This window comes from Bacillus norwichensis (assembly GCF_014836955.1).
Taxonomy (GTDB): Bacteria; Bacillota; Bacilli; order Bacillales; family Bacillaceae_C; genus Siminovitchia; species Siminovitchia norwichensis.
The window spans coordinates 1-57,671 of the sequence record NZ_JACSPV010000002.1; the positions used below are offsets into that span (position 1 = coordinate 1).

Here is a 57,671-nt window from a genome sequence, read left to right on the forward strand (position 1 = left end):
TCAACTTGAGCAGTGGTTCTCTGGCCTTCCCAACTACATCAAGGCTTATTTGCCAATTTCTCTCTGCGAAAGTTGAGTAAATATCTATAAATTATCTACAAAACAAAAAATCCGAAAGCGATGCTCTCAGATAATGGAGATTATTCTAGTGAAAAAATAGAAGTTACAATGGCACCGCCATCTACACTATTGGACAGCTTTAAGGCACCACCATGTTTTTTGGTTAGTATTTCAGAGATGGTTAAACCTAAGCCAAAATGACTTTCTTTATTGTGGGAATAATAGGGATCAGTAGCGATTTCCAATTCTTTTTTCGAAAAGCCTTTGCCATCATCTTTTACAAAAATACATAGGAATTTTTCATCTGCCTGCATGGTAATTTCTATTTCTGTTGCAGCAAAGCGGGACGCATTACTTAACAGGTTTTGCATCACCTCATCAACTACTTGGATGTCGTAATTTGCTTTCAATTCAGAAGGGTAATCTGTTTGCAGGGAGAGCTTTTTCTCAGATAAAGTTTTTCCAAATTCGTGAAGGTGCGCCTCTATGTGAGAAAGTGACTGCTGTGTTTTTTCCAATGGTATCTCGTCAATCTTTTGAATTTCTTGCATGGTTTGAGAAAAATCAACCAGCCGATTCACGCTGTTTTTGATTTTAGTTACCGACTTATCAAAAAAAGGCCCTGTCAGACGATCTTGATGATAAAGTTCTTCCAGTAATTCGATATTATTTTGGATGATTGCTAAAGGAGTGCGTAAATCATGGGAAAAAGCGGCATTGATTTTTCTCTGTTCTTGGTGAAGTTTTGATAACTCCATTTCTTTTGATCTTGAATTTTGTCTGAGACTGTCTAGTCCTTGAACGGTACCTTCAAATTCATCATACGTATTGAAATAAAGCGGCTGATTGTAATTTCTTTTTTTTATTTGCTGAATGCTGTGTTCAATGATTTCTAAAGGCTGTACAATTCTATGTTTATAAAAGAGTTTTGTAATCAAAAAGACAGCTAACAAACCATAGATTATCGGGCTGAAAATTTTGATGAATTCTAGTATTCTAATGGAAGATTCGACATTTTTAGGAATAATAGAAGGAACTTGCCATGAGAAAATATCAAAGTAGTGTTCTAGTGGCTGATTATCATCTAAAATAAGTCGTTCCCACCCAACACAAATAGAATAGGTTAGACCTGTCGCAATAACCGTAATGATAATCCCAATAAACAAGTACAAAAACAAGGTTCGATTAAGGTTCCGATTTTTGCTAAAAAGACGTGTGATAATCTCATCTAACCAATCCACTTATATCCTTGCCCCCAAACTGTATTGATTAACTCTCGATCAGTTACATCCCTAAATTTTTTCCGAATGCGACGAATATGTTCAGTAATAATGTTTGAATCGCCATCTTTATCATAACCCCATAAATAATCATAAATCTCATCTTTTGAAAAAGTCGTGGAGGAATTTTTAGATAACAATTCGATTATTGAAAATTCAGTTTTGGTGAAGGGAATGGACTGATTGTTCACTGATACGTTCTTCTCGTCATAATGAATGGCTATATTCCCAAAAAAGGCGACTTTGGATGGAAACGTTTTGCGCTGTTCTCTGCGAAGATGTGCTTCAACTCGATACGAAAGCTCTTTTAGGCTGACAGGTTTAATTAAATAGTCGTCACCACCTGCTGCCAGTCCTTCAACTTTACTGTCTTCATCAGTTTTTGCTGAAAGAAACACAATTGGCACGTTTATGTGACTACGTATTTCTTTGCAGAAGGAAAAACCATCCATTTCTGGCATAAAAACGTCTAAGATGATTAGATCAGGCCCATATTTAAGTTTTTTTAAACCTTCACATCCATTTTCTGCGGTATAAACAAGATACCCAAGTAGCTTTCAAGGTATCCAAGAGATCTTTTTCATCGTCAATAATCAGAATTTTTTTCATGGCTATTCTCCCGAATATAGTAGGTTCATAAGTATTTTAACAATAACACAAAAAAGAAAGAAATTTTGATATAGTTGAATATTTACTGGTGGGGCAAAACCTGGCAGAGGGCGAGGCAATCTGATGGAAAGAACCTTGTTATTGAGACCGCTCTACACGGCCAATCTGGAGGCAGTGTTGTTTCCCTCGGAAAATTCAAGGAAGAGGCATAAATGGAAACTAAAATAAGAAAGACTGGGGCTGGGACAGAACCATTTTCTTGTTTAAAGCTATTAATTTCTATAAATCATTCGTCTTTTAGGTTGATCTTTTTAGTTATGTCCCAGCCTCAGTTTATTTATTTCGAGTAATGAAAGTATCAATTGTAATGATAAATTTTATTTAAAGGAAGCTTTTTCAATGTTTAGCTGCGAAGTACAGGAAGTACTAGTGCCGTCGAATCATAGGGGGTGCTTGAGGAGGATACGCCTTGGCCCCAAGGTCACAAGGCGGCTGGTTTTTTCTTGTTATAACTGAATATTGTGGGATGTTCTTCATAAATCACTTTATTTCATGCTCGATGGTAGCCAAAGTGTCAAGCTAGGCCAATATGTGATAATCAGTAATGCAATAAGTGAAGCGATTAAAAATGGCCAAATAGCTGTTATGAGTCGTTCGAGCTTGACTTGTCCGAGAGAAGAGGCGATATATAAGCCTGCACCAACCGGTGGCGTCAATAATCCGATTGTAAGATTGATACAAATAATGACACCAAAATGGATAGGGTCGATTCCATAGTTCGCAATTAGTGGCGCGAAAATAGGCACAAGGATAATTAATGCAGCAATTCCGTCCATGAACATGCCGACAATCAGCAAGAATATGTTTACAATTAACAAGAATAATAGCGGGCTTTCAGTTAAGGATACCATCCAGGTAGCGATATTTTGCGGTACTCTCTCGAAAGAAAGCATCCAGCCAAATAAATTGGCCATTGCAATGAGCATAGTAATGGTAGCTGTAGTTACTGCTGTATTTACAAAGATAGACGGAAGGTTTTTCACTTTTAGTTCTCTGTAAAAGAAAAAGCCTACAACAAGCGCTACAACGCAAGCAATGGCTGCGGATTCTGTTGGTGTAAAGGCACCGCTTAAAATGCCGACAACGATGATGACAGGCACCAGGAGTGCCGGGATTACTTTTATCAATGAACTGATGATTTCGGAAAAGAGAGCACGCCTTTGAGTTGGCCACTTTTGCTTTGATCCAGTATAGCCAATCAGAATAATAAATGTAATGGCAAGCAAGACACCGGGAAATACGCCGGCCATAAACATGTCTCCGATAGAAGCCCCCGATTGGACACCATAAATGATAAATAACATACTTGGGGGGATAATCGGTCCTAACAGTCCGGCAGATGCTGTTGTAGCAGCACTGAATTCCCTTGAGTATCCCTCTTTTTCCATTGAAGGGACCATTGTCCGGCTCATCATTGCAATTTGTGCAGTTGCCGATCCAATAATGGAAGCAAGAAGCATGTTGGCAATGACGTTGACGTATGCTAATCCCCCTCGGAAATGGCCCACCAGAGACTTAGAAAAATTGATAAGTCTTTTTGTGATGCCCCCAGAATTCATCAACTCCCCGGCCAACATGAAAAGAGGAATCGCAAGCAAACCGTAGCTCTCAAGACCAGAATAAAGCCGCTGCGGGGCAGTTGCCATAAGTTCTATATTTCCAGCGAGAAGAATATAAGCAATCGTGGTAATACCAAGGACAAATGCAATCGGTACCTGCAAAAGCAATAACACGATAAAAATAAGGAGCGCAATTGTCATGCTTCAATTCCTCCTTCCTTGCTTTTGAAATTATTGACGAATAATTCAATGGTATGGATCATCATAAACAAAAAGCTCACCGGAATGCTGACGTAAGCGTAAATCATCGGCATCCCCATGGAACTGGAGCGCTGGATGGCGATGTTAGGGGAGGAAAGCCAAGTGAGCGCTAAATAAAAAATATACATAAGAAAAGCTGCTAGTACAGCTATCCCAATTCCAAACAAAGCCTGGCGGGGCCTGCCTTTTAATTTATCCATAAAAATGGAAACAGCAGCAGAGTCTTGCCGTTTAATACTCATACTGCCACCGATAAAGGTAAGCCAAATAAGAGAAAAAATCGCTGTTTCATCCGACCAAGTTAGTGGTGAATTGAGGACATAACGATAAAGAACGCCAGCTGATAATGAAATCAGCATGGCGGAACAAAAGGCTATAGCCAATAGTTTTTCAATCTGATAGATCAGATCGCTTAATCGGTTTAACAGTTTCATAGCTATTCCCCCGTTATTTTTTTGCTTCTTCGAGGAAAGATTTAATAACCTCGGATTTGCCTTTGTATTTGTCAGTAATGGTTTTTGTAATAGAATCAAATGAAGGCGTGTCTTTTAGTTTCTGAACGTTAACACCTAATTTTTTTAACTCTTCAAGGTTTTTGTCTTCGCGGGCTATTGCTTCTTCAATTCCCCAATCTACTGCATTTTTCATGGCTTCCTGAACAATCTTTTGGTCTTCTTCCGTAAGACCGTCAAATACTTGTTTACTCATGACGATAACTGTGGGGAAGGTCATATGATTTGTTAATGTTAAGTTTTCAGCGTTTTCGTAATATTTCTCTGTGACAAGTGCGTCCAAATCAATATCAATTCCATCGATGACACCTGTTTGCAGTGAAGTATATACTTCCGGAAGCGGCATGGCAGTAGGGCCAGCGCCTACTTCTTCCCAGAAATCTTGCATCGCTGGGCTTCCGATTATTCTTATTTTTTTGCTTTTCAAGTCAGCGGGAGACTGAACAGCTCCGTCTTTAAGAAGTACGTGGCGGTTACCTGCAAACATGAAGTCCATTCCGACAAGTCCTTGACTATCAAGCTCTTCAAGCATCTGTTTAGCTGCATCAGATTCTCTCATTGCAGCCGCTTCTTTCAGGCTTTGAAAGGTAAACGGCATAAACCAAGCATTTAATGAATCCTGGCGTGTACTCATGTAAGCATTGGTTAAAAAACCAAAATCTAGTGAACCTGTTTCTAATTGCTGCACCATGTCCTTCTCAAGACCTAGCTGGGAGGCAGGAAAGATTTCCACATTCATTCTGCCATCAGACAGCGCTTCCAATTCTTCACCAAACTTTTCGGCTGTTTTATGCCACACATGGGATTCCTGTGTTACGTGAGAGATTTTAAATGTTTTTGTTTCCTTTTTTGACTCATCTGTTGAAGCCTTCCCACCGCCACAAGCAGCAAGGGCCAGTAAAGCTGAGGCGATAATAGAAGTTTTTAAAAGCGCCTTCATTTTTGTAAACTTGCTCACCTTCATTCCTCCTCGTGGTTCTTTATTAGTGGGTGAATATTCATATCCACTACTAGTGAACCATTTTCACTTATTGTATAAACAAATCATATCCCTGTCAATTTGTTTTTTAGTAATATGGAAGAATTAACGGTGATCTTCTATAAATCCGAAGGATTTTGATATTTTCAGAGCCGTCTTGATAACATATTGGCTTGTCTCATCTCTCGGATTGTTAGGTATAAGAGGCGTATAGCCTACTACAGTTAGTGCTCCTATTAACTCACGTTTAAAATCAAAGAGAGGAACGCTAAAAGAAGAGATATGCTCAATCAATGGTTCTGTTGAATGAGTAAATTTTTCTTCTTTTATTTTTTCTTTTTCTGCAAGGACTTCATCTCTTTCTTTTTTTGTCAGTTGATTAAGCTCTTTTGACTCCCAATTTTGATTTTTGTTCTGTCTAAAGGTTGAAAATATCTTTCCAGATGAAGAATTCAGCGGCAAAGTAGCACCCATTTGAGCCCCGATATTGATTCCGTAATCTGCATTTCTAATACTTGCTATTACAGGACCTGTATGTGACCAAACTGCAAGTAGGCTTGTAAGTGAGGTATGGTCGCTTATTTCTTTTAAAAAAGGATTTACGCGACTGATTACATCAAATTCATTTAATGCAGCATTTCCATATTCGATTAAACGGTTTCCGAGCATATATGTATTTTCGATTGGATCCCGATATACAATTCCTCTTTGTGTTAAAGTGTACAAATATTTGTACAGATTGCTTTTCGTTATTCCGCTTAACGATTGAATTTCAGAAAATTTTAAAGCCTTTCCTTCTTTAAGGAAAATATCCAGGATGGAAATTCCCACATCCAGCGATTGTATTCCCTTGTTCTTTGTTTGTTTTGTCATGTTACTCTCCCTCTTGTTGATAATATTGAGTCCAAGTGTATCAGTATTATTCTTAAAAAAAAAGCAATTCTCTTTTTAATAAATAGATTGACATTTCCTTGAGTATACTTTAAAGTGATTCCATAAATAGTGTACACTGTTCTTTTTTAGTGGAATACACAAAAAATCATGCAAGGAGGAGAGGTTTGAATGAATAATGTAAGCGATGTAATTATTGTAGGTGGAGGAATTGGCGGGTTAGCCGCTGCTTTGGGAGTTGTTGAATCAGGAAAAAGCGTTTCAGTGCTTGAGCAAGCACCTGAATTTGGAGAGGTAGGCGCAGGAATTCAACTTGCACCAAATGCCCTTGCAGCTTTAGACCGCTTTGGCGTTTTGGACGATATTTTTGAGGTGGCAGTTTTTCCAAAGAGGCTTGTTCTTAAAGATCTCTATACTGCAGAAGAGTTGGCAACGTTAGACTTAGGAGAGGAATTTAAAGAACGTTACGGTTATCCATATATTGTTGTACACCGTTCAGATCTGCACAGCGTTCTATTGAAAGCATGTCAAAAGAATCCTGATCAAATCAAACTATATAATGACCAGATTATCCAAACAGCTGAAGAAAGTGAAAACGGTGTCATTGTTACTAATCAAAACGGTGAAACTTTTACTGCAAAAGGGGCAGTTGGTGCTGACGGACTTAAATCTAATATAAGAAAGCTATTTTCCAATGATGAACTAGTATGCTCAGAGTATGTAGCATATCGAGGAACAATACCGATTGAGGAAGTTTCGGACGCTAATATGGATGATGTGATTATGTGGATTGGGCCTAACTTACATCTTGTGCAATATCCTGTACGCAGGGGAGAATTGTACAATCAGGTCGTTGTGTTTAAGTCCTATAACTATAAACCAGATTCCGATGATTGGGGTACTCCAGAAGAAATGGATCAGCGTTTCAAAGGAGGACATCAACTTGTTGAGAAGGCGCTTTCGTTTATCGAGCGTCAGATCCGCTGGCCGATGTATGATCGTTTACCATTGGATAATTGGACAAAAGGAAGCATTACGCTTCTTGGCGATGCTGCCCATCCGATGCTTCAGTATTTGGCACAAGGGGGCTGTCAAGCATTGGAAGATGCGACTGTATTAGCGGATAATTTAAAGCAATACGATAATTATACGACTGCTTTTAAGAAATACGAGGAAGAACGAATTCCTCGCACAGCTAAAGTACAAACAAATGCAAGATTATGGGGAAGATTTTTACATGCAGAAGACCCATTAACATTAATCATGCGCGATAAACTATTTAAAGCTCATACACCACACAGCTATGAAATTTCTGATTTTTTCTACGGATATCATAAAAGCAAGTAAACTATATTTAGCCGCACAGGGTAGTCTATGCGGCTTTTAATTCATTTTTTTGTAATGCTTTGATCGTTTTTGCTATTGGATAAAATCTGTGGTATCCGCCGAAGGCCTAAACATTTATCGATAACGGCGTAGAGTATAAAAAATATTGTACAATGAAGGAAACCTGTTTTTAAAGAATGAAATAATTGTAAACGTTTACGTAGATTGTTAAAATCCCAAAAAGAGAGGCACAGGTGATCCCCTAGCCCTGATAATTAATAAATGCACCGTCCTTTTGAAAAATATCTTTTTTGAAAAATTATTAATTGCAGTTGTTTTCTATTAGGAATCAGCTATCGGTATTTCTAGGAGCAAAACGTTCTTCAAAATAAAAGTAGAAGCTTTTAAGAAGTAAAACATTTCGAATGAGATTATAAAAAAGTGAAAGGGTGTTCAACTATGATCATTAATGTGTCAGGGGAATCGGACAGTACTCAAAATCAGCAGAAAGATCGCACCATACATATTTATTCTTCTGCATTTGGGATTTTAAGGAAAGAGCTAATTAAAAATATAGGCATGAAACGGATGAAGGGATTTTTGCTCAGGTATGGATGGGAAATGGGTATCAGCGATGCAGAAAAGGAAATGGCGTCTGATTCTTCTCTGGAGAGTCTACTAAAAAAAGGACCTGTTTATCACCACTTGAACGGATATATAAATAGTATTATCTATGAAGCAGATTTTGAATTAAATCATGATCAAACAATAAAATCTGTTAAAGGAAAAGGAACATGGATCGGATCTTATGAGGCAGAAGAGCATATAAAACATCTGACTGTTTCTGATACACCAGTTTGTTATATAAATATTGGATATTTAAATGGATATTTAACGACTATATGTAATCATACGGTTATAGCAAAGGAAGTCTCATGTGTGGGGATGGGAGATGAAAAATGCACTTGGATCGTAAAATCACAAGAATTTTGGGAAGATGATATACAGGACGAGTTACAATATTATTATCAAACTCCAATTGTAAAAGAACTGGAATATACTTATGAGCAACTGCTAGACCAGCGCAATCACATTACGAAAGTGTCATATATTCATAAAAGGCTAACAGAGGAAATTATCAATGGTAATGATTTACAGTCCATTGTTAAGGTCGTACATGAGATTTCCGAAAATCCATGTATGATCCATGATGCAAATTTTCGTCCGCTTGCCTATTCAGGATTGACGGAGATAGAGTATCTAAGGTTGGAAATGGATTTTAATGAGTACGTACAGCAGAACGAATTATTTAAAGATACAGGTTTTGAATTGTCCTCTTTAGAAACAAATATTGTGCTAGGTACAAATCTTCAAGAGCGTTTAATTATACCTGTTATGGTAAGGAAAGAAATAGTCGGATATTGTACTTTCATCTACAGTCAAGGTAAAAATAAATATCAAGAAAATGACGAAATGATACTTGAAAGGGTTGCTAATGCCATCTCTTTATTTCTTTTGAATGAGAAAACAAGCTTTGAATCATTTGAACGAATGAAAGGAAATTTCTTAGAACAGTTATTAAATGAACAGTATTTATCTCGAAAGGAAATCCTTAAGCGTGGAACGTACGTTAACATTGATCTGGGACAACCATTTCACATTATCGCATTAGGTTACATTAATAGACAAGCAGATGATATGAATGAAGAGTTTCTACTCCATGAACAAATTCTAGAGGCAACCTTTGTCTATTTTAAAGAAATAAAGCGAAACGTATTGATTGGTCAACGTGAGGGAAATTTTGTTTTTTTAGTTAATAAAGCTGATAATGTTCAAAATCATACGCTAGAGTTATTCGCTGATTTCCTAAGATATTTAGAGAGTTCGTTTGAAAAATGTGAGTTTAAAGTTGGCATCAGTACGGAGGGAAAGCAAATAGAATCTGCACCACAACATTACGATGAAGCATTGTTAGCATTAAGAATGACTACAACAAAGCAAGTTATTTCTTTTGATGATTTGGGGATTGTAGGGGTATTAATTAATTCATCGAATGCGAGCGCTGTTAAATCAATGGCGAATCTCATGTTGGGTTCCATGTATGAGAATGCATCTCAAAATGATAAATTGATTAAAACACTTTATGTATTTTTGTCTAATGGTGGAAGGTTGGAGCAGACAATGAGAGATTTATCGTTATCGATGAGTGGACTGTTATACCGGATAAATAAAATAGAAGCTGCCATTCAAAAGGATCTACGTAATCCTGAAGATAGCCATCAATTGTTTTTAATATTGGAAGCATTAATTGCGTTGGGAGAATTAAAAATAGAATAAACCGAAATACAAGTTAAGTTTAAAAAACAGCTCAACAAATGATTGTCTCTATCATTGTTGAGCTGTTTTTTGTATTTCAAAAGTAAAACTAGAAAAAACTTACTAAACTATTGGATTATTTCATATGATTTTGTCTCTAGTTTTCATTTCATATCACTGCCTATAATTTAATCAAGGCAGTGATATTGCTGATTGAAAACGCTTAAATTGTATTCAGTAGAGTCAACTTTGTATTTCAACAGAACAGGAGGAATTTTACATGTCAATCATTTCAACCAAAAAAGTTCAAACTGGGGATTATGAAACAGTTTTTTATGAAGGGGGAGAGCAAAACAGAGAAACGGTTATATTTCTTCATGGCGGGGGCCCGGGGGCAACTGCACAATCTAATTGGAAGGATGTCTTGCCTGTTTTTAGTGAGCAATACCATGTTTTGGCTCCTGATATTCAAGGGTTCGGCAGTACAGATCATCCAGAAGCACCGCCAACAGATATGTTGGGATGGATGCGTCAAAGGGTTGATCAAATCTCAGCTTTGTTGGATGAGCTTGGAATTGATAAAGCTCATGTAGTGGGTAATTCCATGGGAGGGGCTCTTGCTCTTAACCTCATTATGAATATACCGGAACGATTTGAACGCGTTGTTCTGATGGGAAGTGCGGGCGCTTCAACAGAGCCGACACCAGAGCTGTATAGGATGGCTAATTTTTATAATGACCCGACCCCTACAGCACTAGAAAATTTATTTAAATGGTTTGTGTACGATGAGAAAGTGCTTGGTGACAAGTTAAAAGTAATAACGGAGGAACGCTACCAAGAGGTTATGCGTCCAGAAGTTAGAAGATCATATGAATCTATGTTTAAAAATCCTCCATATATGACCATACCTCCATCTGCACTTAGGAGAATGGAGCATCCATTCTTCCTTATTCATGGGCGTGATGATCGCTTTGTTCCCTTTGAAGCTAGTCTCCAATTCTTAAAGCATCTGCCAAACGCCCAATTGCATATTTTTGACCGTTGCGGACATTGGGTACAGGCAGAACGAAAAGACGAGTTTGTAAAGCTTGTATTGGATTTCTTGGGAGGAGAGCTATAAATCTTTTTTAAAAAGGGGAATTAACTTATGAAACAAGATCTTTTAGAAACTGATTTACTGGAAATCAATAAGCAGCTTGTAGAAAAAGCAAAAAGTTTTGTTCCTAGATTGCGTGAACGGGGCAGCGAAACTGAAGAGCTTCGAAGAGTACCAGAAGATATCATTCAAGATTTAAAAGATGAAGGGCTTTTCAAAATTCTTCGCCCTACAAGGTATGGCGGTCATCAATCGAATATCAGAACGTATTTGGATTGTCTTGTTGAGATTTCTCGGGGGTGCGGATCGACTGGTTGGGTATATTCCTTATGCAACATTCGTGAATTAATGATTGCGGAATCATTCTCTGAAGAAACTCATGAAGAGATTTATGGACCAGGAACAGATGTTGTTTTTGCTGGAGTATTTGAACCGCGTGAAATTAAAGTTCGCCGTGTTGAGGGAGGCTATTTCATTGATGAGGGTAGATGGATGTTTTGCTCTGGCAGTGTTCATGCAACATGGGGATACTTCGGGATGCCACTTGTCGATGAGACCGGTGCTGTTGTAGACCACGGATTGATTACTTTACCCTTTAAAGATATTGAAATAGGTGATGATTGGAATACGCTAGGTATGAGAGGGACATCTAGCCATGGTGTCATAATAAGGAATACATTTATTCCTGACCGCCGTGCTGTATCCTTGTCAGAAGCGAAAAATGGGAACTTCCAATCGAAACATTTTCGCGATCAGTCATTATATAATACTGCGCTCTTTCCAGCACTCAACTTGTCATTATCTGCTCCGGCTTTGGGACTGGCACGGGCTGCTTTGGATATATTTATGGAAAGGCTTCCAAATCGCCGGATTAGCTATACATTTTACGATAAACAAGACGAAGCTCCTGTTACTCATTTGCAGCTTTCGGAAGCGGCATTAAAAATTGATTCGGCAGCTATGCATTTTTATCGTGTTGCTGATGAACTTGATGCCTTTGCTGAAAGTGGTAAATATATGGATGCTGATACCAGAATTAAAGTAAATGGAGACATGGGAATCGCTGTTGAATATTGTAAAGAAGCTCTCAATATTCTAATTGGCGCCAGCGGAGGATCTTATATTTATAATGGTAATCCATTACAGCGAGTCTTTCGTGATTTTTGGTCGATGTACGTTCATGGAGCGATTTTGCCTTCATCTCAATTAGAAACCTATGGTCGATCGCTCTGTGGATTGGAACCGAACAAAGACTTTATTTAACTTCATTCAGCAGAAGTCTCCCACTACTTATAGGTGGTAGATGAATGCATAGAGGAAATTTATCGAGCCAAGCTCAATAAAATCTGGGCGCAAATACGCCAAGGCGTATTCGATACTATAAACGCTGAAAGTGGGTAAAAGAAAATGAATCCAGAAATTGCAAAATTAGGACATGTTTCTCTCGTAACTCCTAATTTAGATAAATCACTTTGGTTTTTTCATGATGTTATTGGCTTGGAAATCACTGAGCGGTCAAGTGATACAGTTTATTTGCGAGCGAATGGGGAGTTTGAACATCACAGCCTTATTCTTAAAGCGGGTGATCGGGCGTATATGGATCATATTGGATGGCGAGTGAAGCGTCCAGAGGATGTGGAATTATTTGAGCATCTATTAAAAAAATCCGGTACAGAGGTTCAGAAACTTCCGAAAGGACAAGAAACAGGTCAAGGGGATGCAATTCGCTTTCAAATGCCAACTGGGCATAATTTAGAATTATACTATGATGTAGAAAAGCCACTTGCCCCTGAAGGAGAACGATCAGTATTGAAGAATCAAACACATAAATCATGGAATCGGGGTATCTCTCCTCGCAGAATTGATCATGTAAATGTGTGGACTTCACATGATCCAGGTGGTGCTCATAATTGGTTAACAGAACAACTAGGTTTTAAAATGCGAGAGTATATTCGACTAGATAATGGTCAAGTGATTAGTGGATGGATGAGTGTTACACCGCTTGTTCACGATATTGCTGTAATGGCGGAGCCCAATGCACCAACACCTGCAAGACTTCATCACGTAGCATATTGGTTAGACAATGCCCAAGATGTGCTCAGAGCTTGCGATATTTTACGAGAGCATGGGATTACTCCGGATCAAGGACCTGGAAAGCATGGTATTAGTCAGGCGCTATTCACTTATGTAAGGGATCCTGGTAGCGGTCACCGTGTGGAATTGTTTAGCAACGGGTATCTCATTTTTGATCCTGATTGGGAGCCAGTTGAATGGACAGAAGAAGAATTGGCGCTTGGACTCACGCTATGGGGTCCTACAGATTATATTCCTCACCGGGATAATCACGCTATGGATCAAACAACGGAAGCTTAAAAATATTTTCCGCTTTAATAGTACTTTTTTTAAAGAAAGATTCCATAGAAAATTCATGGATTGTTGCTAGTTCCATTGCTATTAGAGGTAGAAACAGGTTTAAGTACTACCCTGGTATAGGAATAAGGGGCTTACATTATTCCTATAAAGTGTGAAGTGAAATATCCCTAATTTAGGGGGGATTTCACTTCCCCTATAATATTGGTTGATATTAAGAGCATGATGATTATAGTCTTTAGGCTTTCTTAAGTTTTTACAAAGGTTAATTGTAGAAGAAAGAGACTGAAGATAGATCTTCTTAATTCAACGTTAAGTTAGTATGATACGGTTGGGAAAATAACCTAATGAAAAAAGTTATGTGGGAAATGCAATGATGAATGAATCCAGAGATTTGTTAAAGAAGCTGGCCAGGATCTATCTTGAATGAGTTGTAATTTGCTTCAAAGTTTAATTTTGTTGACTTATGAAAAAGCAATCATGTAATCATTCGAATGGTTTTGGGTTGTAGGCCTTCATTAACATTTTTTCAGTAAGGGGCAGTGATCTAAATTGAGAATTCACACTTGCGACTCGTTAAAATTGTCAGCTTCCGTTATTGCAATAGGAGCATTCGATGGTGTGCATAGGGGGCATCAAGAATTAATTCTAAATGCACGTCGTCAAGCAGAGAGCCTTCAAGTACCTTTGGTTTTATACACGTTTGATCCTCCGCCAAAGGTATATTTCCAGAAAGTACGACTTCTAACCCCTTTGCCGGAGAAGTTAGACAGGCTTAGTCGTTTAGGTGCGCAACATGTTGTTGTTGCACCATTTGATTCTCAGTATGCTTCGCGAGAAGCTGGACAATTTTTTGACGAACTTCAGGAATTGAACCCTAAAGGTATATGGATTGGAAGTGACTTTCGATTTGGTATCAACCGCACCGGAAATGTCGACCTATTAAGGGAACAGTTTTCTGTTCACATGTTAGAGCTGGTACTTTGTAAATCAGGTGAGGTTATTTCATCAAGTCGAATACGCCAATTGTTCAATGAAGCTAATAAATTATTAGGGTGGAATACAGATAGTGTGAATGGGTCACCATGAATCTCTTTTTTGAAAATAATCACTAGCCTTAAGCAATGAACTGAGTAGTTTAACTTCATTCAGCAGAATTCTCCCACTTCTATGCATATTGGTACTCCATTCGGTGGGGGGCAAAGCCTGGCTGAATAAAGTGAAAGCCTCCAGCGGATGCTCAGATTTTATCGAAGGGGGCTTGATAAAATCTGGGCACATTTGATTTATTTGACAGTCGAGATTATGAATTGAATATCTCCAGATTATAAGACAAAGTAATATCGAAAATAGGGCATGACCAAACTTATCTTGTAGTTCACTCAAACAAATGATGAAAGTAATATTTGCTTGGGGTGAAGAGTTTAAGAGGAAGAACTTCGTGGAGTGGAGACAGAAATGATTGTGGAAAAATCTTTTTGATCTAAAGAAAGTCAAAATAGACTCCATTCTGTAGAGAGGGGGCTTGTGGTATGGCAAGCAATAGTATAGAAAAATTGGCAGACTATTTATGGGATGCGGAACAAACTGGACAGGGTGTACAAGCTTTGACAAAAATTCAGCCAGAACTAAGCATTCGAGAAGCGTACCAAGTTCAAATGCACAATATAGATAAGAAGGTTAAAGATGGTCAAAAAATTATTGGGAAAAAAATCGGATTAACTTCTTTGGCAATGCAAAAGTTGCTAGGTGTTGACCAACCGGACTACGGGCATTTATTGGATGAGATGCTTGTGGAAAATGGTGATGAAATTCCTTTTTCACGAGTTATGCAACCAAAGGTGGAAGGTGAAATTGCCTTCGTGCTAAAAGAGGATTTAGTCGGTCCCACTGTATCAACTGAAGATGTCTTGCGTGCAACTGATTACATTTTACCTTCAATTGAAATAGTGGACAGTCGGGTAAAAGATTGGAAGATCAAACTTCCAGATACGATTGCAGATAATGCTTCTTGTGGATTATATGTACTCGGTGGTCAAGCTATACAAGTTTCAGACGTCGATTTACTTAAAGTCGGCATGGTTCTCAAGAGGAACGGTGAAATTGTAAATACCGGTGTTGGAGCAGCGGCTCTTGGAAATCCCGCTTATGCTGTGGCTTGGCTAGCTAATAAATTGCATGAATTCGGTATTGTCCTGAAAGCTGGTGAAGTCATTTTATCAGGTGCCCTTTCAGCTGCAGTTGATGCACAGCCTGGCGATACGTTCAGCATAGAAATTGATCAGTTAGGAGAAGTGAATGTTAAATTTTCACGAAATTAAGGGCGGGAAAAGAAAGAATCGATATGTGGATGCTCTATACAAAGTAAAAAAGAAAGGGAGAAAAACCAAATGCCAAAAGTAAAGACCGCTATTTTAGGTTCGGGAAACATAGGAACCGACCTGATGTTTAAGCTGTTGAGATCAGACATATTGGAACCATCGGTTATGATTGGTATTGATCCTGAGTCAGATGGACTGAGAAAAGCAAGAGAAAGAGGCTTGACCACCATTGATAATGGCATCGATGGTTTTTTGGAGCAGTCAGACTTAGCTGATATCGTTATAGATGCGACATCGGCAAAGGCGCATATTCACCATGCAGAAATTTTAAAAAAGGCTGGCAAGCAGGTGCTTGATTTGACTCCAGCAGCTATCGGTCCAACTGTGGTACCGTCAGTAAACCTTGGGGAGCATTTGAATAAACAGAATATTAATATGATTACATGTGGAGGTCAGGCAACCATTCCAATCGTTCATGCTGTCAATCGTATAGCATCGGTGGAATATGCAGAAATTGTAGCAACTATTTCAAGTTTAAGTGCTGGACCCGGCACACGTGCAAATATTGATGAATTTACGCAAACGACAGCTCGTGCTATCGAGAAAATTGGGGGAGCGAAGCGAGGGAAAGCAATTATTATCTTAAATCCTGCTGAACCACCGATTGTAATGCGTAATACTGTATATGCAGAAGTTGCTGATGGAACGATGGACGAAGAGAGGGTTACTCAATCCATCAAAGAGATAGTAGCTTATATACAATCATATGTACCTGGCTATCGTATGCGTACAGAACCGATTTTTGATGGTAATAAAGTGACTGTTTTTCTGGAAGTTGAAGGTTCAGGTGACTACTTGCCTGCATATTCCGGAAACTTGGATATTATGACAGCATCTGCGGTGAAGGTAGCTGAGGAATTTGCGAAAAATCAATTTGGCGCTAAAGTGGGGGTTCAACAATGAGTGCAAAAAGAGATATTTATATTACTGAAGTTGCGCTACGTGATGGAAGTCATGCCATCTCCCATCAGTACAAGTTAGAGCAGGTACGAAGATTAGCCCAAGCATTGGATAAAGCAAATGTTCCTTATATTGAAGTATCCCATGGGGATGGCCTAGGTGGTTCATCATTACAGTATGGCCGGTCGTTGACAGAGGAAATGGAATTGATCGAGGGTGCCGTGGATGTATGCGAACAGGCCAAAATTGCAGTGTTACTCTTGCCAGGAATCGGTACACAATCAGAATTAAAGCAAGCGGCTAAACTTGGGGTAAAGATGGCGCGAATAGCTACACATGTCAAGGAGGCGGATATCTCGCCACAGCATATAGCCTTAGCAAAAGAGCTCGGTATGGAGACAGTAGGATTTCTCATGATGTCTCATATGGCGACGGTGGAAGAATTGGTTGAACAAGCCAAACTGATGGAAAATTATGGGGCAGATACTGTATATGTCGTAGATTCGGCAGGAGCCTTATTGCCACATCAGGTAAAAGAGAGAATTCGTGCTTTGAAAGATAAATTACAAGTTAATATCGGTTTTCATGGACATAACAATTTGTCTCTAGCAATGGGGAATACATTGGCGGCATTGGAAGAAGGAGCAACTCGAATCGATGGAAGTATACGCTGTTTGGGGGCAGGTGCAGGTAATACACAGACTGAAGTGTTAGCCGCAGTCCTTGATCGCATGAATATTGAAACCGGGATCGATATTTATAAGATGATGGACATTGCTGAAGAAATTGTAGCGCTAATCTTGCCACAACCTCAAGAGATTACTAGAGATAGTTTGGTTATGGGATATGCAGGCGTATACTCAAGCTTTTTGCTGCATGCCAAGCGTGCATCTGAGAAATTTAATGTAGATGCCCGTGACATATTGATTGAATTAGGGAAACGAAAAGTTGTTGGAGGACAGGAAGACATGATCGTTGATGTAGCTGCAGAACTTGCTCTAAAGCAAGAAAAAGCGAATTCTCGTTAGGGAAAGATACTATCAGGTCATCTTAAAACCTCCGGGGATACCACAGATCTTCAGAGGGATTTTATCGAACGGAGCTCGATAAAATCTGTGTGCAAATACCAAATACGCAAAGGCGTATTTATAGGAAATGCTTAAAAAATGCATTTTCTCTGCTTCATTAATATACGGATTTGAAATATCGTATAGAAAGGTGATGACTAATATGCAAAAAAGTATAGACAAGCAAACATTGTATAAAGAAGTCATGGGTAATTATCCGACGGGTGTTACTATTGTTACAACAAAGGATGGACAAGGAACTCCTGTTGGGCTTACAGTAAACTCATTTGCGTCAGTTTCGTTAGATCCTTTAATGATTCTTTGGTCAATTGATCATTCTGTTTCTTCTTTAGATGTGTTTAAAAATGCAGAAAAATTTGCTGTTAATATATTAACAGGGGATCAAAAAGACCTTTGTAAGACCTTTGCAAGTAAGAATATAGATCGTTTTGAAAACTGTCATTGGAAATCATCTGAACATGATCTTCCGGTTATTTCAGATACCTTTGCTGTATTGCAGTGCGAGACGTTTAAAACGATAGAGGCTGGAGACCATACCATTCTGATCGGCAAGGTGCTCGATATCGATAAGGCAGATAAAGATCCTATGCTGTATCATCGTAGAAACTTTGGGCCTATTCCGACCGATTTCTATGCCTAATAAATATATGGTTCATTACGCTGGCAAAAATGAAAGAACAACTCTATCTTTGCTTTCGTAAGATTATAAAAATGTAGTAAGTAAGCAAAATAACAATGCAATAGTCTATTGTAATGAATCCGGGGCATCCCGGTTCTTTTTTTAGTTCTATAATAATCTTTGTACAAAGGCCAATGGAAGCCAACTTTTAACTGCTTTTTCCCAGACTATCTAGAGTACCAACAACAAGTTCAAAAAAGCAAAAAATCATGAAGTGGTCGCAAACCCCCAGCTGAATAAAGGTAAAGCCTCCGGCGGATCAAGCAATCTCGATAAAATTTGAGCGCAAATACAAGGGACATTGGATAATAGATGTTGAATGTATGTCTTATTTTTCCTACAAAGTGTATGTACATTATCTTAGATATAAGTTTTATAATTTAGAAAACACTAACAAAGACTTGCGAAGGGGTTGAAGCTAGTTCGTTGAGTGCACACATTTTCAATAAATCCCAAATTGCGGAATTACGAAGACTGCCTTTAAAGAAGATTACAAAGAACAAAATACAACATTTATTGAAAAAGCCTGTTTACACTTGATGGTAGGGCAATGATGAGGAGTGTTCGGATTGTAGCCTATCCGGATGCTTTTTTTTAGGAATTGGAGTACGAGTATTAAAGATTTATTGGCTGGGCATAACGATTTTTCATATAATCATAGAATGATTTGCCGATAAGCTTGTTGATTGATTTCAGGTATTTGAGAATAATTGGACATTAAGCATTCGATGAAGCGGTTTGTAAAAATAAAATAGAGATAGATTGAAACGATATCCTTAGAAAGCAGACAAGAGAATTTCTACCAATTTGTAAGCGCTATAATATTGAACAATAATTAAAGTACATAATGCAGGAGAAAACGGGTGAGAAGATGAATCAATTGCAAAAAACGTTAAATGTAAGCAATACGTTAAAAGAAACTGTCAGTAAATATTACGACAAAGAGGCCATTGTAATCGGAGAGAAACGAATCACTTACGGAGGACTTGAACTAGATGTGACGAAACTCGCAAACAAACTAATCGATATTGGTGTTCAGAGTGGTGATCGTGTTGGGATTGCATTACAAAATTCGGCAGAATTTATTGTCGCGTTTTATGCCATTGCCCGTGTAGGGGCTGTCATGATTCCAATTAATCCTTTTTTTAGCAAAGAAGAGTGTACGTATATCGTTGAACAATCACAGATTAAGGTTATTTTTTGCGGAGAAAAAGGGTATTTTCGGGAACTTCATGATGAGATTGATAGCTTAAAAATGTTGATTTCTGTTGGGTTTGAAGAAAAAGATTTTATTTCTTACACGGAGTTCATGACAAGCGGCAGGGATAATCAAGCAGTTTTTGTGGAACCGAAGGAAGATTTATTTGCCATTATGTTTACCTCTGGTACGACAGGGCGTCCAAAAGGAGCAATGCTGACACATGAAAATGTGCTCTACAGTACTATGTCCGCTGGAAAAGTCATGCAATGCAGCCAAGAAGATATTTTTTTAATCCCCAATCCTCTTTTTCATATTATGGGTATTACATTTATTTTGCGGGCAGCTTGCTGCGGAGGAAAGCTAATTATTATGGAAAAATATTCTGTTTCAAAAGCTTTGGAACTGATAGAAGAAGAGAAGGTAAGCGTACACCCTGGTGTGCCGACAATGTTTACTTTGGAGTTGAATCATCCCGACTTTCACAAATATGATTTAAGCTCATTGCGTACGGGAGAGATGGCTGCTGCTCCATGTCCGGTAGAAGTTGTTCAAAGAATCCGTACAGAGATGAACTGTAATGTGCTTATTGCTTATGGGAGTACGGAAACATCTGCCACACTTACCATTACAGATTTTAATGATAAAGATGAACTTCGATCTGAAACGGTTGGTCGGGCAATCCCTGGAGTGGAGATCAAAATTGTAGATGAGAATCGGGAAACATGTAAAGCAGGACAAGTTGGAGAACTAGCTTGTAAAGGACCTGGTATAACAAAGGGTTATTTTAATATGCCTGATGAGACAGCAAAAGCTATTGATCCAGAAGGCTGGTTCTACACAGGGGATATGGCGACGATTGATAAAAGCGGTTATGTTCGGATTGTTGGGAGAAAAAAAGAAATGATCATCCGCGGCGGATTTAATATTTACCCGCGTGAGCTGGAAGAAAGCCTGCACCAGCATCCGGATATTGTTCATGCTGCTGTGATTGGTCTCCCTGATGAGATTTTTGGTGAAAAAACATGTGCTTGTATTGTTTTAAAAGAAAGGTCCCAAGTAAATAAAGAATCTCTTATGGAATACATGGAACAGAGATTTGTAAAATACAAGGTCCCGGATGAGTTTGTTTTTTTGGAAGATTTACCTGTCACTCCATCTGGGAAAATCAGCAAATTAAAGCTAAAGGATGAGATGAAACAAAGAAGAGGTTTTTGACATAAACGTTAATAGAATACTCAAAACAAAAGCTTTTCTCCAAAATATTAGCTGCTGGGAGGGAAGCTAGAAACTGAAGACATGGTTTTTCAAAATGTGGAAAAAAGCAATGGGAGGAAACTCTTAAAAAGAAACCCTTAAGCATTGACAAGACTGCTCGTCATTCATTGCTATGTTCAGAGAATCGGGGAAATCTTGTACATCATAATGTTGAATACGGGATCTGGTTTTCCTGCACATTATGGATATACATAACCTTAGGCCTTTATTATACTTACAGTGATAATATGAAAGCGCATTCATAAAGAGAGGGGAAGCAGTCTGTGTTTTCTATTTATTTCATTAATAATATTCTCGATATTAGGAATATTAAAGCGGCGGAAAAATTTCTAGCACCCGGTTATGATGATTTTTTTAAAAATAAGGGGGTTTTGAACATGAAAGAATGGTACAAAAAGAAATGGATACTTATTGTAGGGCTAGTATGTATGTTCATCGTTTCTGGCTGTGGAATTGATCAAAGTAATAGCAATGCTAAAGAAGAGTCAGGCGCTAAAAATAGTGATGAAATTAAAATAGGTGTTATCATTGCGGAAACAGGCCCTGCCTCCACTCTAGGAAGCTCACAAGCAAATACAGTCAAGCTTTTGCAAAAACAGTTGGATGAAGCAGGACCAATTGACGGGAAGAAAATCAAAATTATCAAACATGACTATGAAACTGATGATACTAAGGCAGTTGTTGCCATGGAAAAACTAATATCAGAAAATGTGGTGGCTGTTGTTGGAGCAACGCAATCCAGTACATCAATGGCTATCATGCCAAAAGCGATTGAGAACAAAATGCCTTTAATGACAGTGGCTCCAATTGAATCAGACAGCGAGTATGTTTATAGTATGTCGCACAGTACAGATATCATTGCTACTCCAATTGTTGCGTACTTAAAAAAGAATCAGATTTCAAAAGTTGGATGGATCAATGCTTCTGATGGATTTGGCGTTACTGGTTTACCAGCTTTTGAAAAATTGGCGAAAGAAAATAATATTGAAATTGTTGCTCATGAAGAATTTGATGCAACTGCAACAGATATGACCATACAATTGACAAAAATTCGAGAAGCTAAACCCGAAGCTGTGATCGTCTGGTCAAGAACTCCTGCAGCTGGAGTAGTTGCACGCAATTTTAAATCATTGGATTTTGATATTCCAATGATTCAAAGCACTGCTGCAGCCAATCAAGGATTCTTAGATCAAGTAAAAGACGATAACGAAAATGTGATGGTAATCGGAAGTAAATTGAGTGTAGTAGACCAACTGGAGGAATCAAAGCAAAAAGAAGAGCTTTTGGCATTCAGAGATGCATATGCGGATGAATTCTCAGGTGGAGAACCAGATTTGTTTGCGGCACACCTTCTTGACGGAATGAATGTAGTCATAGAGGCAATCAAAGCTGGAAACACGACTTCAGAAGATATCCAGAACTATTTACAAAAAGATTTGGGTGAGTATTTGGGAATCACTGGAACCTTTCATTTTGCAGAAACGCAAGCCAGTCCAGAGGCTGATGGTATTTCAGTTCTGAGTATTGAGAAAAACAAATGGAAATATAACGGTGAATAATATACGTTCAACTGTTCCGAAATGAACCGTTCCCGAAAAGGGCATTTGAAAGGGAGACCTATGACAGGACAAACTGTCATTGTCATAGGTCTTTTGAAAGGAGCACAGTTTATGGATTTATTTTTGCAGTATTTAATAACTGGTTTAACAGTTGGGAGCATATATGCTTTGCTCGCTATTGGGTTTGTAACCATCTACAATGTGACCGGAGTCCTGAATTTGGCGCAAGGGGAATTTGCTATGGTGGGGGCTCTAACTTGTATTACCCTCGTGAATCTGGGACTACCAACCATTCTAGCCGTTTTCATTGCCATTTTGATTACTGCGATGATTGGTTTTGGGGTAGAAAGATTGGCCATTTATCCTGCACGAAATGCATCCACGATTACCTTGATAGTGATCACACTTGGATTGTCTATTTTTTTAAAGGGAATAGGGATGATTATTTGGGGTACTTCACCAAAAACGCTTAAGCCTATTGTAGACATGGCATCCATCAAATTTTTAGGAGCGGTGATAAACCCTCAAAGTATATGGATCTTTGCTGTTGTTATCCTGCTTTTACTTCTTCTTTACTATTTTTTCGACAAAACTTTTCTGGGCTCGGTTTTAAGGGCAAGTGAAAAAAACCCGCAGGCGGCAAGTCTTATGGGAATCAATACAAGTTCAATGTCTGCGTTAGCTTTTACACTGGCCGCAGCTCTGGGAGCGATTGCAGGAATTATGGTGGCGCCCTTGACGGACGCTACATACGAGATGGGCTTTTTTATCGGGTTAAAAGGTTTCGTTGCCATGATATTTGGTGGCATGCATAGCATTTCAGGAGCTGTTCTGGGTGGTTTGTTGCTTGGTGTCATTGAAGCTTTTTCAGGTGGATATATTTCAACATATTATAGTGATGCCATTGCATTCGGAGTTTTACTTTTCGTATTGTTCCTTAGGCCCCAAGGTTTATTTGCAAGAGCCACTGGTGAACGGGTATAGAGAGGAGGAAACGTCATGAAGAATATTGAAACAATGCTATATGGAAGTCGCTGGAAAGAGCTTCTTGTTTTTCTTGGAATCATTTTCCTCTCTCCCATTTTCATCTCATCGCAGTACCTTTTTACCTTGCTGATTTTGATTGGTATTTATTCCATAATAACAGTCGGTCTCAGCCTGTTGATAGGGTACACTGGGCAAATTTCAATTGGACATGCTGCCTTTTTTGGCATAGGTGCTTATATTTCGGGAGTACTCACCACCAAATATGAGGTGTCTGCTTGGGGGGCCATGCTTATTGGAATGGTTGTTACTTTTTGTATAGCCTACATCATCGGCATTCCGGTTTTGAAGCTTAAGGGACATATATTAGCTTTGGCTACAATTGCCATTAACGTCATTGTTTATATATTGCTGCTGGGATTAAGTAAGTATACGGGCGGAGCTGGTGGCTTGGTCGGGATTCCAAATTTATCGCTGCTTGGTATTGATCTGGGTAATCAACTATATTTCTATTATTTTCTCTGGGGAATTGCTTTCCTTGTCATTTTGTTTTCAATGAATATTATTCGCTCCAGTATTGGCCGCTTATTGCGGAGTATACATGATAGTGAAATTGGGACGGAGACTTTAGGAATCAATGTAGCAAAATACAAGGTGATGATTTTTGCGATCAGTGCAGCGTATGCTTCATTGGCAGGTAGCTTATATGCTCACTATATCAACTTTATAGCTCCGCCAACCTTCTATATTACTTTTTCCATATTGTTGTTGGTTATGGTCATGGTCGGCGGGGTCCACTCTATTTGGGGGGCAATCATTGGCACCATGGCTATTATGTTTTTAAATGAGTTAATTAGGTTTATTGCACACAATTATTTAAATGTAAGCGGGGAAGTTGAGATCGTTTTTTACGGATTAATTATTATCTTGGTGATGATTTTTATGCCTAAAGGTTTGGTTGGCATCTTTGAACGTTTAAGGGGTAATACATCGGTGAAGAACCGGATGAAAAAGAGTGTTACTTCTGAGAAAGGGGCGTAACATGAATACACTTTTAGATGTAAAAGGATTAACCAAACAGTTTGGCGGGGTAACAGCAGTGAATAATGTGTGCTTCACATTGGGTGCAGGGGAGGTTGTGGCTGTTATAGGACCAAATGGCGCAGGTAAAACTACGTTGTTTAATATGATTTCTAATTACATCCATCCGACAAAAGGAGAAGTTCTATATAAAGGGGAACGCTTGACTGGAAAAAAAGTATTTGAGTTAGCCCATCTCGGGATCTCAAGGACGTTCCAAAATTTACAAATATTCACTAATATGACTGTTTTGGAGAACGTGATGATGGGCACGTTTGTTCACACGAAATCAAATATTTTTAGCGCGGGCTTTCGACTACCTGTCATCAAAAAAGCTGAGGAGGAAGCCTATCGCTTGGCAAGTGAAGTGTTAAAAATGGTCGGTCTCGAGGAGCTTTCACTAGAACAGGCTGGGCAACTATCATACGGACAACAGAAGAAACTGGAGTTTGCCAGAGCTATTGTTTATAATCCGTCCTTAATCATGCTCGACGAGCCAATGGCCGGTTTAAATGATTTTGAAACGAGTACTATGGCTGGCTATATTAAAGATTTAAAGAAGAAAGGCTCTTCCTTTTTATTCGTTGAGCATAAAATGGCAACTGTGATGGAAATCGCTGATCGAATAGTAGTCCTCGATTTTGGAAAGAAAATTGCTGCAGGTACACCAAATGAAATCCAAAATAATGCACAAGTTATCAGTGCCTACTTGGGGGAGGAGGCGATATAATGTTCCAAGTTAAAAATTTGTCAACGAGCATCGATAAAATAGAAATCCTCCATTCTTTGGAATTTCATGTGAATGAAGGAGAGATTATTTCCATTATTGGGGCAAACGGAGCAGGGAAAAGCACGCTGCTAAATACACTGGCTGGACTATATAGGCCATCAAGGGGAAAGATCACCCTTTTCGATGAGGTGCTCAGCGGATTGCCGGCTTATAAAGTTGTGGGGAAGGGACTGAGCTTGGTCCCTGAAGGAAGGCAAGTATTTCCTAGTTTAACAGTAAAAGAAAATCTCCTTCTAGGCATTTACACAAAATATTATAAAGATAAAAACCTTGTTAGTAAAAACATGGAAAAAATGCTTGAGATGTTCCCAGGACTGAAGAAGCATTTCGATAATTTGGGGGGGAATCTAAGTGGAGGAGAACAGCAAATGTTGGCTATCGCAAGAGGGTTAATGTCCAACCCGAAAATTATTTTACTGGACGAGCCCTCAATGGGACTTGCACCAAAAATTGTAGCCGAAATTCTAGATATCTTAGAGATTATCAAGCGAGAAATGGGGACAATGGTCATATTGGTTGAACAAAATGTAAGGGCTGCTTTGAAAGTTGCGGACCGTGCCTATGTGATGGACCAAGGCAGGTTTATTATGGACGGTTCAAGAGAAGAAATCAGTACGAATCCCCTTGTGAAATCTGCTTACTTGGGAATAAAGGCCACGGGATAATTCCAATTTGGACTTCTCCATGGAAGTTGGTTGCTTTTTTTGTTATTCTCAAGTCAATCGGTGCTGATTCATCTTTTGCCAATCGCAAGAAGCAAGCGACTAAGCACCGAATAAAAAAAGATATTGTCAGCGCTTCGCAAAATACGAAGTTGTTGAAGTTGCAATGATAACGGAGATCGATGTTGTCAAATAACATTAAATAAAAATAGGCCCGTGTTTGACCGGGCTTATTTTTACTGGATATACATATGGTCTTTACTTTAATTCTCCGGTTTTCTTCAAAATTGTTCTTTTTAATAAACCCACTCTTTGCTTTAAGTGTAATTTTTCATAATCCGTCTAGTAAATCGACAGTGACCCTTATTCAAGCATTACTCTCGAAAACTATAGTTTTTAAAAACATGTAAACGAAATAATTCTCCTTGTATCAACACCAAAAATCATCCAGAACCTGCCATTCCATCTGAAACCAGCAACAGATCTTGGACCCACGAAAATAGGATAATACCAAAACCCTTCACCGTTGTTGAGCCATATAAAAGTATTACGAAACAGGCACAACCTAATCGCTCCGGGATCAACAGCAAATGGTGAAATAGCTGCTTGTTGAGGAATAAATGGTGGAGGAGGAGCAGTTGGAGCTTGTGAAAGTTGCGACCCTGGAAGACCTGGTAAACCCGATGGTCCCGGAAATGGAGGCATTGGTAAACCTGGAAATTGACGCTCCAATTGCTGTTCATCATTTACATAGGAATATTCTGTCTGATTATTATACATAAAAGATCACCACCTCATCTTAAATAAAGCTTTAAAGCATTAGTATGTTGTACTTTTCTTTTGTGAAGCTTATTCGCACTCTAAATTATGGCCCATTTTGGACCGGAAATAGGTAGTTGACTTAAAAAATGTTGTTTATAGCAATATATTTTTGGAATGTAAAAAGCCGAAAAAATGCAAGTGATAAGATTCAGAGCAAACTGAGACTTTAAGTGTTATGCCTTTATGGTCTCCTTTAACTTCATTCAGCAGTAATCTCCCAGAATAGATGAAAGATGTTGTTATTCCATTCAGCGGGGGTTCAAATCCCGGCTGAAGGTTAAAGCCTCTGGCGGATGCAGTGATTAAATAGTGTAAATCGAATATAAAATAAACGCTCCATGAACTCACACCATGAAAAAAGGCAAGGCGCTGACCAGTCTTTGCCCATCTTCGATTGCGCCAAATTATTTTCACTTGTTCATGTGCTATCTTAGCATGTCTTTATACTGTGTAACTTTTCTTAAGTGACCATCCCTGTTGTCATTGTAATCGTAGCTCCATCTTTACTTACGTAACCATCTTCGATGGCACAAAGAAATAGCGTAATTCCTCTAATTTTTTGTAATCAAATTTTTCTTTGATGCGACATCTAATGTGCACGCCGTAATCAATTCATTAATTTCTCTTACTAGCTTTATATGCATTCAAAAAATACATCTGAGCATCTATTTTTACTATTTGTTTATCTGTGGTCTGATACTGCTGTATGTCAGGAATACCATTAAAGAAAATTATTGTTTTACAATTATTATTTATTGTTTTACAATAAATAAAGGAGGCGATTTCTAATGAATCTTTTTACCAAGTCCGTTCTAAAATTTTTGTCCATTGTGTCGCTAATTGCTCAAATTTTATGTGCGTTTGCTGGATTAATGTTACTGTTTGCGACTGGGGCTTTATTGTTGATCCCGAACGGAGTCAAAAATCAATTGCTACAGTATGGAGATATAAACTCAAACATAGACCTATCAGTATGGTTTTTAGTACTTTCTTGCTTAGCTGCGCTAGCAATCATTGCTTGTTTGTTTATCATTATGTACGCTCTGCATAAAATGATTGGTAACATTTATGAACAACACTTTTTTGTTCCTCAAAATCTTACGTACCTCAAACTAATCTTAATCTCGATCACTAGCTTTACCATTTTGCAATTCATTAGTCAGCTGTTCTTTGCGCAAGTACATGCGTACAATGTCAGTGATATTTTTTCAGATTCTTGGCCAAGTTTAATAGGAAACATTCTTCTGTTAGCCATCGTTTATACGCTTTACGTGGTTTTTAAATACGGCATAACTTTGCAAGACGATTCTAACAACGTGATTTAGGTGGGAGCTCCTAATGATAAAAATTAATCTCGATCGAGTAATGCTAGAAAGAAAAATTTCTTCAAAAGCGTTAGCAGAAAAAATTGGAATTACCCAAGCTAACTTATCAATACTAAAAACAGGTAAAGCGCGTGGTATTCGCTTTGACACATTAGAAAAAATCTGCCAGACATTAAATTGTCAGCCTGGTGATATACTCGAATATGAAGAAAAAACTGACATATAGCAAAGCAATTGTTATATGTCAGTTTTTTAATTATTGACTGTTCAAGTAAACACGTTTGAAGTGAGAATTTGCCTAACATTGATTTCGCAGTACATCCACGTAAGCGTTCAAAAAAATGATCGGAAAATAGGCTGTTATATTATAAGAACGTTGTTAAAACAATTTCTAAGATTGTTTTGCTCAAACTTTCTTATAAAATCACAACTGCCTCAGCATCCAACTTATCCTTGATCACTTCCTCGGTTAATTCAAAAAGGTCTATCTAACGCCATCAAATACACCCCTTTGTTAATGGTTCATTAGAACTATAATTCTACACATTAAGAGCCCCGCATTTGTGTATAGGGCTCTTAATTGTTTGTTGACCAAATTCGATCACAACGATCATTTTTGTTCAGATTTCAGAAGAAAAAAAGAAAAACCTTGACACTGTCGGCATTAAACAGAGATAATAGGGATTAATTCGAATAATTTTTCCTTCGGGGCAGGGTGAAAATCCCGACCGGCGGTGATGAGACTATGTCTCTTAGTCCGTGACCCGGTTCGATATCGAGCCGGTGGATTTGGTGCAATTCCAAAGCCGACAGTGAAAGTCTGGATGGGAGAAGGAAAAAGGCGTCTGTTTCTCATACATTTTTTTACGAAATGGTATGTTTATTTGAGCTTGGTAAAAAAAATTTGCCAAAGACTCATGACGCTTATTTAAATTTGCTGTTTTTTGTGCCCCGAAACATTGTTTCGGGGCTTTTTCCGTCGAAAATAGAAAGGAGGCACTATGAGAGACAAGCATTTTTATATGAATTTGGCCATACAGTTGGCGGAATCTGTTGTTGGACAGACGAGTCCAAATCCGGCAGTCGGTAGTGTAGTTGTCAAAAACGGACAGATTGTTGGCATGGGTGCACATTTGAAAGCCGGCGGGCCACACGCTGAAGTAAACGCTCTAAAACAGGCGGGTGAAAAGGCAGAGGGCGCTGATCTTTATGTCACACTTGAGCCATGCTCACATACTGGAAGAACGCCACCTTGCGCTGATTTAATCATTGAGAAAAAAATTAAGCGTGTCTTTATCGCAGGGCTTGATCCCAATCCGGTAGTGGCTGGAAATGGAGCGGAGAAGCTGCGTCATGCCGGCATTACGGTGGAATATGGAATCTGTGAGCAGCAAGCCGAAGAGTTAAACAAATTTTATTTTCATTTTATGAAGACGAAGAAACCGTTCATCACATTAAAAACCGCTGTAACTTTTGACGGAAAGACAGCGGCTTCAAGCGGAGACAGCAAATGGATCACATCTGATGAAGCTAGACTTGATGTCCATCATTATCGGCATCGCCATGATGCAATATTAGTTGGTATCAATACTGTGCTTTATGACAATCCCCATCTTACAACCCGATTGCCCCAGGGTGGAAAAAATCCCATTCGAATTGTATTAGACACTCATTTGAAAATTCCTATGGAATGTAATCTTTTAAATGACAACGCTGCTTTGACCATTATTGTATGCGGGAAGCATGCAAATGAACAAAAGCGTCGTGTTATTGAGGAAAAAGGTATCAAAGTGAAAAAAATGTCTGTGGAGAAAATTGAAATTGAACCGCTCTTAGACTGGCTAGGGGAAGAACAGCTTCTTTCTGTTTTTGTAGAAGGGGGAAGCAGTGTTCATTCTTCATTCATTGATTCCGGCTTTTTTCAGGAAATGATCATGTACATGGCTCCGAAGTTATTGAATGACGGTAACGGTAAGGGAACATCGGCTTTCGCCGGGATCCCTAAACAGTCGATACAAGATAGTATCCCCCTGGCATTTAAGTCAATCGAACAAATTGGCCCAGATATCAAAATAGTTGTTGAACCAGTGGAAAGGGGAGAGTGAATGTTTACAGGAATTATTGAAGAAATCGGTAAGGTTTTGCGAGTTGACCGAAAGGAGAAATCCTTCACTATCCATATCCAGGCTCAGCATATCCTTGAAGACGTTCAACTGGGTGATAGCCTTGCAGTAAACGGTGTCTGTCTTACTGTGACAGAATTCAGCCATTCCTCTTTTCAAGCAGATGTTATGCCTGAAACCTTCCATGCCACATCACTCAGAATGCTTTCACCAGGTTCAATGGTGAATCTGGAGAGAGCCATGGCTGCCAACGGCAGATTTGGAGGACATTTTGTCAGTGGACATGTGGATGGAACAGGCACTCTTTTAAGTAAAAAAAGAGTGGAAAACGCACTTTACATGGTTATTCAAATACCTGAAAAGTTTAAAGTGTTTGTAATGGAGAAAGGGTCTATTGCAATAGATGGCACTTCACTGACGATTTTTGACGTAGGTGAAGGAGAAATAACTATATCCCTAGTCCCGCATACACAAGCAGAAACGGTGCTTGCAGATAAAAATATTGGCGACCCAGTCAATATCGAATTCGATATGCTTGGAAAATATATTTATCACATGTTTGAAAGCCGGAAGGAAGTTAAGGCTGAAGTCACTATGGATAAGCTTATTGAAAATGGATTTATCGATTAAAACGGAAGGGGTGACAATATGTTTGATTCAATTGAAAAGGCTATTGAAGATTTGAAGAATGGAAAAGTCATTATCGTAACGGATGATGAAGACAGGGAAAATGAGGGAGATTTCCTTGCTCTTGCAGAAAAGGCCACACCTGAGGTGGTCAACTTCATGGCGAAAGAAGGAAGGGGCCTTATTTGTGTCCCTGTAACGGAAAAGAAAGCAAAGCAGCTGGAGTTGCCAAAAATGGCAGACCAAAACACTGATCCTTTTGGAACTGCCTTCACTGTCAGTATTGATCATGTTCATTCCCACACAGGCATCAGTGCGTTTGAACGTTCGGAAACGATTTTAAACATGTTGGAAAACAATGCAAAGCCTGAATCTTTTAAAAGGCCGGGACATATTTTTCCTTTAGTTGCAAAAGAGGGCGGGGTTTTAAGAAGGCCAGGGCATACGGAAGCAGCTGTGGATTTGGCAAAACTTAGTGGTGCAAAGCCTGCAGGAGTCATTTGTGAAATCATGAAAGAGGATGGAACGATGGCACGGACTCCTGATTTAAGGAAAATAGCCGATCAATTTGGGTTGTCCATGATTACAATTAAAGATTTGATTTTATACAGGAACACAAGAGAAACGCTTGTTCATAGGGAAGCAGAAGCTTTTTTGCCGACGGAATTCGGGGATTTCAAAATCATTGCTTACTCAAACATGATGGATGATAAGGAGCATTTGGCAGTGGTCAAAGGGGAACTTAAACCGGATACTCCGACCTTGGTTCGGATGCATTCTGAATGTCTTACCGGAGATGTGTTTGGATCATGCCGCTGTGATTGCGGGCCGCAGCTTGAATCTGCATTGAGACGGATCAACGATGAGGGAGAAGGGGTCCTTCTCTACTTGCGCCAGGAAGGGCGAGGCATTGGGCTCATCAATAAACTAAAAGCGTATAAGCTTCAGGAAGAGGGCTTGGACACAGTGGAAGCAAACGAAAAGCTTGGATTTCCAGCTGATCTGCGTGACTTTAGTATTGGTGCACAAATTCTTAAGAATCTTGGAATTAAAGAAATCAAACTGCTTACAAACAACCCAAGAAAAGTTTCCAGTCTGTCAGATTTTGGGGTTGAAGTGACTGAGAGACTGCCGATTCAGCTGCCGTTTAAGAATGAAAATGAAAGGTACTTAAAAACAAAAGCAGAAAAACTTGGGCATTTGCTTACATTTTGACTTCATTCAGCAGAAGTCTCCCACTTCCGTAAGTGGTGAGAGGAGTTCAAACCCTGACTGAATAAACTTAAAGCCTCCGAAGGATGCCACAGATTTTATTGGGCCAACCTCAATAAAATCTGTGCGCAAATAGGCTAAGGTGAATTTGATATATGAGGAGAGATAAAAGATGACAACAGTTTTTGAAGGGAATTTAGTTGGTACAGGATTGAAAATCGGTATTGTCGTGGGGAGATTCAATGAATTTATTACAGGAAAACTGTTATCTGGTGCGCTTGATGCATTAAGGCGCCATGGCGTTTCCGAAGATGATGTTTCAGTAGCATGGGTGCCTGGTGCATTTGAAATACCCTTGACAGCTAGAAAAATGGCGGAAACGAAAAAATACGATGCGATTATTACTTTAGGAACTGTGATCAGAGGGGCAACCCCGCATTTTGATTATGTTTGCAACGAAGCTGCTAAAGGTGCGGCAAATGTTGCACTGCAATCGGGAATTCCTGTGATATTTGGAGTTTTGACGACAGATACGATTGAGCAGGCGGTTGAACGTGCTGGAACAAAAGCAGGGAACAAAGGCTGGGATTCAGCAGTTGGAGCCATTGAGATGGCCAACCTATATAGGGAAATGAATGCGTGAGAAAAAAGGTATTCAAAAAAGTAAGTGGACATTCCTTGTAGCTCCCACCTTAAGTAATTTACAGCAAAAAACGGGAACGATTGAGTTCGAAAGATGCCCATTTTAAGAACAAAAGGTTCCCATTTGAAACAGTAACAAATGGTGGCGAAAGGTTACCTGCACAAGAGGTTACATTCAAACGGTAACGATTAGTAAAGATTAAAGTGGCTTCCTATTGAAACGGTTATGAAGGGCGAAACTAGCCAATCAATATGCAAAATCTGGCGGAGAAAAATGAGTTTTTCCCGCCAGATTTATTTTAGGGGCTTTTTAAAGCCTGTTTTCCTTTATTTTTTATCTTTTAGCGCCGCTTTTAAAGCATCAGCCATGCTGTTTCCAAAACTTTCGTCATTATGATTGGAGTACTTTTTCAGCAATTGGCGTTCCTCGCGCTTTGTGACTGCCTTTTTCCGGTTTTCAGCTTTTTCTACAAGATTGCATGATCGGCATTGGAAATACATACCCGCTTTTCCATCATGAATTTCCATTTTCTTATGACATTGTGGACAGCGGCGATTGGATAGCTTCGGGTCTTTCCTTTTCCGGAAATTGCACTCCCGGTTTGAGCAAACAAGAATGCGTCCATCTTTTCCTTTTATTTCTTTCATGAGAGAGCTGCATTCCGGACATTTAGTCCCTGTAATATTATGGGCTTTATACGACTTGTCGCTTTGCTTTACCTCATTCACAAGCCGCTTTGTTTGTTTTCGGATATTTTGTAAAAATTGCTCAGGATCTCCTTTTTGACGAGCGATCGTTTCCAGTTCGGCTTCCCACTTGGCAGTTAATTCCGGAGATTTAAGCTCGTCGTTAACCAGTTCAATAAGCTGTTTTCCCTTTGAAGTAGGGAAAAGGCGGTTGTTTGTTCGATCAATCACCTGTGAACTGAGAAGCTTTTCGATAATATCGGCTCTTGTAGCTGGTGTACCAAGTCCATATTTCTCCATTCTTGCCAAGAGGTCGGACTCCGTGAATCTTGGCGGAGCTTCCGTTAGATGATCCTGAAGTCGACTGCTTGTGATGTTTAATGTTTGCCCCTGTTTTAAATGTTGCAGCGACTTAAATTTCTTTTCATCTTGCTGCCTCGTTAAAACTTTGAAACCATCCTCAATAACAGTCGTTTCTTTTGCTAGGAATGTTTCCCCAGCGGCATCAAACGTGACACGAAGTGTTTCATATTTGTGTGCTGGATAAAACAGTGCCAAAAAGCGTTTAGCGATCAAATCAAACAGCTTTCTTTCATCCTGTGAAAGGTCACCCAATCTTACCGGTTGTTCCGTTGGAATGATGGCGTGATGATCCGTGACTTTTTGGTTGTTGAAAACACGAGAGGCAAGCACTTTTACCTTCTGTTTCAATACTGGCTGTACATCGTCTTTGTATGCTGGACGAAGGGCTTCAAGTCTATCACCCATTGTGGAGGCCAGATCATTGGTCAAATATCTTGAATCTGTTCTAGGATAAGTAACGATTTTATGGCTTTCGTATAAACCTTGCAAAACATTCGATGTTTTTTTTGCAGAAAAGCCAAATCTACGGTTTGCATCTCTTTGTAATTCAGTTAAATCGTAGGGGAGAGGCTGTTGTTCTGATTTCTCTTTACGATCAATCGATTTTACAACCGCTTCTTTGTTTTTTACTTTGCTGATAATGGCATCTGCCTTCTCTTTTGAAAAAATTCTTTTTTCTCCCTGATTCTCCCACTCGGCTTCTAGACTGCCTGCTTGAATATGAACTGTCCAATACTCTTTTGGAACGAAGGATTGAATTTCTTTTTCCTGTTTGATGATCATTCCTAGTGTCGGGGTCTGTACACGTCCCGCTGAAAGGGGATCGTCGAATTTAGTTGTTAAGGCTCTTGTCACATTTAATCCGATAAGCCAGTCAGCTTCAGCTCTACAAACAGCTGAATCATATAAAGCATCATATTGCTTTGCTGGCTTTAATTGGCGAAATCCCTCTTTGATTGCGCGGTCAGTATAAGATGAAATCCAGAGGCGTTTCAACGGCTTTTTCCAGCGAACCTTCTTGATAATCCAACGGGCAACGAGCTCACCTTCGCGACCTGCATCAGTAGCAATAATCAAATCTTTTATGTCTTTTCTTTTGGCAAGCTGTTCAATTCCTTTAAATTGTGGAAAAGTTTGTCTAATTACTTTTAAGTCCATCTTTTCAGGGATAATCGGCAAATCTTCCAATTTCCAAGTTTTATACCTTTGATCATAGTCTTCCGGCATTTTGAGTTCTATCAAATGTCCCAAAGCCCATGTAATGATAAATTGCGGCCCCTCGATGGAATGCTTCTTCTTCTCCGTGCAGCCGAGAACCCGAGCTAGATCCCTTGCAACACTTGGCTTTTCTGCCAGTACTAATGATTTCAATTGTTTGACTCCCTTCGTGCTGTTCCTACATATATATTATAACAGCGGATTGTGTGTAAAACTAAAAATGTTATTGATTGTATATGGCGCAAGCCCAAACATAAACTGACAAACTGAATATTTTATTATGTAGGGATTTTCCTTATTCCCATACAGGAGGTGAATGTTTATGTTCTGGGGCGGAGGATGCGGCTTCGGCTGTGGCGGCTATGGAGGCTACGGCTACGGAGGCGGTTTTGGCTACGGCGGCGGCTTTGCGTTGATCGTCGTATTGTTTATTTTATTAATCATTGTTGGCGCAGCCTGGTGGTAAAAACCACGAAAGAAAAAGAGCGGGGTTACCGCTCTTTTTCAAATTGAATGCATATTTAATGTAACTTTATGAAGAATATAAAATTTTGCTTGCGATAAGTACCATTCTTAGTCCTTTTGAAGTGGGGCAGGGAGGATAATCGTGAAAGTGGTCCATTCATCATTGGAACTGCATAATAACTGCCCGCGATGTTTCTCTATGATTTGTCTTGAAACGTAAAGCCCCAGGCCTGTACCGGTTTTTTTGGTCGTGACAAAAGGTTCAAAGATATCCTTAATCAAAGAGTCAGGAATCTTTGGACCGGTATTCGAGGCTTCGAGATAAATAGAATCTCCATCCCGGTAACTTTTAATAAGTATGACGGATTCTGCGTCTGTAGTTACCATCACTTCAATGGCGTTAAAGATGATATTGATAATAACCTGCCGTACCTCTTCCTGGATTCCTTTTACATATAGGTTTTCTTCCATCTCCCGCTGAAGCGATACCTTCAATTCAAGCAGTCTCGGATACACAAAGGAAGCGACTTGCTCAACAAGCTCATTCAAGGAGAAAATGACTTCTTCCTGATCGACTTCCTGTTTTTTCGAAAGCATTAGAAATTGAGTAATCCGGAATTTTAGTTGATCCAGTTCTGAGGATATGATATCCATGTACGGAAGGTCGGGATACTCCGCACGCAGGAGCTGTACAAATCCTTGGACGGTTGTTAAAGGATTTCTGAATTCATGGACGAAGCTTGATGTCATTTGGCCAAGCAGAGTGAGACGGTCCTCATGACTTGAATGAATATGTCGATTTTCCTGCTCAATTAATTGTTGTTTTAATCTGCTATAATGCATGACAGCATGATATGAAAAATGATCAAATATGTAGGATAGCTGGTTGAAAACTTTTTTCAAAGTTTGCATCTCTTTGGAGAAATAAGAAGCTTCTTCGCAAAGGATGTTTTTCGCCATGTTCAGATTATAAACTAAAATTTCAATGTCTGAGTTTTCTCTTATTTTTATCTGCGCAATTTTATAGGCACTGGCCTGTATGTAGCTTTGCAGGTCTGCTTTCGGTAATGATAACGCATGCAAAGCAACTTGAAATATGAACTTTCCCGAACTGTCTAACTTCTCTCTTTGAAGCTGTGTCAGATCAGGGGGAAGCATCGCTTTTTCTTTCCATTTATTGAGGAAGTTTGTTTCATTTTGTTGAAGAAAAGATATCACTTCGTCCGTAAGCTGATCCATACCGCACTCACCTCCTTTCCATTATATCAGTTGAAGAGTAAAAAGACTCACTTAAATAATAAATTTATGCATTTTCTTTAAGAGTTTAGTAGATATATATGACACATTTTGTAGGTTATACCTCAAAGAAACAAATTCCATCAATTTTTTTAAAACAGATTACCATACAGAAAATATATAAAACAGAAAATAAAGTCATGTATTTTTAGTGCGAAAAACGTGTAATTCGCTTTGTAGACTATATTTTTTGAAAAGTTGATAAAATGTACCTATATACTTTTTTTGGAAGTATATTTATAATAGATATAATTTAATATATTACTACCCATTATATTTGGTGCAAAATGGCGATTTTTATAACTTAAGAAGTTTTGCAAGTCAAATCTTGTAGAATGGAGTAGGTAATATGAAAAATGAAGAGAGTAAAAGCAGAAAGATGGATCCAGTGATAAGAAAGTGTATGAAGCATCTGGAAATCATTGGAGCGGATGATAAAACAAGGCAAATTGTTTATATGTATATGAAGACGTTGGAAGATAAGCTGACAAAGGTTGATGAAAAAGAATTTGATCACCAATCTCCTTAAACAATCGGAAAAAACCGGTTGTTTTTTTGTTGTAAGACAGAAGCTAACATTAGCAGACTGTTATCTTTTTCCTTGATAAGACGTAATGGCTTGATCTTATCGAAGCTACGGGATGAGAATCGGGTGCGCGTCTATCGTTTTAGGTCATATTCAAACAGTTGGTCGGTTGAAAAGCATTGCTGTTTCCTTGGGTTTGTCGCTATTCGACAGCCGCCCTTACTTTTCCTGTAGCTTTTCGACCGGAAAAACATTATATTATAATTGGTTTCCAAATGAATAATTGGAGCCAGGTCAATCGAAAGCGAGGAAAAGGTATGGACCTACTTCATAAAATAAAGGATAGTATTTGGAAATTTTGGAAAAAAGCGCATCTTAATCAAATATTGCTATTGGTTATTTCGCTAGTGATCTTGATTGGTCTATCATACTTTGCTTACTTAGCGAGTGCCGCTAATGTTGAATCTTTGAAAAAAGGACTGGCACAAGCAACCGTTATTTATGACAAAGATGGTGATGAAGCGAGTAAAATTTCTGCTAACCGGATGGAAGGTGTTCCGATTGCGGATGTTCCCCAAAACTTAAAGGACGCCGTTGTTGCTATAGAAGACCATCGTTTTTATAAGCATAGAGGATTCGATGTTTATGGTATTTCTCGTGCGTTTTTTAAAAATCTGTTTGCTGGAAGAATTACGGCTGGAGGAAGTACTCTAACGCAACAGTTGACCAAAAACGCTCTCCTTTCTCCAGAGCGGACATATAAGAGAAAGCTTGAAGAAATATTCTTGGCCGTTGAAATCGAGAAGAAGTTTACGAAGGATGAAATATTGGAAATGTATGTAAACCAAGCCTTTTTTGGTAGCGGAGGCTGGGGGGTCCAAAATGCATCCAAAAAGTTTTTTGGCAAAGATGTAAGTCAAATTACGCTTAGTGAAGCAGCCATGCTGGCAGGGATTGTGAATAGACCATCAGCCCTTGACCCATATAAAAATTATGACGCATCAGTTGAGAGACGAAATCTTGTTTTAAAGCAAATGTTGAAATTTGAAATGATCAGTGAATCAGAATATCAAGAAGCTGTTAATGAGAAAATTGTACTTGAAGACAAAGGAGAAGATCCACTGAAAGGAAAGTATCCTTATTATGTAGACGCTGTTTTGAATGAGGCCATTAACCAATACGGTTTGACTCAGGAAGAAATATTGACGCGAGGTTATAAAATCTACACGGAGATGGATCAAAATGTTCAAGCTGGTTTGGAAAGGGTATATACAAATAACTCTCTTTTTCCAGTAAGCCAAGATGGAACGCTTGCGCAAAGCGGGGCGATCATGCTTGACCCTAAGACGGGAGGAATCCGCGGATTAATTGGCGGCAGAGGTGAGCACTCATTCCGTGCATATAACAGGGCGACCCAATTAAAGGCGCAACCAGGTTCTGTGATGAAGCCTATTGCTGTATATACACCTGCACTTGAAGAAGGTTATACAGCAGAATCTATGTTAAAAGATGAAGAAGGAATGACTTTTGGGGAGTATAAACCGAAAAATTTCAATGGGCAACACGCCGGAGAAGTTAAGCTATATACTGCAGTAGAACAATCACTAAATGTACCGGCTGTTTGGCTTTTGAATGAGATAGGACTGGATAAAGGTATTGCATCTTCTAAGGAATTTGGGCTGCCTATCCAAAAAGAAGATGAAAACCTTAGTCTTGCTTTGGGTGGAACGACCACTGGGTATTCTCCACAGCAAATGGCAGAGGCCTATTCGGTTTTCGCTAATGAAGGAAAAAGGGAAAAAAGCCATATTATTACAAAAATCGTTGGGCCTACAGAGAATGTAGAAGGTGAATTTAAACCGAAAACCAAACGGGTGACGAGTCGAAAAACGGCAGAAAAAATGACGGCTATCCTCCTTAATGTAGTAGAGACAGGGACTGGGCGGAATGCAAAAGTATCTGGGTATGAAATTGCTGGAAAGACCGGGTCAACACAGCTTCCTTATCCGGAAATAACGGATGGCACGAAGGATCAATGGTTTGTCGGTTACACGCCGGACCTTGTGGGAGCTGTTTGGCTTGGTTATGATCTAACTGACAGGGACCATTATTTAAGAGGTTCGAGCAGTGAAACGGTGGTCCCTATTTTCCGCTCGATGATGGAGCAGACACTTCCTCATGTTGAAAAGAGTGAGTTTGGTACACGATCCATTAATCAGCGTCTTGAGGAAGAACGGAAAAAAGAAGAGAAGTCTTTAAAAGAAAAAATGAAGAATTTTGATGATAAGATGATTGATGAAGCAAAAAAGTGGAAAGAAAAATTAGAAAATGGGAAAAGCGGTTTTAAAAAGCTTGAAGAGAAACTAAAGGAAACGTATAGGCAGTTCCAAAATGAGTAATTTTGTTGATTTTTGAAGTTTTATACGATTTGTGTCAAAGAAGATGAAATTTTTGTCGATATGTGAGAGAATACTTATTGGTTAAAACATAGAGGAGGCATGTAAGAATGGAATTCCGCATTGAACGGGATACGATTGGTGAAATTAAAGTGCCTGCAGATAAATACTGGGGCGCACAAACTCAACGGAGCAAACAGAATTTTAAAATTGGAAATGAAAAAATGCCTTTGGAAGTCATTAAGGCTTTTGCTCAATTAAAAAAAGCTGCTGCATTCACAAACAATGGGCTTGGCAAGTTATCTGATGTCAAGAAGGAAGCGATTGTTACAGCATGTGATGAAGTGCTGGACGGTAAATTCGATGAACATTTTCCTTTGGTCGTATGGCAGACGGGAAGTGGCACACAGTCCAACATGAATGTGAATGAGGTTCTTGCTCGTAGAGCTAATGAATTATTACCAGAGGGTTCTGATGAAAAGGTTCATCCAAATGATGATATCAACATGTCCCAGAGCTCTAACGATACATTCCCGACAGCAATGCACGTTGCTGCATATCATGCAATTTACCATGATTTGATTCCTGCCTTGAGCCAATTAAAGCAAACACTTCTTGAAAAAGAAAAAGCGAATATGGATATTATCAAAATTGGCCGCACGCACTTGCAGGATGCTACTCCACTCACGCTTGGTCAAGAAATCAGCGGCTGGAGAGCAATGGTTGAAAAAAGTGAAAAAATGATCAAGGAAAGTGCTGAACATCTTCTTAATCTGGCTATTGGAGGAACAGCAGTCGGCACTGGCATCAATGCTGAACCGATCTTTGGAGACAAAGTGGCGGAACAGCTAGGTAAGCAAACTGGATATTCATTTGTTTCATCTGATAATAAGTTCCACGCTCTAACAAGCCATGACGAAATTGTTTTTGTGCACGGAGCTTTAAAGGGACTTGCTGGCGATTTGACAAAAATCGCAAACGATGTTCGCTGGCTTGCTAGCGGTCCACGTAGCGGCATTGGAGAAATTTCGATCCCTGCCAATGAACCAGGAAGCTCTATCATGCCTGGAAAAGTGAATCCGACACAAAGTGAGGCACTCACGATGGTTGGCGTTCAAGTATTCGGTAATGATGCGGCGATCGGATTTGCTGCTAGTCAAGGAAACTTCGAATTAAATGTTTATAAACCTGTAATTATTTACAACTTCTTACAATCAGTTCATCTGCTTGCAGACTCAATGATTTCATTCAATGAAAAATGCGTCCAAGGTCTTGAGCCGAACCTTGAAGTTATTGAGGAAAATGTGAACCGTTCACTCATGCTTGTTACAGCGCTGAATCCTCATATCGGATATGAAAAAGCTGCTGAAATTGCAAAGCTTGCATTCAAAGAAGGTACAACCTTGAAAGAAGCTGCAATCAAAACTGGATATTTGACAGAAGAGCAATACAACGAATGGATCGACCCGAAAAAAATGGTTCATTTATAATAGAAAAACGTAAGGCAATATTTTTTAGCAGGGGTCTGACCCCATTCGAAAGGCCCCCGAAAACTCGGGAGCCTTTTTGCCATTCTATATTCACTTATTGTTGCGAGTAACCGCCGCCAAGCTGTTGTTGTGCCATTGCAACGAGACGCTTGGTAATTTCTCCACCGACAGAACCGTTAGCACGTGAAGTTGTGTCTGCGCCAAGATTTACGCCAAACTCCCGGGCGATTTCAACCTTCATTTGGTCAATTGCTTGCTCAGCACCAGAAACCAAAATTTGATTTGAATTGCTATTAGCCATGTTGTCATCTCCTTGTTTGTTGTTAATAAGATTGGCTGGGTTAGTCGGATTTGCACCGACACACATGCATGTGACCTTCTTGGAGTTTAACCCATCGTTTATAATATTTATTATGTTTTTTCAAAATGAAAATATGCAGATGGGAGAGAGGAAGTTTTTACCTAATGTAATAGTTGCGTGTCATACATGTATTCTTCATTTCTCGAAAAGATATATGGAAAGAGGAGGAGTACAGATGAATTATTGCCGGTTATGTAACGGAATATCACTTGAAACTCATACTTGCTCTATATGCATGGGGATTTTGAAGGATCAAGGAAAAATATATGACTATTACGATGATTACTCTCCTTATATGGAGATTGACTTGAATAAATTGGCTGACGGCGATCCTGAAAGCAGCCGAAAGTCGGAATGTGTCCATTTATTTATTTGTGCAATTTGCGGAACACAACAAGAATTGAAAATTTTTTATGAACGTTAAAAAAGGGGCCCCATATCGAGTCCCCATCATTCCATATTCTCCTGTGGTGGATCCTCAGGAAAAAAATCAGTGGATTGTTCTATGTTTGTTGAATCTTCTCTCATAAAAACAGATCCTCCAGACATTCCTTCATTCTCCATCCGGTCTACATCCATGAAATACTTCTCTCGTCCTTCATGATTTGAATCTGGCAGAAAATGCTTTTTTTCTTTTTTCTTCTCCATCGTCTTCAGCCTCCTTAAGGATAGTTTGGGCTGATGATACGATAGACCATACATATAAAAAGTTGGAAAAATTACCGCTGCTGGTCATAAACATGAAAAAGCATTAAATCATGCACTTGTTTTTCCAATACAGCCTCGTAATGACTGGACGGCTTCTCTAATTTCCATTCGATTCTTCCATTTTTATGATAGATTCCTTCCAATTTTTTTCCGGAAAAATAAAATGAAAATGACCAACCGGGAATTCGCTCTTCTTTATAAAGAGGCTTATATTGAAAGTGTTGCAACAAACGAATCACCTCATTGTTTAGAACTATTCTAACAATTATTTCAAGAAGAAGCGAAGATTATCACTCCCAAAGAATTTGAGGAGAATGGATGGTTTTTTCAGTCAAATGAACTGCGAATGCAAGGGCGAGCTTGCTAGTCAGTGCATCGGATTCTTTTAGACCGGGGTGGGAGAATATTTGGCGTCCTGGTTTTGAATTGGCTTCAAACATCCAAACTTTACCATCATGGTCGATTCCAAGATCAAAGCCAACTTCCGCAACAATTCCTCCAATATTATCTTCAATAGCAGCAGCGAGATCCAGTGCAGCTTTTTGAAGTTTATTTTGATAAAGCTCCCTTTCTGCATCATCCGGAAAAATTTCTTCAAGGGATCGAATTACCCCCCCAAACCTTGAATGAGTGGTAGGGCTGCCATCTCCAGCAATTTTAGCGGCGATTGCACTAATATTCCATTGGCCGTTTTCATCTTTATTAACATGGACACGAAAATCCATCGGCTTCTTGTTAACCCGTCGGAGCCGGATTCCCTGCTGCACAATCAATTTTTTTGATTCTTTCCCTTTATACATGTGGTTGATTAGGCCCTCGATGGAAGAGAATCTATAAAGCCTGCTTTTTTCATCAAAAAAACGACAATAGAAATCTTCTTGTTCTGGATCATAGAGAACTTGACGAATCTTTTCTCCGTTGCTTCCATCCGCCTGTTTCAAATATACATGCCCATAAGTTTCAACCATCCGTTCAATATCCGAAAATGATCTAAATGGATGAGTTTCAGGAAGATAATGTTCGGCGCGGGAATCATTGCACAACCGCTCATGCAGTTCCAGCTTGTTGAAAAACCCCGGGTTATACCAGGGAATTAGGTAGTCATTTTCCATTTTTTCTTTCACTTTTTGGAACGTGGGCTGGCCTTCGCTCAACCGGTTTGGCAACCTGTCATAAACAACGTTAGGAAAAGGAACGATTCTTTTCTTCCAACTTTGTTCGTTATAGAAAAAGCCATTAATGACGCCTTTTTCCCAATCAATATGTTTTTCACCGAATAAAAAAGGGACCGCTCCGACCGAGGCCTGTACGGACATTTGATTGGAGAAATTTTTTGTCCGTTCTCCAACAGGCAATAATTGAAAAGGTGTAAAGCCTGACGTGAAAATGCCTACTAGGGGACCGAGATATAAGGCCTCATCATCTTCAAAGAGACAAAGTGACGAAACAAATTCAGGGATTCCCAAAATTTTAGCCAAGCTTGAACTGATGGAAATGATATTTCTTCCATTTGGATGCCGGCTGCATTCAGCCTCTGCAGCATTGGAACCAAATAAGACAAATTGATGCTTCCCCTTAGGACGAAATTCCCGCGGATAAAAAAGTTTGATCTCGTTACTGTCAAACATTTCACATTTATACCGAACCCTCATTCAAAAGCCTCCTTTTAAAAGGTATCCATATTTGCTCTTGTGCACCATTATTATTTATAATCAGTTCAGACCGTACAATACCGAACAACGGAACTAGGCGGATTCCCCATATCGTATGATGGAGGACATGTCCTTGTTCAAGAGTAAGGAAATATAGTTAGCTTCGACGGCCGGAAAGTCATAGAACCATATCAAAATCTATTGACTGCAGTGGAAGCACAAATGCCATAGCATTTTATGGTCTGTATAGGAGGAGCAATGAGATACCCTCATCTTGAAGGCTGTTGGACTGTGAACGCTTAGCCATTCAAGAATCCCACTTGTACACCGCAAGGTGTAGGGCTTGCGGCTTTAGCCGTGGGAGTCTCAATAAAGGAGAGAAAATATATGTCAACCTGGTTTACTATCATACCTTTCATGGTTATTATCGGAGCCGTAATAGGGGGATTCACCAACTTTTTGGCAATCCGGATGCTTTTTCGGCCATATCGAACGCTTTATATTGGTAAATGGCGGGTACCGTTTACACCTGGCTTAATTCCGAAGCGACAAGGGGAATTAGCTGCCCAAATCGGAAAGCTTGTTGTAGGCTATCTGGTAACGCCTGAAAGCATTTATAAAAAACTGACAGATGAGTCGTTCAAACGTGATACAGAGGAATGGATAAATACTAAATTGAACAGTTGGCTGGAAAAAGGAATGACGCCAGAAGAAATACTGAATCAATTTGGAATGGAGAATCCTGTTGAGAGAATAAACTCTACGATTGATAAAACGATTGAAAAAAAATATACAGCACTTAAAATGGAATATTTGGACAAGCCGATAGGAGATATTCTGCCTGAACAGCTCACAGAAACCATTTATAGCAAAATTCCTGGGATAGCCGATCAAATCATTAAAAAAGGGGAAGATTACTTTTCTAGTGATGAGGGAAAAGAAAAAATCAGGTTTATGATCGAGAATTTTTTGAAAAACAGGGGAAAGCTTTGGAACCTGATCCAGATGTTCATTGGTGAAGAGCAGCTGACGGAGAAAATGCAACCGGAAATTATGAGGTTTCTCCAAAACAAAGGCACAAGAGACCTCTTGGTATCTATTTTGGAAGACGAGGGGCGAAAGCTCGAACAAAGAAAGTTAGAGGAATTTTATTCCGGAGTCAATGAGGAGAAAATCCTGCAATTTTTAAAAAAGGGGGCAGCTGACCTATTTCCGCTTGAGGGATATTTGCAAAAGCCTGTTAAAGAGCTGATTGAACCGTATAAAATCCAATTATTGGATACGCTGGTGCCGAGACTGCTTGCTACAGCAGGTGATTATTTAACAAAACAGTCAGGGGAAATCCTTGAGCGTTTCCAAGTGGAGGATATCGTACGGAATGAAATTGAGTCATTTTCTCTTGAACGCCTGGAAGAATTGGTAATAGCTGTTGCAAAAAAAGAACTCGTAATGATTACTTACCTTGGGGCACTTCTTGGAGGCTTGATTGGTATGATCCAAGGAATCATTGTAATGGTCACCTCATAGTATGTTACACTTGGGTGAGGAGGGATAATGATGAACAACTTATATGACTTTGCGTACGACCTTGAAAAAGCGATGAGAAACAGTGATGAATTCGAGCATTTGAAAGAGATGTATAAATCTGTTGCTAACGACAGTGAAGCGAATAGAATGTTTGGCGAGTTCCGTAATGTCCAGATGCAACTTCAGCAAAAGCAAATGGAAGGTCAGGATATTTCGGAGGAAGAGGTAATGCATGCTCAGGAAATAGCTAACCGAGTGCAGCAAAACGAGAAAGTGACTAAGCTTATGGAAGCAGAGCAGCAAATGAGTATGACCATTTCAGAACTGAACAAAATTATCATGAAGCCGCTGGATGAATTATACAGCTCTTTGTCATAAAGGCCCCCTCTTTAAAGTGGTGCTAGTAGTGATTGATGTAAATTTACAAAATGGGCATAGTCGTAAATACTGCGGCTATGCCTTTTTGGTGTTCTTTCTAACATCTTGCATTAATCGTCTCATGACGAGTTAGTGTTTTGAGTAGTGCTGCACTGAACGTTAACTTCTTATCAGACTCATGCTTACGAAACGTGAACCAGCAAGCCTTGCGACATCTTCAGAAGGAGAAGCACTACTATTATTCACTTTCATCCCGATTGTTTCAGGTCGACTCGTTTTTCCGTAATCACCACATATTTTTAGAAATGTTTCCATCGATGTTCCTTTTCCATTACGGGTTGTTGCACCAAATAGGATAAACATTGTTCAAGGCGGGTATCACCTGTTAAAGCGTAGCCAAGACATTTTTGAAAAAATGTCGCTTTTTGATGGTTTAGAAAACCAGTTCAATTTGAACTGGCATAGAACTACTTGATTTCTAATTTAAAGTGATCGTTTCACGTCTTCGTGATATGATGATAGATAGGTAGAAAGAAGTCGTTCTTTATAAGGGGGAAGTGAAGTGGGCGTTCGATATGAAAAATTATTTCACTTATTACATGAACGAAACATGACAACAAGAGAATTGGAAAAGCAAGCGGGATATTCAGGAAATATTACAACACGTATGAGAAGAAATGAATATATTTCATTAGAAAGTGTTGAGAAAATATGTTTGACACTAGGCTGTCGTGTAGATGATATTTTAGAGTTTGATAAATAACAATAAACAAGTATGTGAAGAGAGGGAATTGAAGTGAATCGAGAAGAGTTAAATGATTTAAAGAAAAACTTATGGAATGTAGCAGATGAACTACGTGCGAATACAGGATTAAAAGCATCCGCTTATTCGACACCTGTATTAGGACTTATCTTTTTAAAATTCGCTGACGCAAAATATGCAGAGTATGAAGAAGAAATAAATAAAGAGTTTGAAGCACTTAAAGGTGGAAGACGTGAAAAGAAAATAGAAGAAATCGCAATTGAAAAATGTGGTTTCTATTTACCTGAACATTCACGTTATACATATTTACTAAATTTAAGTGAGGAAGAAAATATCGCAACGAAAATCAAAGAAGCAATGGAAGGCATTGAACAATATTCTCCCGAATTCATCGATGTTTTACCGAAGGATAGTTATCACGATTTAAGTACAGAGGATAACAATAAAATATTAAATCGATTATTAAGAAACTTCAATGATATTCCAACAGATACTGAACACGATATTTTTGGAGAAGTATATGAATATTTCCTAGGAGAATTTGCTTTAGCGGAAGGTCAAGGTGGCGGAGAGTTCTATACACCACGTTCGGTCGTTCGTTATATGGTTGAAGTGTTACAACCGACAGAAGGGAAAATATTAGACCCAGCTTGTGGTTCAGGAGGAATGTTCGTACAAACAGCACATTATGCACAAGAACATAAACAAAATAATGGTGGAACACCACTTAATTTAAGAGCATATGGTGTAGAACGGACAGGAGAAACGGTAAAACTCGCTAAAATGAACTTGTTTCTAAACAATATTCGTGGAGAAATTACAGAAGCAAACTCTTATTATGCTGACCCGTATAATTCGGTTGGTAACTTTGACTATGTATTAGCAAATCCACCATTTAACGTAGATAACGTAGAGTTAGATTTAGTGAAAGACCAAGAGAGATTTAATACATACGGTGTACCACAAACGAAAGGGAAAAAACCGAAAGTACCAAATGCAAACTATTTATGGATTAACCAATTTGCGACTGCTTTAAATAAAAACGGTCGTGCAGCGCTCGTTATGGCAAACTCAGCTTCAGATGCAGGTCATAGTGAGAAGGAAATTAGAAAAGCGTTAATTGAAGATGGCATCGTATCGCAAATGGTCGCACTACCATCTAACATGTTCAGTACGGTAACATTACCAGCAACATTATGGTTTTTCGATCGCAATAAGAAAAATGAAATATTATTCATTGATGCACGTAATATTTTCACACAAGTAGATCGTGCATTACGTAAACTTTCAAATGAACAAATTAAAAATTTAGCTATCATCAACCGTTTATATGAAGGTGACAGCGATAGTTTCTTTGCATTAATTAAAGAATATGAAGAAGCCCGTGACAATGGAGAAACAGAGGAAGTTAAAAAGTATTTTCAAAAACAAATTGATTGGTTATTAGAACGCTTTCCAGATGGAAAATATGAAGATGTTATCGGCCTATGTAAAGTTGCATCACTTGAAAGCGAAGATGGCATTATAGATCAAGATTATTCCTTAAATCCAGGCAGATATGTTGGAGTTGTTATAGAAGATGACGGGTTGACAGCAGAGCAATTTAAAGAAGAATTATTTGGATTGAATGTAGAGTTTAAACAACTAAATGAAGAGGCCAAAGAATTAGAAAAACAGATTGAAGAGAATTTAGATAGTTTGGTGATTGCGTATGAGAAAGCATAAAATAAAATTTAATAAAGTAAAAATTAAAGATATTTGTTCAATTGGTGATGGAGCACATGCTAGTATTAAAAGAATGAAGGAAGGAATTCTATATTTAACATCAAAAAACTTTCAAAGTGGAGGGTTGGATTTAACTAATGTAGATTTCATATCAGAACGTGATTATGAAAAATATTTTTTAAAAAAGTCGAATTCAATTACAAATGTGAAAAAAAACGATGTTGTATTTTCAATAATAGGTTCAATTGGCATGCCATATATCATTGGAGAAAATGATGAGTTTGGGTTATCAAGCAGTGTTGCTATATTGAGACCTGATTTAACTAAAGTAAAGTCTGAATACCTTTACTATTGGATATTAAGTGATGTTTTTCAAGGGAATTTGAGAAATATAAAAAGTGGTGTTGCACAAGGTTTTATTAGCTTGGGTATGATTAATAATCTCCCGGTTATGTTGCCGCCGTTAAAAAACCAAAATAATATCACTAATATTTTATCAACCTACGACAAGTTAATCGAAAACAATAATCGTAGAATTCAAATCTTAGAACAAACAGCTGAAGAGTTATATAAAGAATGGTTTGTCAGAATGAGATTTCCTGGTTATGCAAAGACAAAGTTTGAAAAAGGTATACCAGAAGGTTGGGAAGTTGAAAGAATAGGCAATATGGCTAGTTTTAAAAAAGGAAAAAACTTGAGAATTACAGATGCGATAGCAGGTGGAATTCCGGTTATAGCAGGTGGAATTGAACCCTCATGTTATCATAATGAATCTAATACAAAAGCTCCGGTGATTACAGTAAGTGCTTCGGGTGCAAATGCTGGTTATACTCGACTTAATCATATTGATGTTTGGGCATCTGATTGTTCATATATTGATATAGAAGATACTGATTTAATATATTATTTATACTTGCTCCTAAAAGTATCCAATAAAGAAATATTAAATTTACAGTTAGGATCAGCACAACCACATGTCTATGCAAGAGATCTTAATAATTTTAAGTTTTTAAAACCAACTGAAAATCTAATGATAGAAATTAATAACCTTGCAAAAAAGATTTTCAATCAAATTAGATATTTAATGCAACAAAATCATAACCTAATCAAACAACGTGACCTACTACTCCCTCGTCTTATGAACGGAACAATTACAGTGAAGTAAGGAGGAATATCGTGAAGAAAATCATTACAGAAGATATGATTGAACAGGCGTGTATTAACGTATTATCAAAAGATGACTACTATTACTTCATTAATGCAAATATGAGTGCAGAGCGAGTGTTTTCATCTTTGAATATTTTAGAAACGGAATCTGATGGAACTGGACGTGCTTCTGTTCAAGAAGTGATTTTACCTGAAGTATTTTTTAAAAGTTTACATCGATTAAATCCACATATTCCGGATCATCTTTTACAAGATATTGTGAAAGATTTTAGAGTGCCTTTTACAGATAAAGAATTAGCTACGGAAAATTATGACCGCTATAAACAAATTAAAAACGGCATACCTGTCCAATTTGACAAAGGTGGTAAGAAACAATACGAAACAGTTCGTATTCTTGATTTTAACGAAGAAAACAAGAATACATATACGGTTGTGTCACAAATGTGGATTAAAGGAGATACGCAGTATCGCAGACCTGATTTATTGTTATTCGTTAACGGATTGCCCCTCGTCTTTATTGAACTGAAAAATTCAGATGTTACGTTAAAAACAGCGTACGATAAAAACTTGCTAGATTACATTCATGATATTCCTCAATTGTTTTATTTTAACCAAATCTGTGTCCTATCTAATGCAACGGAAACAAGAATTGGTAGTTTCACCGCAAATTATAGCCACTTCTTTGAATGGCTTCGTGCGAGTGAAAAAGATCAGGTTAATAGAAAGCAAGTATATGAAAGGGCTACGAGTATCGAGTATCTATTAAATGATTTATTAAGCCATGAGAAACTACTCGATTATATTGAAAACTTTGTTCTATTTGAAAACAAGCGGATTAAAATCTTAGCAAAGAACCATCAGTTTTTAGGAGTTAATAATGCGATTGAATCATTTAAAAAAAGAACTGAACTAGATGGAAAGCTCGGTGTGTTTTGGCACACACAAGGTAGTGGAAAATCTTATTCGATGGCCATGTATGTGAATAAAATCAATCGTAAAATAAAAGGGAATTTCACATTTCTTTTAGTAACGGATAGACAAGATCTAGACAATCAATTATACAAAAACTTCCTTCGTACAGAGATAATTACAGAAGAAGAATCCGCACAACCCAAAAATGGGGCTGCGTTAAGGAAGGATTTACAAACAAATAAACCATTTTTGTTTACGTTAATTCAAAAATTTCGCTATGACAAAGGAAAAAAGTTCCCGATTTTATCTGAGCGTGATGATATTGTCGTCATTGTTGATGAAGCGCATAGAACGCAATATAAAACACTAGCCGAAAATATGCGCACAGGTTTACCAAATGCCCAATATATTGCTTTTACAGGTACACCACTACTTGGTTCTAAAAGGTTGACGAATCAATGGTTTGGAGATTATGTGAGTGAATATAATTTCGCTCAATCAATCGAAGATGGGTCTACTGTTCCACTCTATTATTCAAGAAGAGTGCCCGAAGTCTGGTTAACGAATGACTTTTTAGATGATGACTATGTTGAAATTATTGAAAATGAAAATCTGACAGCCGAAGAAGAAGAACGACTATCAAACTATTATTCTAAAACAAATGAAGTTTTAAAACGGGATGAACGTCTAAATATAGTTGCAAGAGATATTGTTGAACATTTCCCCAATCGTGGGTATTTAGGAAAAGCAATGGTTATTTCAGTTGATAAGTTCACGACTGTTCGAATGTATGACAAAGTCCAATATTACTGGGATCAGAAGTTAAAAGAACTAATTAAAGAACGTTCTTATACATCATCTAAAGAAGAACGAGATCGTCTTACGAAGCAGATTAAATATATGCAACAAGTAGAAATGGCAGTTGTAGTGAGTGAAGATGGGCAAGATGATGAACGATTTGAAAAAGAAGGACTTGATTTCAAGAAACATAAACAACGAATGAATGAGATTGATGAGAATGGTCACGATATTGAAGATAGCTTTAAAGACCCAAATCATCCATTACAGTTAGTGTTCGTTTGTGCGATGTGGCTAACTGGATTTGATGCACCAAGTGTGTCAACTATCTATTTAGATAAACCAATGAAAAGTCATACATTGATGCAAACAATCGCAAGAATTAATAGAGTATTCCCAGGAAAGCGTTCTGGTCTTATTGTCGACTATTTAAACTTGTTTAAACATATGAAACAAGCCCTTGGAGATTACGCCAATCCAAGTAATGATGACGAGATGCCAGTGAAAAATATTGAAGAACAAATTAAATTACTAGAAAATGTTATTGAAGCAACAAAAGACTTTTGTAATGGTTTAGATATTAATTTAGACGCAATTTTGCAGAAAAATGAAACATTTGAACATATTGAGTTGTTTCAACAATATTTAAATATTATTCTTGATAAAGATGGATCTCTTGATGAATTTAAAATACATACCAATCTATGTAACAATATTTATGAAGCGTGTAAGCCAGAAGTATTCGAATTTAATTGGAAAAATGATTACTTACCAATTATTCTTTATCTAGCGGATATGATTAAAGCTTCTGTACGGGATGAGAATATTGAAAATGCGAAACTAGCACTTGCTAGAACTTTAGATTTAAGTGTTCAGTCAAGTTATGTGAAAGAGGATGCTGGTGAAAATAAATACGAAATAACAACAATGAAAACCTTAAATTTATCAGAAATTAACACAGATGATATAAGAAAAACGATTCAAGAGTCACCGTACAAAAGCATCGATATTCAGGAATTAAAACTCTTTATTGAAAGTAAACTTGAAATGCTATTAGAAGAAAATAAAACTCGTACAAGCTTTGTCGAGCGGTATAAAGAAATTATTAATCAATATAACGCTGGAAATTCCACGAATGAAGATTATTACGAGGATCTTGTTGATTTTGTTGATAATTTGAAAAAAGAAGATGAGCGTCATGTACGAGAAGGATTGACAGAGAAGGAACTTGAAATATACGATCTTCTCAAAAAAGATAAGTTAACGAAAAAAGAAGAAGAAAAAGTAAAATTATCAGCCAAAAAGTTATATGAGTCTATTCAAAGTGAGCAAAGTAAAACGAATGTTATTGATTGGTATAAGGATGAACAACCTCGTCAAGCAGTTAAATTTGAGATAGAGAGTATCTTGGATGAAAATTTACCAGATAGCTATGATAAAGATATATTTAACGTCAAAACAGAAATCATCATGACTCATCTTATGGAAGAAGCAATGATGGAGAACATTGCTCAATAATAATAGAATACACCCTAATTAGGGTCAACTGAATAACTAAAAAATGTTGTGTCAACAAGAAATTCCTCTCTTTTTGTCGAGATAATATGCAAGGATATCATCGGAATACCATAAAAAACCTTGCACCTGGAGGGGGAGCCATGTACGAACACAATGCTGGTCAGCTTATTATGCCGGATGAATTTTTTCTGCCGTTTGACGGCCGGTTGAACCCGGATAACCGCTGGATGATCCTGGCTGGCCTCGTCCCTTGGTCGAAAGCGGAAAAAGAATATATCAAGTCTTTGGGTGACGAGACACAGGGAAGCAAAGCGCTTCCTGTCCGGCTGACATTGCCTATCCGACCGTCTCCGCTTGCTGAATGAGGAGCGCGAAAAGCTGGAAGGGATGATCGACACCCTTCATGCGCCTTTTCGTGGACAGCAGCTCAAGCCGCGCACTTACTGAGGGAAAGCCCGGAAGGCTTATTTGTCCGTGGCCAAGCAGAGGAATCCGAGGAAGAAGACCATCCGCGAAGCTGTGCTGTCCATGTACGAAGACAGGCGCCACAGCACGGAGCACCGGATTGTCAGTATCGGGCAGCCGCATGTCCGTCCGATCGGCGCGGCAAGTCGAATGCCCGCGTGGAGTTTGGTGCCAAGCTCTCGGTGAGCGTAGTGGACGGCTTCTCCTTTTTGGATATCCTTCGGTGGGGCTCCTACCACGAAGGGTCCTTTCTTAAAGATTCAGTGGCGGCTTACCGCAGGCGCTTTGGCGTTTATCCGGAAGCCGTCCTGGCGGACCAGATTTACCGGACGCGCGAGAACCGCCAATACTGCAAGGGACTGGGCATCCGGCTGAGCGGACCCAAATTGGGCCGCCCATCCAAGGGAACAGGAAAACAGAGTCCAAAAACAAATTGAATATCGGAATGCCGTGGAACAGAATGCCATCGAGGGGAAATTCGGAGAGGGCAAGCGTGCGTATGGGCTTGGCCTTATTCAGGCACGTCTCCCACAGACAAGCGAAACCGCCATCGCCCTCTAGTTTCTCGTCATGAACCTTGAAAAGATCCCTCGGGTAGCCGTCATTGCATGTGTAAATAAGCTCTTACACTGGGTATATGCACTACTAAAAAGCAAAACGACTTTCAAAGACATGGCCTAACCAATATATCTAGCCATAAAATAAAAAACCTTCCAAAAGCATGAAACGGAAGGCTTTTTGTAATGAGCATTTTTAGTAAAGCACGAACATTTATGGATTTTTAATAAAAGATATTGACAACTATTAGCTGGTTTTGTTTAGCAATTTATTCTTTTTTTGTAATCTTTTTAGCTTTTGAAGGATAAGATTCCATTATAGTTTGGAATCCATAAACTATTTAAAAGGCTAAATATATATGTTACCTTGAATACTATCGATACTTTATTGGTTGGAGGGAATTAAAATAAGTTTAGCCTATAGTAAAACACTATTAAAAGATAGTTTCTTAAATGAAATAGATTTGGAAGTAAACTCAAATAGGAAAAAGTATGCGAGATATCATAAGGTAGTATTTCATATTCATACACCGGCCTCACATGATTATAGATTATTTGATCGCTTCACCGCTAATAATTATAAAACTATGTCCAATGAAAATTTATTTAAAATAGCTATAGAGGAACAACTATTTCCTGAAAATAGCTTATCCTATGAAACTGCCTTGGAAATTGCCAGAGAAAGTGGGAATTTTGAAACACTAAAGGAATACTTATCATACTTGCTAATAGCAAAAAAACTAGCTGATGAAAATGTAAAATTAGCCGTTGTAACTGACCACAATACTATCCTAGGTTATGAAAAGCTTGTAGAAGCTGTAAATATTATTCATGACACGTTTCCCAATACAACCTATACAAATATTTTATTGGGAATTGAAATTTCTTGTGCCGATAAATGTCATGTAGTTGGAATTTTTGATAATAAGCACAAGACAATTAGTCACTTAAACGATTGGATTTCAGGAAATATCATGGATTGTATATCTGGAACATACCAAACAAGCTTGAATGTCTTGTCTATGATTCATGAATTTGGGGGAATCGGCTATATTGCCCATATAAATAGTTCCGATATCTTTAAACCGAATTTCCTGAGCGGTGGATACAAAAATCATTTGTTTAATTCAATTCATAATAAATTATTGGGAGTGTCTCATTTAGATAAAATTCCAATGGTAACAGAAAGTCTAAAAAGGTATACCAAAGAAAATTATAATTTTGTATTAGATGAGGATTCACATAGTTTAGATACTTTAGTAACTAAACCTTTTTGGATTAAGGGACAAAAAATCGCTTTTGCCATGTTAAAAAATGCTATCAGGGACTTTGAGATTTCAACCGAGTATAGTGAACCGGAAAAACCTAACATATTTATTAAGGGTATCGTTGTTCAAGCAGGAGGATTCCTTTCCGGAAAAAATGGTAATGGAAATTTCAGTGTTTCATTTTCCGAGGCACTTAATTGCTTTATTGGAGGCAGAGGTACGGGAAAAAGTACTATTTTAAATACTATCAATTTTGTACTTTCCCAAAATGCATACGATGAAAAGACGTTGGAGAACATTTGTAAGCAAGGTAAAGTCTGTGTTATTTGCTCCTATAACAATGAGGATTATTATATTTTATTCAATACCCCGAATGTTAATGAAGGAGATTACTCTTCCATCCTTGGGTATTTTAGCAATGATTTTGATAACTACAAATATGGCAAGAAATTCATATTTGATAGCCAAAAAATAAAAGATGTGGCATTGAACAATTATATTCAAATTTTTAAAAAAACTATCGTACAAAATCAAGTTTTTATTGAGGAAGTAACAACTGAGAAAAAAAAACTTCTTTCAAACTTTTTTTATAAAAGATATTCCGTTAATGAGTTGGTAAGGACCTCCAGCTCAGATGATATTACCGATTTTATCCGTGAAATGATGTTCAAAAATGAAGTTTTATCCGAAAAAAGAAAGGTAGGAAACATTACTACGATTAATGGGTTAAAACAAAAGTACAAAGATGTACCAGCCATTTTAAAGGATAGGAAGATGATTGTTCATAATACACTCGATGCTTTTAATGCTAACCATTTAAATCAATTAAAAATTACCTATTACCAGAATAATATCAGTGAGTTAACACTTAACTGGGAAGAAATATTAAAAGTAAAAATGCGGGACCCAAATGATTACTTTGAAAAATTTAACATAAAGATTGCAGATTTAATTGAATATCTTAATGTTTTTAGTGAGAAGTCTGATCCAATTAATGCTTTTATATTATTCTGCGAAAAAAATTACAAAAGAATATTAGAGTTGGAAAATATCAATAAACATACTGATTCATTATCTAAAAAGCAGGTTGACTCGGATATTGTCGAAATAACAAACAGTAATGTTAAAATATTCTTCAACATTATACACAAAAGAATAGTTAAAAATGGGGTGCCTTATGCTGTTGATCTAATAAAGAACTATTTACTTGATTTTGATGAATTCGATTTGGAATTTAACATAAATAACATGGAAATGAACAAAACAGTCGGAAAGATGTTTAAAAGCGTCAAGGAACTGTCCCTTGGACAAAAAGTTGTTGCTATGCTGTCGTTCATTCTGTCTTATAGCAATTTTTCGAATGATTATACCCCTCTCATCATTGATCAGCCTGAAGATAATTTAGATAATCGATATATTTATAAGAATTTAGTAAGCGATTTGAGAAAAGCAAAATCAAAGAGACAAGTAATTATTGCAACTCATAACTCTACAATTGTTACCAATTCAAAGGCAGAACAAGTAATTGTTATGGAATCAAATAATAAAAATGGCTGGGTAGAAGCAACTGGCTATCCTACTGAAAAGTCAATTTTATTACATATTGTAAACTTACTTGAGGGTGGAGTTGAATCCTTCAAACATAAACAATTTCTTTATCAAGAAATTTTAAACAGGAAATGAGAAAAGTTATAAAGTTGATTACGGTCAAAGGAATGTACCACTTCTGTCATCCTTTTTACCAGTGATTACCACAAAAGTTACCATTTAGTGCCACCGCATTTACCAATGAGGAACGATTAGGATTTTGAAAGATAAAAAGGCCAAATTCCTCCTTATTTCAAGCGAGGAGTTTGGTTTTTGGTCTTCAACAATCGTGTCCGTCTGTTTAAGTGTTTTACTTCACAATGGTTTATTTGAATTTAATGCCCTTTCATACTTCTTCCATTTATTATAGTTATAAGCCAACTGTATTAAGAAAAGAGTTAAAAAGAATATTGAAATAATTAATTTTATTAAAACTGAAATTTACGTACCAATTATAAGTAACAAGTGAAATAAACATTATAAGGAGCATCCAAAGTGTACGAATCATTTTTCTTCGATAACTTAAACTAAAATAATTAAATGTACATCCTTTATCCAGCTTTTCTTTTTTCTTAGAAAAAAGCGATAAAATTCCAGTAACAATGTAGACTATAACAGTTGTGGAAATGATATTTTGTAATAATGACATAATTTTCTCTCCATTCCCTCCTGGATTTTTTTGTTAATCACTCACATCAATTATTATTCAATGTGCCATTAATAAAGTCCTTTTCTTCAACTAATGATTATTGCGGTTGAAATGAGCCACTTATGCGGAGAATAGAGCCACCAATTGCGAAGCTAAGAGTCACTAATGGTACAACCGCTTTTTCAAGAAGAGATTCAGAGCCACAAGCGAAGCTGCTTGCCATTGACTGTAACGCCCGATTCTTTGCATTTGGTGGAAGGGGGCGGGGCCCCGCCAGCGAATGTTTAGAATCGGATTGTCCGTGTTATCATATTTGAGCGGGTGTGCCTATTTGGCATTATTTATGCCAGACCTACGATTGTTCCTCAACACGAACAAAAGTTAAGTCAATGGTGGCGGATAATAGAACTCGCGCTATTTATGGCAGAATAATGGTTGTGGATCTCCTCTTCGCGGTTATTGGCTCAAACTGTCCGCAATACTCAACTAAACTCCGTTACTTTAAAGACTCACAAACTCTCCTAAA

The 57,671-nt window shown here is 38.2% G+C and carries 47 protein-coding genes, 3 pseudogenes and 1 riboswitch; of the genes and pseudogenes, 35 read left to right on the plus strand and 15 right to left on the minus strand.

The features are described 5' to 3' along the window. Positions 1-140: 140 nt before the first annotated feature. From H9631_RS22670 to H9631_RS01435, 7 genes and pseudogenes are all read right to left on the minus strand, one after another. Positions 141-1,301, minus strand: a complete 1,161-nt coding sequence (locus H9631_RS22670) for a sensor histidine kinase (protein WP_191809473.1) — start codon at positions 1,299-1,301, stop codon at positions 141-143. Further along, positions 1,289-1,531 carry a winged helix-turn-helix domain-containing protein gene (locus H9631_RS22555; protein ID WP_318246760.1) on the minus strand — a complete coding sequence of 81 codons (243 nt, stop codon included), beginning with the start codon at positions 1,529-1,531 and terminating at the stop codon, positions 1,289-1,291. The genes H9631_RS22670 and H9631_RS22555 overlap by 13 nt, the downstream gene beginning before the upstream one ends. Positions 1,532-1,687: 156 nt before the next feature. Next, positions 1,688-1,828: pseudogene (locus tag H9631_RS22675) on the minus strand (response regulator); the annotation flags it as partial. 666 nt (positions 1,829-2,494) lie between these two features. After that, positions 2,495-3,769, minus strand: a complete 1,275-nt coding sequence (locus H9631_RS01420) for a TRAP transporter large permease (RefSeq protein WP_191809474.1) — start codon at positions 3,767-3,769, stop codon at positions 2,495-2,497. Then, positions 3,766-4,263 carry a TRAP transporter small permease gene (locus H9631_RS01425; protein ID WP_191809475.1) on the minus strand — a complete coding sequence of 166 codons (498 nt, stop codon included), beginning with the start codon at positions 4,261-4,263 and terminating at the stop codon, positions 3,766-3,768. Before H9631_RS01425 ends, H9631_RS01420 begins: the two co-directional genes overlap by 4 nt. Before the next feature lie 13 nt (positions 4,264-4,276). Further along, entirely contained in the window at positions 4,277-5,299 is a 1,023-nt protein-coding gene (locus H9631_RS01430) for a TRAP transporter substrate-binding protein (protein ID WP_318246755.1), read from the minus strand. A 126-nt stretch (positions 5,300-5,425) separates the two neighbouring features. Next, positions 5,426-6,193 carry an IclR family transcriptional regulator gene (locus tag H9631_RS01435; RefSeq protein WP_191809476.1) on the minus strand — a complete coding sequence of 256 codons (768 nt, stop codon included), beginning with the start codon at positions 6,191-6,193 and terminating at the stop codon, positions 5,426-5,428. Positions 6,194-6,382: 189 nt separating this feature from the next. Between H9631_RS01435 and H9631_RS01440 the strand changes: the two genes are divergently transcribed. The 16 genes from H9631_RS01440 to H9631_RS01515 all read left to right on the plus strand — a co-directional run bounded on the left by H9631_RS01440 (position 6,383) and on the right by H9631_RS01515 (position 25,921). Beyond that, positions 6,383-7,558 (plus strand): FAD-dependent monooxygenase, encoded by a 1,176-nt coding sequence (locus H9631_RS01440; RefSeq protein WP_191809477.1) that lies wholly within the window; start codon positions 6,383-6,385, stop codon positions 7,556-7,558. 438 nt (positions 7,559-7,996) lie between these two features. After that, positions 7,997-9,874: a XylR N-terminal domain-containing protein gene (locus tag H9631_RS01445; RefSeq protein ID WP_191809478.1), complete on the plus strand. Its 1,878-nt coding sequence runs from the start codon at positions 7,997-7,999 to the stop codon at positions 9,872-9,874. Positions 9,875-10,133: 259 nt separating this feature from the next. Further along, positions 10,134-10,973 (plus strand): alpha/beta fold hydrolase, encoded by an 840-nt coding sequence (locus H9631_RS01450; protein WP_191809479.1) that lies wholly within the window; start codon positions 10,134-10,136, stop codon positions 10,971-10,973. Between the two features lie 27 nt (positions 10,974-11,000). Further along, the gene (locus tag H9631_RS01455) at positions 11,001-12,212 is read left to right on the plus strand and encodes an acyl-CoA dehydrogenase family protein (RefSeq protein WP_191809480.1); all 1,212 of its coding nucleotides are present in this window, start codon (positions 11,001-11,003) and stop codon (positions 12,210-12,212) included. 144 nt (positions 12,213-12,356) lie between these two features. Further along, positions 12,357-13,322 (plus strand): VOC family protein, encoded by a 966-nt coding sequence (locus H9631_RS01460; protein ID WP_191809481.1) that lies wholly within the window; start codon positions 12,357-12,359, stop codon positions 13,320-13,322. A gap of 549 nt (positions 13,323-13,871) precedes the next feature. Further along, positions 13,872-14,408, plus strand: a complete 537-nt coding sequence (locus tag H9631_RS01465; RefSeq protein ID WP_191809482.1) for an FAD synthetase family protein — start codon at positions 13,872-13,874, stop codon at positions 14,406-14,408. A gap of 443 nt (positions 14,409-14,851) precedes the next feature. Continuing rightward, entirely contained in the window at positions 14,852-15,640 is a 789-nt protein-coding gene (locus tag H9631_RS01470; protein WP_191809483.1) for a 2-keto-4-pentenoate hydratase, read from the plus strand. 69 nt (positions 15,641-15,709) lie between these two features. Then, positions 15,710-16,603 (plus strand): acetaldehyde dehydrogenase (acetylating), encoded by an 894-nt coding sequence (locus H9631_RS01475; RefSeq protein ID WP_191809484.1) that lies wholly within the window; start codon positions 15,710-15,712, stop codon positions 16,601-16,603. After that, positions 16,600-17,628: a 4-hydroxy-2-oxovalerate aldolase gene (dmpG, locus tag H9631_RS01480; protein ID WP_191809485.1), complete on the plus strand. Its 1,029-nt coding sequence runs from the start codon at positions 16,600-16,602 to the stop codon at positions 17,626-17,628. Before H9631_RS01475 ends, dmpG begins: the two co-directional genes overlap by 4 nt. A gap of 202 nt (positions 17,629-17,830) precedes the next feature. Continuing rightward, entirely contained in the window at positions 17,831-18,328 is a 498-nt protein-coding gene (locus H9631_RS01485; RefSeq protein ID WP_191809486.1) for a flavin reductase family protein, read from the plus strand. Positions 18,329-19,238: 910 nt separating this feature from the next. Continuing rightward, positions 19,239-20,783, plus strand: coding sequence for a class I adenylate-forming enzyme family protein (locus tag H9631_RS01490; protein ID WP_191809487.1), 1,545 nt, complete (start codon positions 19,239-19,241; stop codon positions 20,781-20,783). Between the two features lie 437 nt (positions 20,784-21,220). Beyond that, positions 21,221-22,402 (plus strand): ABC transporter substrate-binding protein, encoded by a 1,182-nt coding sequence (locus H9631_RS01495; RefSeq protein WP_191809488.1) that lies wholly within the window; start codon positions 21,221-21,223, stop codon positions 22,400-22,402. A gap of 111 nt (positions 22,403-22,513) precedes the next feature. Next, the gene (locus H9631_RS01500; RefSeq protein WP_191809489.1) at positions 22,514-23,386 is read left to right on the plus strand and encodes a branched-chain amino acid ABC transporter permease; all 873 of its coding nucleotides are present in this window, start codon (positions 22,514-22,516) and stop codon (positions 23,384-23,386) included. Between the two features lie 15 nt (positions 23,387-23,401). Then, positions 23,402-24,427, plus strand: a complete 1,026-nt coding sequence (locus H9631_RS01505) for a branched-chain amino acid ABC transporter permease (RefSeq protein ID WP_191809490.1) — start codon at positions 23,402-23,404, stop codon at positions 24,425-24,427. Between the two features lies 1 nt (position 24,428). Then, the gene (locus H9631_RS01510; protein ID WP_191809491.1) at positions 24,429-25,196 is read left to right on the plus strand and encodes an ABC transporter ATP-binding protein; all 768 of its coding nucleotides are present in this window, start codon (positions 24,429-24,431) and stop codon (positions 25,194-25,196) included. Further along, positions 25,196-25,921: an ABC transporter ATP-binding protein gene (locus H9631_RS01515; RefSeq protein ID WP_191809492.1), complete on the plus strand. Its 726-nt coding sequence runs from the start codon at positions 25,196-25,198 to the stop codon at positions 25,919-25,921. The genes H9631_RS01510 and H9631_RS01515 overlap by 1 nt, the downstream gene beginning before the upstream one ends. A 393-nt stretch (positions 25,922-26,314) precedes the next feature. Here H9631_RS01515 and H9631_RS01520 read toward each other — a convergent pair whose 3' ends face one another. Next, a complete protein-coding gene (locus H9631_RS01520; RefSeq protein WP_191809493.1) occupies positions 26,315-26,698 on the minus strand; it encodes a collagen-like protein in 384 nt (127 codons plus the stop codon). 830 nt (positions 26,699-27,528) lie between these two features. Between H9631_RS01520 and H9631_RS01525 the strand changes: the two genes are divergently transcribed. The 6 genes from H9631_RS01525 (at position 27,529) to ribH (ending at position 32,670) form a co-directional block, all read left to right on the plus strand. Next, the gene (locus H9631_RS01525; protein WP_191809494.1) at positions 27,529-28,065 is read left to right on the plus strand and encodes a DUF2975 domain-containing protein; all 537 of its coding nucleotides are present in this window, start codon (positions 27,529-27,531) and stop codon (positions 28,063-28,065) included. Between the two features lie 13 nt (positions 28,066-28,078). Further along, entirely contained in the window at positions 28,079-28,291 is a 213-nt protein-coding gene (locus H9631_RS01530) for a helix-turn-helix domain-containing protein (protein ID WP_191809495.1), read from the plus strand. A 471-nt stretch (positions 28,292-28,762) separates the two neighbouring features. Then, a riboswitch (FMN riboswitch) is annotated at positions 28,763-28,905 on the plus strand. 161 nt (positions 28,906-29,066) lie between these two features. After that, the gene (ribD, locus tag H9631_RS01535) at positions 29,067-30,170 is read left to right on the plus strand and encodes a bifunctional diaminohydroxyphosphoribosylaminopyrimidine deaminase/5-amino-6-(5-phosphoribosylamino)uracil reductase RibD (RefSeq protein WP_191809496.1); all 1,104 of its coding nucleotides are present in this window, start codon (positions 29,067-29,069) and stop codon (positions 30,168-30,170) included. After that, entirely contained in the window at positions 30,171-30,818 is a 648-nt protein-coding gene (gene ribE, locus H9631_RS01540) for a riboflavin synthase (protein WP_191809497.1), read from the plus strand. A gap of 18 nt (positions 30,819-30,836) precedes the next feature. Further along, positions 30,837-32,030: a bifunctional 3,4-dihydroxy-2-butanone-4-phosphate synthase/GTP cyclohydrolase II gene (locus H9631_RS01545; protein ID WP_191809498.1), complete on the plus strand. Its 1,194-nt coding sequence runs from the start codon at positions 30,837-30,839 to the stop codon at positions 32,028-32,030. 169 nt (positions 32,031-32,199) lie between these two features. Beyond that, a complete protein-coding gene (gene ribH / locus H9631_RS01550) occupies positions 32,200-32,670 on the plus strand; it encodes a 6,7-dimethyl-8-ribityllumazine synthase (RefSeq protein ID WP_191809499.1) in 471 nt (156 codons plus the stop codon). A 326-nt stretch (positions 32,671-32,996) separates the two neighbouring features. Here the strand turns inward: ribH and H9631_RS01555 are convergent, their stop codons facing one another. Further along, positions 32,997-35,090 (minus strand): DNA topoisomerase III, encoded by a 2,094-nt coding sequence (locus H9631_RS01555; RefSeq protein ID WP_191809500.1) that lies wholly within the window; start codon positions 35,088-35,090, stop codon positions 32,997-32,999. A gap of 238 nt (positions 35,091-35,328) precedes the next feature. Between H9631_RS01555 and H9631_RS22755 the strand changes: the two are divergent. Then, positions 35,329-35,403, plus strand: a pseudogene (locus H9631_RS22755) (YjcZ family sporulation protein); the annotation flags it as partial. Positions 35,404-35,510: 107 nt separating this feature from the next. Here the strand turns inward: H9631_RS22755 and H9631_RS01565 are convergent. Further along, positions 35,511-36,641: a histidine kinase N-terminal domain-containing protein gene (locus tag H9631_RS01565; protein WP_191809502.1), complete on the minus strand. Its 1,131-nt coding sequence runs from the start codon at positions 36,639-36,641 to the stop codon at positions 35,511-35,513. Between the two features lie 406 nt (positions 36,642-37,047). On the opposite strand from H9631_RS01565, the gene H9631_RS01570 reads away from it, so the two are divergent. The 3 genes from H9631_RS01570 to fumC all read left to right on the plus strand — a co-directional run bounded on the left by H9631_RS01570 (position 37,048) and on the right by fumC (position 41,110). Then, entirely contained in the window at positions 37,048-37,227 is a 180-nt protein-coding gene (locus tag H9631_RS01570; protein ID WP_191809503.1) for a hypothetical protein, read from the plus strand. Positions 37,228-37,541: 314 nt separating this feature from the next. Next, positions 37,542-39,623 carry a transglycosylase domain-containing protein gene (locus tag H9631_RS01575; RefSeq protein WP_191809504.1) on the plus strand — a complete coding sequence of 694 codons (2,082 nt, stop codon included), beginning with the start codon at positions 37,542-37,544 and terminating at the stop codon, positions 39,621-39,623. Positions 39,624-39,730: 107 nt separating this feature from the next. Beyond that, a complete protein-coding gene (gene fumC, locus H9631_RS01580) occupies positions 39,731-41,110 on the plus strand; it encodes a class II fumarate hydratase (RefSeq protein WP_191809505.1) in 1,380 nt (459 codons plus the stop codon). Between the two features lie 94 nt (positions 41,111-41,204). On the opposite strand, the gene H9631_RS01585 is transcribed toward fumC, so the two are convergent. After that, the gene (locus H9631_RS01585; protein WP_191809506.1) at positions 41,205-41,411 is read right to left on the minus strand and encodes an alpha/beta-type small acid-soluble spore protein; all 207 of its coding nucleotides are present in this window, start codon (positions 41,409-41,411) and stop codon (positions 41,205-41,207) included. A gap of 235 nt (positions 41,412-41,646) precedes the next feature. On the opposite strand from H9631_RS01585, the gene H9631_RS01590 reads away from it, so the two are divergent. Further along, positions 41,647-41,895: a hypothetical protein gene (locus H9631_RS01590; RefSeq protein WP_191809507.1), complete on the plus strand. Its 249-nt coding sequence runs from the start codon at positions 41,647-41,649 to the stop codon at positions 41,893-41,895. 26 nt (positions 41,896-41,921) lie between these two features. Here the strand turns inward: H9631_RS01590 and H9631_RS01595 are convergent, their stop codons facing one another. The 3 genes from H9631_RS01595 to H9631_RS01605 all read right to left on the minus strand — a co-directional run bounded on the left by H9631_RS01595 (position 41,922) and on the right by H9631_RS01605 (position 43,831). Beyond that, positions 41,922-42,119: a hypothetical protein gene (locus H9631_RS01595; RefSeq protein WP_191809508.1), complete on the minus strand. Its 198-nt coding sequence runs from the start codon at positions 42,117-42,119 to the stop codon at positions 41,922-41,924. A 71-nt stretch (positions 42,120-42,190) separates the two neighbouring features. Further along, the gene (locus H9631_RS01600; protein WP_191809509.1) at positions 42,191-42,409 is read right to left on the minus strand and encodes a YheE family protein; all 219 of its coding nucleotides are present in this window, start codon (positions 42,407-42,409) and stop codon (positions 42,191-42,193) included. Positions 42,410-42,469: 60 nt separating this feature from the next. Further along, positions 42,470-43,831, minus strand: coding sequence for a YheC/YheD family endospore coat-associated protein (locus tag H9631_RS01605; RefSeq protein WP_191809510.1), 1,362 nt, complete (start codon positions 43,829-43,831; stop codon positions 42,470-42,472). Positions 43,832-44,218: 387 nt separating this feature from the next. On the opposite strand from H9631_RS01605, the gene H9631_RS01610 reads away from it, so the two are divergent. Next, complete coding sequence (locus H9631_RS01610) at positions 44,219-45,358, plus strand: DUF445 domain-containing protein (RefSeq protein WP_191809511.1); 1,140 nt, start codon at positions 44,219-44,221, stop codon at positions 45,356-45,358. Positions 45,359-45,385: 27 nt separating this feature from the next. After that, positions 45,386-45,736, plus strand: a complete 351-nt coding sequence (locus H9631_RS01615) for a YlbF family regulator (RefSeq protein ID WP_191809512.1) — start codon at positions 45,386-45,388, stop codon at positions 45,734-45,736. Positions 45,737-45,895: 159 nt separating this feature from the next. Here H9631_RS01615 and H9631_RS01620 read toward each other — a convergent pair whose 3' ends face one another. After that, positions 45,896-46,051 (minus strand): hypothetical protein, encoded by a 156-nt coding sequence (locus H9631_RS01620; RefSeq protein ID WP_191809513.1) that lies wholly within the window; start codon positions 46,049-46,051, stop codon positions 45,896-45,898. 247 nt (positions 46,052-46,298) lie between these two features. Here H9631_RS01620 and H9631_RS01625 point away from each other — a divergent pair, with 247 nt between their 5' ends. The 6 genes and pseudogenes from H9631_RS01625 (at position 46,299) to H9631_RS01650 (ending at position 56,592) form a co-directional block, all read left to right on the plus strand. Beyond that, positions 46,299-46,499, plus strand: a complete 201-nt coding sequence (locus tag H9631_RS01625) for a helix-turn-helix domain-containing protein (protein WP_191809514.1) — start codon at positions 46,299-46,301, stop codon at positions 46,497-46,499. Between the two features lie 33 nt (positions 46,500-46,532). After that, positions 46,533-48,224, plus strand: coding sequence for a type I restriction-modification system subunit M (locus H9631_RS01630; protein ID WP_191809515.1), 1,692 nt, complete (start codon positions 46,533-46,535; stop codon positions 48,222-48,224). Continuing rightward, a complete protein-coding gene (locus H9631_RS01635) occupies positions 48,211-49,389 on the plus strand; it encodes a restriction endonuclease subunit S (RefSeq protein WP_191809516.1) in 1,179 nt (392 codons plus the stop codon). Before H9631_RS01630 ends, H9631_RS01635 begins: the two co-directional genes overlap by 14 nt. 11 nt (positions 49,390-49,400) lie before the next feature. Continuing rightward, positions 49,401-52,619, plus strand: coding sequence for a type I restriction endonuclease subunit R (locus tag H9631_RS01640; protein ID WP_191809517.1), 3,219 nt, complete (start codon positions 49,401-49,403; stop codon positions 52,617-52,619). A 322-nt stretch (positions 52,620-52,941) separates the two neighbouring features. After that, positions 52,942-53,765: pseudogene (locus H9631_RS01645) on the plus strand (transposase); the annotation flags it as partial. Between the two features lie 268 nt (positions 53,766-54,033). Next, entirely contained in the window at positions 54,034-56,592 is a 2,559-nt protein-coding gene (locus H9631_RS01650; protein WP_191809518.1) for a Spaf_1101 family AAA-like ATPase, read from the plus strand. Positions 56,593-57,671: the final 1,079 nt, after the last annotated feature.

Coding starts and splice junctions, on each gene's coding strand:
- H9631_RS01520 (WP_191809493.1), bottom strand. CDS start 26,698: ATGTATAATAATCAGACAGAATATTCCTATGTAAATGATGAACAGCAA.
- H9631_RS01475 (WP_191809484.1), top strand. CDS start 15,710: ATGCCAAAAGTAAAGACCGCTATTTTAGGTTCGGGAAACATAGGAACC.
- H9631_RS01450 (WP_191809479.1), top strand. CDS start 10,134: ATGTCAATCATTTCAACCAAAAAAGTTCAAACTGGGGATTATGAAACA.
- ribE (WP_191809497.1), top strand. CDS start 30,171: ATGTTTACAGGAATTATTGAAGAAATCGGTAAGGTTTTGCGAGTTGAC.
- H9631_RS01490 (WP_191809487.1), top strand. CDS start 19,239: ATGAATCAATTGCAAAAAACGTTAAATGTAAGCAATACGTTAAAAGAA.
- H9631_RS01605 (WP_191809510.1), bottom strand. CDS start 43,831: ATGAGGGTTCGGTATAAATGTGAAATGTTTGACAGTAACGAGATCAAA.
- H9631_RS01505 (WP_191809490.1), top strand. CDS start 23,402: ATGAAGAATATTGAAACAATGCTATATGGAAGTCGCTGGAAAGAGCTT.
- H9631_RS01635 (WP_191809516.1), top strand. CDS start 48,211: ATGAGAAAGCATAAAATAAAATTTAATAAAGTAAAAATTAAAGATATT.
- H9631_RS01590 (WP_191809507.1), top strand. CDS start 41,647: ATGAATTATTGCCGGTTATGTAACGGAATATCACTTGAAACTCATACT.
- H9631_RS01545 (WP_191809498.1), top strand. CDS start 30,837: ATGTTTGATTCAATTGAAAAGGCTATTGAAGATTTGAAGAATGGAAAA.
- H9631_RS01610 (WP_191809511.1), top strand. CDS start 44,219: ATGTCAACCTGGTTTACTATCATACCTTTCATGGTTATTATCGGAGCC.
- H9631_RS01500 (WP_191809489.1), top strand. CDS start 22,514: ATGGATTTATTTTTGCAGTATTTAATAACTGGTTTAACAGTTGGGAGC.
- H9631_RS01495 (WP_191809488.1), top strand. CDS start 21,221: ATGAAAGAATGGTACAAAAAGAAATGGATACTTATTGTAGGGCTAGTA.
- H9631_RS01515 (WP_191809492.1), top strand. CDS start 25,196: ATGTTCCAAGTTAAAAATTTGTCAACGAGCATCGATAAAATAGAAATC.
- H9631_RS01440 (WP_191809477.1), top strand. CDS start 6,383: ATGAATAATGTAAGCGATGTAATTATTGTAGGTGGAGGAATTGGCGGG.
- H9631_RS01470 (WP_191809483.1), top strand. CDS start 14,852: ATGGCAAGCAATAGTATAGAAAAATTGGCAGACTATTTATGGGATGCG.
- H9631_RS01525 (WP_191809494.1), top strand. CDS start 27,529: ATGAATCTTTTTACCAAGTCCGTTCTAAAATTTTTGTCCATTGTGTCG.
- dmpG (WP_191809485.1), top strand. CDS start 16,600: ATGAGTGCAAAAAGAGATATTTATATTACTGAAGTTGCGCTACGTGAT.
- H9631_RS01425 (WP_191809475.1), bottom strand. CDS start 4,263: ATGAAACTGTTAAACCGATTAAGCGATCTGATCTATCAGATTGAAAAA.
- H9631_RS01565 (WP_191809502.1), bottom strand. CDS start 36,641: ATGGATCAGCTTACGGACGAAGTGATATCTTTTCTTCAACAAAATGAA.
- H9631_RS01570 (WP_191809503.1), top strand. CDS start 37,048: ATGAAAAATGAAGAGAGTAAAAGCAGAAAGATGGATCCAGTGATAAGA.
- H9631_RS01455 (WP_191809480.1), top strand. CDS start 11,001: ATGAAACAAGATCTTTTAGAAACTGATTTACTGGAAATCAATAAGCAG.
- ribD (WP_191809496.1), top strand. CDS start 29,067: ATGAGAGACAAGCATTTTTATATGAATTTGGCCATACAGTTGGCGGAA.
- H9631_RS01615 (WP_191809512.1), top strand. CDS start 45,386: ATGATGAACAACTTATATGACTTTGCGTACGACCTTGAAAAAGCGATG.
- H9631_RS01485 (WP_191809486.1), top strand. CDS start 17,831: ATGCAAAAAAGTATAGACAAGCAAACATTGTATAAAGAAGTCATGGGT.
- H9631_RS01460 (WP_191809481.1), top strand. CDS start 12,357: ATGAATCCAGAAATTGCAAAATTAGGACATGTTTCTCTCGTAACTCCT.
- H9631_RS01585 (WP_191809506.1), bottom strand. CDS start 41,411: ATGGCTAATAGCAATTCAAATCAAATTTTGGTTTCTGGTGCTGAGCAA.
- H9631_RS01420 (WP_191809474.1), bottom strand. CDS start 3,769: ATGACAATTGCGCTCCTTATTTTTATCGTGTTATTGCTTTTGCAGGTA.
- H9631_RS01620 (WP_191809513.1), bottom strand. CDS start 46,051: ATGGAAACATTTCTAAAAATATGTGGTGATTACGGAAAAACGAGTCGA.
- fumC (WP_191809505.1), top strand. CDS start 39,731: ATGGAATTCCGCATTGAACGGGATACGATTGGTGAAATTAAAGTGCCT.
- H9631_RS01575 (WP_191809504.1), top strand. CDS start 37,542: ATGGACCTACTTCATAAAATAAAGGATAGTATTTGGAAATTTTGGAAA.
- H9631_RS01510 (WP_191809491.1), top strand. CDS start 24,429: ATGAATACACTTTTAGATGTAAAAGGATTAACCAAACAGTTTGGCGGG.
- H9631_RS01445 (WP_191809478.1), top strand. CDS start 7,997: ATGATCATTAATGTGTCAGGGGAATCGGACAGTACTCAAAATCAGCAG.
- H9631_RS01595 (WP_191809508.1), bottom strand. CDS start 42,119: ATGGAGAAGAAAAAAGAAAAAAAGCATTTTCTGCCAGATTCAAATCAT.
- ribH (WP_191809499.1), top strand. CDS start 32,200: ATGACAACAGTTTTTGAAGGGAATTTAGTTGGTACAGGATTGAAAATC.
- H9631_RS01435 (WP_191809476.1), bottom strand. CDS start 6,193: ATGACAAAACAAACAAAGAACAAGGGAATACAATCGCTGGATGTGGGA.
- H9631_RS01530 (WP_191809495.1), top strand. CDS start 28,079: ATGATAAAAATTAATCTCGATCGAGTAATGCTAGAAAGAAAAATTTCT.